Genomic DNA, 57,671 nt, shown 5'->3' on the forward strand with positions numbered 1-57,671 from the left:
CCAGCGATTCCCCTGTGGAAGTAATCGTCTGGACAATATTATTTTCCAAGATGGACGTCCGCTTCATAATGATACGAAGAACGGCCATCGAAATAACCGCAGCCGGAATCGATGCAGACACTGTCATCCCTACAATCAGACCTAAATAAGCGTTCGCTGCACCAAACACGATGGCAAGCAACGCACCAATAAGCATCGCAACCCATGTAAATTCAGGCGGATTCTTTGATGCAGCACCAATTACCTTCTAAAGGTTACGAGAATTGATAATAAACTGTAAAATTCCACAAAATATAAATTCCCTACTATTCTAACAATAGTAAGGAATTGGCGCTTCAATTTAATCATACTTGTCACAGGAGATCCAAGTATTTTTTTAAATTTTAACATGAAACATTTATTTACGAAAGATAGAATTTCACTTTCTTTCCGAAAATACTAAGCAATTTTAGTTTGTTCACTTTTAACCGCATTATACAATCAGCTTGCTATAATAAAAGAGCACCCCTATTTGTTAAAGGATGCTTCGTTGACTAATTTTCTTCATAGGGATTGAACCAGCTTGGTAATGGCATCATTCGTAATATTTTTCATGTAGTCATCTTCCCATCTATTCTGGTAACTGCCGGCCTCTTTCAAGTATTGAATCCCTTTCTTCATGCAAGCTTTATAACGCTTATTTAAATCATTAATTTGTGTCGCGTAAGCTTCGTCGGTTCCGGGTGCAACGAATTTTTCATACATGTCAATGATCTCTTCCCCATCACGTTTCGGGAAAAATTCATGTGGATCCGTGCTGTCAAAAATGCAAAAATCCAAGTCACGGACAAGTACCATATCAACACTATTTGGGTCAAAACTGCAATAGTACAACTCAATATCGAAGCCATAGTCCAGGCAAGCATTAGCAATCTTCTTCATCAAAACAGACTTACCCGTTCCTGCCCGACCTTTAATGTAGTAGACATGTTTTATGTTTTCAATCAAGTGTGGAACAACATTGACAACTCCATCTGCTGTGTTTGTACCGAAAAGCCGATGGTATCTCCGCGGCTCCCGCTGTTTTTTCGGTACATTCTTTAATAAATCGGCGATAAAATCATCCGCAAACGAATTCGCACGGTTGAAATCCATCTGATTGATGAATACTTCCTCCAGTCCGTCATGAATCCGCAAACCTTCTGCAAAAGAGTCATACGCTTGTTGCATGAGATCATCTACATTCGGTCGGGCTGTTGCAGATGCAGGGAATGTGTCGCTGAGATCAATTGTAGTTGAATTGGCTTCAGCGATGGATTCGTCGATAAAAGCTAAGGATTGATTACGTATAATAATTCCGTCAAGATAGTCATTGCCAAATGAGCTTTGCAGTACTTCCAAATTATAGTTAGCGTATCGATCCATAATCCCCCGGAATACTGCAGTTTTTAGCTTTGCTGATGGATGCCGCAACACAATAACTTTATCTATACCGGTCAGGTTAGTGTCCAAATGGTTGACAAGGCCTTCTGCTGTATTGCCGGTAACGTAATAATGCAAGTGAGACAAACGGAACACTTCCTTTAACAATGATGATGACGCCTAGATATTATATGCAGGTGAGGGGTGGTTGGTGAATAATATATAATATAATCTAAATACTTACTTGTGTTAATTTGATCCCACAGTTCAGATAAAACGCAAGCAATATGAAGAGTTGCTTGTCACGATTCATCTTTATATCCCTCTATGTTCAGATAAAACCTTGATAAACTCACCTGTCGTGTTATTCCGTATGACCTTTATATCCCACTATGTTCAGATAAAACGCAGTCTACCCGCCAAACCATAAATGGTGTCCGATGTGCTTTATATCCCACTATGTTCAGATAAAACACTGAATTCCTGCACGGTATATTCAGTTTCTAGCTCCCTTTATATCCCACTATGTTCAGATAAAACATTTAACGCCAGAGTATCTAGTCAGGTTTAGTTACGATCTTTATATCCCACTATGTTCAGATAAAACGGATGTATAGCTAGTTTTGTGTCACAAATGATAGTTAACTTTATATCCCACTATGTTCAGATAAAACATTCCTCGTGGTCCGGTTCCATTGCAGCGTCCTCTCCCTTTATATCCCACTATGTTCAGATAAAACGGTGGAACATATGTGATGGATTTGGGTGAGTTTTTACTTTATATCCCACTATGTTCAGATAAAACCCCGCTCCCTTCGTCCAGGACAGGTTTGTATGTTTCCTTTATATCCCACTATGTTCAGATAAAACAGGTTCCCCAAACGGCGTGGCTAGTCTTGATTCGACCTTTATATCCCACTATGTTCAGATAAAACCACCGTGCCATTTGCGGGTGACTTGCAGGGATGTGTATCTTTATATCCCACTATGTTCAGATAAAACAGAGATAAATGCATTAATTACCATATTTAATGAAAACTTTATATCCCACTATGTTCAGATAAAACGTTTGACCTTACGATGTCCGACACAACCAACACGCTCGCTTTATATCCCACTATGTTCAGATAAAACTAGAAATTATCTGCGTTGTCTGTCGGCATATAAATCTTTATATCCCACTATGTTCAGATAAAACGAAATATCAATCGGTTCGATCGGCTTCCCGTTGTACTTTATATCCCACTATGTTCAGATAAAACTAAAGGGGTGAAGTCATGAGCAAGTGCATTGAATGCTTTATATCCCACTATGTTCAGATAAAACTTAATCTATCCTTATCAAATTTTTTAAGTCTATATAGTCTTTATATCCCACTATGTTCAGATAAAACTCACTCATATGCTCGATATAGGACTGCACGGATGCCTTTATATCCCACTATGTTCAGATAAAACGATGGCAAGGTGTTCACTTGGGAAGATGGAGCAGACTTTATATCCCACTATGTTCAGATAAAACCCACCAGATAGATCAGCAGAACCGCCGCCATCTTTTCTTTATATCCCACTATGTTCAGATAAAACATTCATTGATAAAGAACAGGACAATGTGATTCTTCCTTTATATCCCACTATGTTCAGATAAAACCACGGGCAAGAAATTTACCTGTGAGCGTTTGATTTCTTTATATCCCACTATGTTCAGATAAAACGATTCCATACTCTCATTTTCAACATCCTTTCTAGCGCCTTTATATCCCACTATGTTCAGATAAAACTATGAATCTGATGGGATGCAGATTGAAGCGACTTTCTTTATATCCCACTATGTTCAGATAAAACAAGCCGAGCAAGCAGACACACTGCAAAGCCAAATCGCTTTATATCCCACTATGTTCAGATAAAACCTGAATGGTGTGTTTGCTGACAACAAAGCAAATGACGACTTTATATCCCACTATGTTCAGATAAAACGCGCAGAATCCGCGGCCGCAGAAGGTAGCAGTGCTCTTTATATCCCACTATGTTCAGATAAAACACAGATTTTCGACATGATTGGCAACCTTGATTTATCTTTATATCCCACTATGTTCAGATAAAACGCAAGAGGCAGATGGATATTTGCAAACGTTGAAAGTTTCTTTATATCCCACTATGTTCAGATAAAACCCATTTGCCTTATCTTCAATGAGTTTAGCTCTTGCTTTCTTTATATCCCACTATGTTCAGATAAAACCCCGTTTCAAAACATTAGGGGCAAAACGTTATTTGGCTTTATATCCCACTATGTTCAGATAAAACGTTGCTTCCCACTCTCCCCAGACTTTTTCGCGAATAGTCTTTATATCCCACTATGTTCAGATAAAACAGTTATTGACCCAGGTATTCGCGAAATCCTCAGATGTCTTTATATCCCACTATGTTCAGATAAAACTAAAATTCAAAAACAGAAAAAGGAGAGATGACTAAGCTTTATATCCCACTATGTTCAGATAAAACTTTCGTATATGTTGCCAACCACTTCACAGTTTTCGTGCTTTATATCCCACTATGTTCAGATAAAACTGCAGTCCGGTGAATTGCATAAGATTTATCGCTCCGGGCTTTATATCCCACTATGTTCAGATAAAACAAAAAATAAATGCTATGTATTCATTAAATGGGGCAGCTTTATATCCCACTATGTTCAGATAAAACAAAATTCAAAAACAGAAAAAGGAGAGATGACTAAGCTTTATATCCCACTATGTTCAGATAAAACTTGCGATGCCGTCGTTCTTTGTGCGCTTTTCGTGCGTCTTTATATCCCACTATGTTCAGATAAAACAAACATTCTGTTATGTGTTGGCATAGTGGCGATGGTGACTTTATATCCCACTATGTTCAGATAAAACTCGTTTGTATGCAGGGGGCGCACCATCCGTTTTAACTTTATATCCCACTATGTTCAGATAAAACGAAAGTCTTTAAACGTTGATTCTTCCGAAATATCCGGCTTTATATCCCACTATGTTCAGATAAAACAAAAAATAAATGCTATGTATTCATTAAATGGGGCAGCTTTATATCCCACTATGTTCAGATAAAACAAAATTCAAAAACAGAAAAAGGAGAGATGACTAAGCTTTATATCCCACTATGTTCAGATAAAACTCGTTTGTATGCAGGGGGCGCACCATCCGTTTTAACTTTATATCCCACTATGTTCAGATAAAACAAAATTCAAAAACAGAAAAAGGAGAGATGACTAAGCTTTATATCCCACTATGTTCAGATAAAACCGATTCTCCTGTATCAGGATCCGTTACTTCTTCACCCTTTATATCCCACTATGTTCAGATAAAACTGAATTGTACTATATCGAAACGAAAAACGCATAATCCGCTTTATATCCCACTATGTTCAGATAAAACCGTCAACTCGACCTCTGCCTAATGCAGTTTGAGAATCTTTATATCCCACTATGTTCAGATAAAACATTACTGCCAACACGATGTCCCCCTTCTCATAGTGCTTTATATCCCACTATGTTCAGATAAAACAAGCCAATGGAATTTAATTCTTGAATGTGATGTATCTTTATATCCCACTATGTTCAGATAAAACCTTTGTAATTGACTGGCTCCTTCGATGATTGCAATCTTTATATCCCACTATGTTCAGATAAAACTCTGAATATGGTCAGCGATATCCGCGCCATCCTCTACCTTTATATCCCACTATGTTCAGATAAAACTCCTTGACCTGGTCTTGCTTACCCTTCGCCTGCCCTCTTTATATCCCACTATGTTCAGATAAAACGATTTGAGTTGTTTGATTTCGTCGTCTGCTTTTCTGACTTTATATCCCACTATGTTCAGATAAAACCCCTTAAAAAGACGCTAGCTAAGCCCCATGAAATCAACATTTATGAAGTGTGGACAAGACTGATTTTGCAGTAAACCAGTAGTCTTCATACAACTTATTTCAAATATACCCCATCAAAATTATTATATCAATGTATATGCCGATATTCCACAGTTGTTAGGTTTACTGCAAATTTGTTTAAAGAAAGATATCATCAAACGATTTTTCTACACCATAGGCTGTCTTTTTCATATGGTTAGGATTTCTCACTTCATATACATAGATTGAATCGACATCGGGATTAATAATTGATTCTATTTCATTTAAACATTGTAGCAATAATGTTTTCGTAATTTCCCCCTCGAACACGGAATTTTGGGACCAGGTTAGATACTCCTTTAGTTTCTTGCATATTTTACCTACTCTTTTCTCTCCAACATCATATGTAATGATAACAAACATCCTACCACCAAGCCTTCAATGGTTTATACTGCTGATCACCAATAAAATGCTTTATCAACTTGTAGCATTCCAGCCTAATAAAATATTTGTAAGAGACATTTCGCTTCAATCTACGGTGTTTAATTGTCGTTTCTAACTTCCCATTCCACTCTTTAATAAATTTCTTTTTTCCTGAATCATTCAGTATGACCATATCCTCTAAATATTCAAAGTCTGATGTTTTTATTTGCTTTCGATTTAAGAGTGCAAATATGACCGCATCAACCAGGAGAGGCTTGAAGATCTCCGCTATATCCAAACTCAATGAAAATCTTTTAGTAGAAGGTTCGTGTAAAAAACTCACCGTTGGATCTAAATGCGTTTTATAAATTTCGGTTAATACCGTTGTATAACAAATGCTATTTCCAAATGATATTATTGCATTTAAAGGGTCCTTTGGAGGCCTCTTTGTACGCTCGTCAAATGCAAATTCAGCTGGCAAAATATAATTAAAAGAAGCATAATATAGTTGTCGGATTGTTCCTTCCACACCCATTATTTCTGGTATACGCTGAACATTGTCCAATAAATCCAAATGGGACTGCATACTTTCCATTATAGAAGCTACTTCATCATAATTTTTATGGTTCCTCAGATTACGAAGCATGTGAAAAGCACTGCTGGAAACAAATTGTTTTGCTAAATACTGCCTTTTCACTTCATTCAAATAATGGTTGCTCTGGTTCACGACCGTGAATCCGGACACCTGCCTCGACCGAGGATAATACGTACCATTGTAAAATCCGTAGTAATTATAGAAGTGAATTCTCACATTATGCTGTGTTAACATATTCAGAAAGTCCGTATTAAAGTCTACCTTGCCAAATACATAGATATTTTCCATTTGATGAACCGGTAACGATTTTTTATTTTCCTCTTTATCAATAAAATAAAATGTATTGTTTTTCCTCCGCATTCGGCCACTCTTAAAAATATAATAATCTTTATTCATTACTCCTCACCTTCTTCCGCATAGCAAAAGTCGTAATAAGCGCATTTCGTACAGATTGGTGAATGAATAACTCCTGGCGGGTAAGATTGTTCCATAATTTCTTGGATAGATTCTTTAATTTTATCCAATTCTTCTTCATCTTTCTCTGTCAGCACTACTTCCTCCGTTCGTTTTTCTTTGGTATAACTAATCAGTCCTTTTTTGTTAAGCCCGCGTTTTTTAAGTTCATACAAGTAAAACAATAATTGCCACTTATCAGCCTTTGTCATTTTACTTGTAACTTTAACTTCTCTGACATATTCACCATCAATAGCATCAATTTTTATATTATCGACTGCTAATTCTTTCTCCTCTGAATTTTTATAAGCACGTTCATGTAGTATCTTGCCGGTCTGTACACGTTCATGTCCTTCTTCCAGTTGAATATTTTTAGCGTATAACCATAGCTTTCGATGGCACACAAAATAATACTGTATATGCAGACCACTGACCATTTCATCAACTCCTTATTAATCGAGCATAATTCCCATTTCTGTTTTTTCGCCCAAACCAATCCCGGCCAATGTATCCGGTTCGAAGTCATAATCAACATCCAGAACCTCGACATCTGGCAATATGTTATACTTTTGTCCATCCTTTCCCGTCTGATAAAAGTCAATTGGTGTGCGTTCCTGTTTGTGTTTATAGGCAGGAATAGAAACAGTGAACTTATCTATTTCACGACGTAGTTTTGTACGTTCACTTGAATCTTTTTCTGTTTCCAATGCTTCAAATAAATCTAGTATGTTATCGTATATAGTTCTGGGAATAACAGTAACCGACTGAATATCACGAAGAATTTCCTGTGCCTCATCATTCGTGTATTGATAATCTTCCAAGTAGTTCAATTTATGCACGGCACGTTGAAATTCCGCGTAAAATGCTGATCTTTGCAATTCTTCTTTGGAATATATCTTTCTGACCAGTTCAACCTTCTCTTTTTCACTAATTGCTTTATAATTAAAAGATTGTAAATATTTTTCTGTTATATTAACAATATCCTTATCGTATATTTTTGTGCCTGATACATCTTCAGTATAAATGTAAACATTCGGGTTATCATGATCCAATTCTCTCTTTCGATAACAACGACCGAATCGCTGCAGCAAACTATCAATTGTCGAAAGTTCTGTAAACAGTACATCGAAGTCAATATCTATAGATGCTTCCACCAATTGTGTTGTAATCCAAATTCCGTTTTCTTCCTCTTCGGCAAACCTTTTTATCTCGTCCTCCAACAAAGCACGGTCACGTTGAATAAACCGGGAATGCAATAGATGTACATTCTCACCCTTTAGTTGCTCGTAAAGTTCGATGGCCCGATCAACCGTATTAACAATTACGAGCACCTTTTGTTCAGTGGCCATTTCTGTTATCCGTCCAGTGTCATCTTTTATTGCAGTTTGCTGCAAACTGATTTTATGTCTGATAAAGGATTCGTCTACAAACTCCTCTGTTATTGCATTGTTATCTAGAATTCCTCTATCGGCTAGCTCGTCCAAATATATCTGCGGCATGGTTGCCGTCATAATCATGAATTTCCCGCCGATTTCATGAATCATTTCAATCGCCTTAAGAAGCACTGCTACAATCCATGGGTTATAGGCCTGAATTTCATCAATAATCACTTTAGAAAAAGCCATTGTTGCGAAATACTTCTCGTAACCCTTAAATTTAAAAGGAAACTTCAAAATTTGATCAATCGTTGTGAACAACAATTTATTCGCGAAGTTTCTAGACTGATCATAAATGATTTCCCAATCTTCATCGCCATTTTCATCCAAATGGGATGCACTTGTCCCGTGCAGTAAGCCAACATTTTTATAATTCATATTATTACGGACACGATCATAAAGTGCATTTAATGAAACGCGAATGGGAAGTGTGAAGAATGTTTTGTCTTCTCCTGCCCACAACAACGCAGCCTCTGTTTTCCCCATTCCGGTCTGTGCAACAACGATAAGATTCTTATTCTGATTTTTATAAGTGAATTCCTGGAGTGGGCGTAAGGCGTTTGATCCGAAGTTCTCCTGCATATAGTTGTGTGTCAGTTCGGCAATATTGACATCCGTATCAACCTCTATGGGGACATGGGCAGATGCTGCGTGGTCTAAACGGTGGAGCAATCCTTTAATCAGGATATACAGGTTATATGTTTCTTTATTATCTTTTACTTCTGTGATTCGATCTTTTGGTTTTAGCGGATTCGTAATTTTAAATTTCTTCTGATTTTTATCCGGGACCTTTATATTCATTTCACTCACAATTTTTGGGAAATGATAGATTATTTCGTTCTCATACACTTCAGTTAGAAACGAAACATTAGGCTGGGTATTCCGTTCATGATGAAAGGCTATCGCTTGAATAAGAATTCGTCTTTCTTCTTTGCTTAGATCCCAATCACTAACCGGTAAAAAGAATGGTGATAAATAATTATGGGGCACATGTCCGAATTCAGATACGGATACTGCCTCATCGGTTTTCAATGCCTTATGCATCTTTGTCTGAAAATCATTATTCACTTTGCCCAGATCATGATATTGGGCAGCCTTATACAATAAATCCCATACTTTTTCATAAGGTATTTTTTCGTAATAAGCATTTTTCAACACAGTAAATCTAGATAACAACTCGTCAGTATGTTCTTTTAATGTCTCCATCTCAGGTCTTGTTTTAGCAATCAACAATCTTATCACCTCTATTTTAATGGGCCAACGGGATATACCCGTTGGCAACAAGTTATTGGTTCCAGAAAACTGGGTAACCTTCATGATCTATTAATATTTGGCTATTAAAATAGTCTTCATTAATTTGCTCATTTCGTGGAATATAAATGGATGGTATTTTATTCCACTCTCTTATTCCTTTTTTAATGGTGTATGTCCAGTTTAATAAATAGGGAACTCCCAACCCTTCTTCCGTTACTTGCGCTTTAGGTACGTAAACGGCATGTTTTGTGAAGCAATCGTCTGTCTCGGTCAATGATACAAAGTCAAGTTCATCAATTCGGAGCAGATCTTCATGCCGACCTAAGGAAACAAATGAAGTTAATTCCTGAAAACCATGATAGATGTCATGTAACACCTCTTCTTCCGCTTTTATATGAAAAACAAGCTGAACATTATATAGCATATGGGTGTACAAGGGCATAGACGTCATAACATTAGTTGAATACTCAGGAGTTTCCTCAGAAATACCTTCCAGTACGATTGGCATAGCAAACTCATGCTTTTTTACTAAATACGTTTTCCGGTAATCCACCATCTGTGTTTCATAATCACCTTGAATGGAAAGTGAAAACGGAATAAGTCTGTCCGCATTCAAAACAGCATGAATCATCCCTTTCACTGTTGAATAAGGTGGTAGGGGATAAGTTTCTGTTACCTTATTGGCAAACGGCTTTTTATAGCATACTGTTTCCTGAAACGCCTTGATTCTTAGCACTTTCATACAGAAACACCGAAATAAGCGTCGACTTTTTTATTCAAATTTTCATAGAATTCATCAACAGTACCTGTCTTGGCAATACGATTAAATTCATCTTCATTATCAAACACTCCGCGAACATACCCGATATTCGTACTATCTTCAATCGATGAACCAAATACATTTGTTTTAATCGTATCTTCCAGTGACGGTGTATTTAATTGATCTTTACCTCCAAGGGACACACGGCCCTGGAAAAATGGATTCGGAATTGGATAAGCACCTCCAATGACGAACAACGGTGAAAGGTTCTCCTGCCTGCCACGAATTTCCCGATTTAAAAATTTAGTAACTTCTAAGAATTGCTTTACACGATTCGCTTTCTCTTCGTCATTTAATTCCACATCTGCATCTTTTCCTACTCGTGACAAATCAATGGTAACTGTGTACGTATAGTAACTGATATGCTGCTCAATCGTCGCTAAATTAGCGTCTTGGTTAATTCTTGAAGCAAGTCCCATATTGTTCAAGAATTCAAGGTCGCTCTTATACGGCTCTAACGATATTGCATGGCTCAACCTAGCAACTGCAGAACGTTTAGCTGCACCTGTTTTAGCTTTCGTTTTCATATAGCCAAACAGATCCATTTCTACCGAATCTTTAATGGTGCATTTTTCTTTAAACTGAATGACGCGCTGCTCTTTATCTACAACATCCAGGTTCCAATCAAAGAATTGGTTCCCGAGGCGCACCATATCGTAACGCAAACTTTGCCTGGAAGCGAACGTGTATACACCACCATCACCCCGGTGGAATTTTTTCAATTCGGAAATATTCGCGGTTCCCTCCCCATAATTTAATGAATTGGCACGGAAAACAACGGTAAATGTAATCGCCTTATTAGACATTGTTAAACTCCCCTTCCTCATTTGGTTTGGAAATTAATCCGGATACCCATGCATTAGCTACTGTTTCAAAGTCCATGCTTTTTTCGTGTAATGCTTCAAGCAGGATTGATGGCATTTCAAGTTCACTTGAGATATAAACTCTCATGACCGTATCCATGAATGTATTTCTATTCCCAGCCTGAACAGAATTTAATAAACGATAAGCCATACCCTGTGCCTTTTTAAGTCCAATCTTATTCCGCACTTGTTCAGCACTCTTGTACAATACCCAAATATACTTTTGTTGCTTTTCTGAATCCATATGGTTTACACCCTCCTTCGAGTAAAATTGATTAAAATGCCTCAAGATAGTCATGAACATAACTTCCAAAGGAGAATAATTATTTTTAACCTTGTCCCGGAGTGTTTCAAAAATAAAGATTCTCGTGTCCACGCCTTTAAGCAAATATTTAATAAACGCGGTTCGATTCTTATAAAAGATATATCCAAAAAGCTTGCTGTGTTTTCAAAAAGATGAATTAAATTGGGTGTCAAAATCATGTAATCTAGCATCGTCTTTTTAGCTTTGTAGTCCGATTCATACTCCAGTATAAGATAATTTTTCTTCAACATATCAGCCTTTAAACGCTGCTCACTAACTAAATCAAAAACCACTTCATCAAATGACATTTCCTCATCAGCTTCTGTATTATAATGTTCATTAGTATGGTATATTTGTTCAAAGGAACCATCAAACTGTATAAATACCGATTTCCCATTCGATATCGTTGCACCTGCAGGGGCGCAAAACAGCAGCAATTTAGCAAGTGCACTTATAGGAAAATAGTTTTTCCCATCACTGTTCCAGGTACTGTTCAAGGCGTTTTTAAGACTAAGTGCCAGTGGTGAAAATACACTTTCTTCAAACGAGAAAAATCCTAATCGAAAATCAGTCAAACTGCACTTAAGTACTTCTTCTTGTATGTATTCATTCATTTCTTCGCTGTTCTTGTTCTTAAGTGGACGTTTCAAAGATCCTAGAGATTTGTGTTCAGTATGTTGCAGTACATTGTGAGCACTTTCTGTACTACCTTGATCAATTGCTTGGATGAAATCCCATTCGTCAAGAACTGGTTGAATAAAGTCTTTCATTAGTAATTGTTTTTGTCCCTCGATATTTTTGGTATTATGAATCACGTTTAAAAAAGATACTTGACCGAAATACGGCTGAAAATAGATAGTTTTAAATGTATTGCAGGTCAGCTTTTCATCTATTTCCCGTGTATATAGGTTTTCTATGATCCTATTAAGCCAGTCATCCATTACTTCATGATATGTTTTTTCATTTCTGTAGCTTTTGACATGTTCAAGAATTATGTGACCGGCATCGGTGTCTTTAAAATATTTGCTAATTTTGGTTTCAATTTCTTTCAATCGAGAGTTCAACAATGATTTAACATTCTTGTTTCCTTTTTTCCATTTACTATGCCAGCTGTTAAGAATCTTTTCATGTCTCTTGGCAACACTATATTTGTTTAGAAAATAATAGAAAAACGCGTCAGGCAATACCTTCAGTTGTTCCTTTGTAACAACAAAACCGTCATTGGTTGTTGGAACATATACGCCATACGATTCTAGTATTCTTTTATAACCAACCATCCCCTGAGTGAAAGCCCATTCGTTCATAGAGACTTCAACTTGTTCCAATCAATTCACCTCCTTCTCCATTTCTAAAAGTCCTAGACCTAATGACCTCCGCATACTGATCCCGTTATCATAGAGACCCTGCAAGTCTTCAGGATCACCTTGAAGTTGTATAAGTCCTTTATTTGTTGTTAAATAAAGTGGTTTGTCCTGTTCCTGATGAAGGTTTTCTTTGAGAACTTGCTTGGTCATCATCGTTTGCACTACCTTGATTGGCTGTTTCATTTCTTTGCCGGAAGCTTCGCGAAGTACTAATTCCGCAACATAGGCTAATTCATTGGCAAAGTTACTGTCCGTTGCCAGCAGCGGTTTATTATCTTTTGATTCAATAAGTATAGGCGATAATGTCCTAAATACAACATTTTCTTCGGTAATAGTTTTCTTGGGAAGTAAGCTTTTTCGTTTCAGGGTCACACGAGAACCTTTAATAAGGTATGCTTGTCCTTTTTGCGAGCCATTCATAAGATGCATAATAAATTCATAACTGGAGCTTGATACATTCAAATGTAATTCATTACCGTAAATCATATTCTGTCTAATATCCAGATTATTTATATATGTTGAGTAGGCAAACGGTTTCATTTGGCGCCTGTTCTGAACAAACAGGTAGTCATAGTATGTCTCGGATCCGTTTTTAATCATTTCCTTAAGGATGGATAACGTCCCCAGTCTGTATGCCACAGGAATCGACTGCATATCAAAGACTAATTTCACTCTCACTTAATCACCCCCTTTCAAGTAATATGATGTATTTATCCCCACTCTACCACATAGCCCATACAAAAACATGCACACCCCAAAAAATTTAATACCATTCCGCTTTCCGGTCCTGGAAAATCGAGATTTGGCTCCGGATGTCATCTACCTTATCCAATTCAATATCAGCTAAAACGATTTTTTCATCATCGCCGCCTTCTGTAACTATATTCCCCCACGGATCGACCACCATGGACATGCCACCGAATTCGTTGTCCGGATCGGCGCCGACGCGGTTACAGGCGACAATGTAGCATTGGTTTTCTATTGCACGGGCCTGCAGTAATGTACACCAGTGATCAATGCGCTGTTTCGGCCATTGGGCGACGACATACATGACTTTTGCCCCATTCACCGCTGACTTGCGCATCCATTCCGGGAAGCGGATGTCATAACAAATAAAACCTGCCGAATCGATGCCCGCTAGCTTAAAGTCTGGATAATCTTCCCCACTGGTCAGATGCAAATGCTCATCCATCAGCTGGAATAGATGTAGCTTACTGTACTTATGGACAAGGTTTCCTTCTTCATCCACCACCAGCATCGTATTTTTCATATCTTCCCCGTCCTGTTCAGCTGCCGATCCGCCAACGATAGCGACATTCAATTCCCTGGCTAAGTCGCCTAAAAATTCAATCGTCGCTTTCGCATCTTTGTCAGCCAGCACGTCAAAGCGATCCAAATCATAGCCTGTGTCCCATAACTCGGGCAGAACAATAATTTCCGCTCCCACCTGCACGGCATCCATCACCCACTTGCCGACACGGTTGAAATTAACTTTTGGATCACCATACGTTACATCCATTTGAATCATTGCCACTTTTTTCTTCACAACGAACACCTCCTGCCTTCAGCTTATCATGAAACTAATTCACACCCTACCGATTGGGATGATGACCTTCCGAATTGACCTTTTTAGCGACGCAAGACCGAGACAGTGAACGCTTCCTTCGCATAAAAAATCCATGCGACCAGTTATTGCCGCATGGATTTTTCCTATGGTAATTCAGCCTGTTTTCAAAACTTAAAAAAGCACTGGAAGTCCAGTGCCTTTTACATTAGAAAAGATGTCTGTTATCGACACCTTAGCTACAACCTATTCTATTTTCGTTTGCTTTAACTAATTAATCCTCAAGCTCTGGAAGCACACGAACCTCTTTATTCATTGGAGATTGGCATAGCGGGCATTGTGGCGTTTCTTCAAAACTGTATGATTCTCTCATCCAGCCGGCGCAATCCTCGTTCGTGCAAGCCCAAACATTGGTGTCCACTTCTTGAACCGGCTTTTTTGGTCCCCGAGAAAACGACATAACAGCATCCCCCTTCATGGTATTACTACCATTATACGCCTTTATCAAAAAATAGTAAAATTTTCATCAAACCATGTTGGGGTGCTGCAGAGAGTTATAAAATAAATTTTTCAATCGCTTTACCGACACCGTGCTGTTCATTTGTATCGGTTACGTAATCAGCTGCATTTTTGATGGCTTCCTGTGCATTTCCCATTGCGACGCCAATACCGGCCGATTGAATCATTTTCATATCATTAAGACTGTCGCCTACTGCCAAGACGTTATCCATGGTAATACCCAATTCTTCACAAACACGTTGTAGTGCGCTTGCTTTGTTTACACCTTTAGGATTGACTTCCACGTTTGTTGGGAGGGAATTGGTCAGCTCCAAGTCATCATAATAGGACAACTCTTTCACAATCATATCTAATTTATCCGTATCTTGTGAATCACAGCCGAATTTAAGCCACTCATGCGCGGAGAAGTCATCAGGCCTATTTCCATACCATACATCTCCAGTGGACATCATCCACGTATTAACCCCCACCCCTTTACACAATTGCCACATCATTTTCACCCGGTCCGGAACGAGTAAATGCCGTTCAAGCAATTCTTTTTCCATCGTCCATAGCTCGCCGCCATTGCAGGTTACCAGGTACGATTGCAAGTTAAGAGATTCAGCATACGGATAGCACGAGCCGATCCATCTCCCTGTACTAAGCACGACTCGCACCCCTTTATCAAGTGCCTGTGTTATTCTTTCCTTATTATATGCAGCAATCGTTTCCTCGCCTGTCAGCAATGTCCCATCCATATCCAACGCTACCAATTTAATATCCATTACTCTGACGCCTCTCTTTCCAATGTTCCTTTGTCATAAATTCGTGTTGTCACATACGGAACTAATAATAACAATAGTAAAACAAAGAATAATGCTTCTATATTATACAAATCAACAATTAAACCACCAAGGAACGGTCCAATCATTCGCCCGGCCGAACCGACGCTGTTGACGAACCCTTGATAAAATCCTTCCCGGCCTGGTGGTGCTAAGTCATTCGCCAGTGTAGGGACTGCAGGCCACACAAGCATTTCACCGATTGTCAGAATAACCATCGCTACCGCAAAAAACGCGAACACATCAGCAAACATAGCAACGACGTAGGACACAAGAAAAATCGTCGTCCCTACATAAATTTGCACCTTTTCCGATGTAATGACCTTGGTTATCCATGCGATCAATGGCTGGCCGACAACGATGAGAAATCCATTTAGTGCCCAAAGCAAACTATATTTATCAAGCGAAATCCCAATATCCTGTGTGTAGGACGCGATGGTCGATTGCCACTGACTATAGGCAATCCAAGAAACCAGCAATCCGCTACACAGAATAAGCAAGGCAATAAATGCCGACTTATCTTTTATTTTCTCACTCTGTTCAAAAACCGATGTGTGGACACGGTTATTTCTTACAATATCCATATTTCTGAACGTAATCAACGTAAACAGAAAAAACATGCCAAACAATGTAGCGTTGGAAATAAACACATAATTAAACGAAAGACTTGCTACATAGCCAGCAATAGACGCACCAAGAGCAACGCCTAGATTTCGGGCTACATAGATGGCATTAAAGGAACGTCGTCCACCATCAGGCCAAACTGACCCGGCCATAGCAAACATAACCGGCCATGTCATACCAGCACTGAAGCCGATTATGACAAGCAAGATAGAGTATGGCACAATGCTATGGTAAAAGGATAACGTAACTGCTGAAACAAATGCAGTCCCCGTACCGATCAAAACGGTTTTGTACGCACTAAATTTATCGAATAGCACACCACCAACGAGATTGCCGATAATGGCCGCTCCCTGGTTCAGCGCCAAAATGAACCCGGCAAACGCAAGCGTCTTGCCGAGTTCATTGTGCATATATATCGTATTTAACGGCCACAGAAAGGAAGCACCTGTTACATTGATTGTCGTTCCTATTACCAACAACCAGATATATCTCGGCAATCCAATCAACCCACTTCTTATCGAATATCATCATTTAATTTTAATATATTTCGATGGTCTAAGCAATTATTAGTTTTTGGTATGTAATAAAATGGTGGATTAAATGGAATCACTTAATGAAGATGCTGAAGCGCACCCCCGTGACTGAGTTCGGCCTCGGAGCCGCGCGACTTTCCTGTTTTTCGCGCGAGTTTCTGCCTGGGCCGCGCATGTTTCTCGTTTTTCGCGCGAGTTTCTGCCTGGGTCGCGCGAAAAGGACAATTGCTATTTTCAACATTTTTCATTATAATGTAACAAAGAATGACAACGTTTGCATTCTTATAATTCTATCATTTGGGGGCAACAAAGGGGGAAACATACGTGATAACCGCTACATGGGACTGGTTATGGGACAAACATAATCAGGCAAAGAAACTGCTGCAATTTTTTGCACGGCCGAATGAATCCAAGTTAGGATCTGAAAGCACACATCCGGATTCGGCAACTGGTAATGGCGGGGATGGTGGCAACCGATCCTATAGACCTGCGCAATTAATTGGCTTATTTTTAGGTCCGATTCTTTTTCTACTATCCTTTCTATTTTTCCACCCGGAAGGACTGGGTAGCGAGGCCCAGGCGATTCTGTCCAGCACACTTTGGATCGCTGTCTGGTGGATGACGGAAGCTGTTCCAATTCCGGTAACATCCCTGCTTCCGATTGTTCTTTTTCCGCTAACCGGCGGACTGGACGTAGATGCAACGACATCTTCGTATGGAGATGACACTATCTTCCTGTTTATGGGAGGATTTATGATTGCGCTTGCCATGGAAAAATGGAATCTCCATCGACGAATTGCATTGAACATTATCACGATGATCGGCACTAACACCGAACGAATCATCCTTGGATTTATGGTAGCAACCGGATTTTTGTCAATGTGGATTTCTAACACGGCCACCGCCATGATGATGGTGCCGATCGGACTTGCTATCATTTATCAAGTGTCCGACCAACTCAAAGACGATGACTCCATCGATACGTCTCCGGAAAACTTTGGATTCGGAAAAGCACTCATGCTGGCTATCGCCTATTCCGCATCGGTCGGTGGCATTGCAACATTGATTGGAACGCCTCCTAATACGGCGCTTGCCGGGTCCATAGATAAGTTGTATGGCATAGAGTTGTCTTTCGCTAAATGGATGCTGTTTGGCGTGCCAATCGCTTGGATTTTTATTTTTATCATATGGTTTTATTTGGTCAAAGTTGCTTATCCTTTGAAATTCAGTCAGCTGCCTGGCGGGAAAGAAGTCATTCAGAGCGAAAAAGATAAACTTGGTCGGGCTTCATACGAGGAAAAAATCGTCCTGACCGTGTTTACACTTGCCGCTCTGGCCTGGATTAGCCGTTCATTCGTTCTAGCGGAAATCAATGAAAATATTAATGATGCGATTATTGCGATGACGGCATCAATCGTATTGTTTATCATTCCGTCTAAAAACAATAAAGGTGACCATTTGCTTGACTGGAATACTGCCGTCAAACTCCCATGGGGAATACTCCTCCTGTTCGGCGGTGGGCTTGCCATTGCCAGCGGATTTAGCCAATCAGGGCTGTCGGAGTGGATTGGCAGTCAACTGAACGTACTAGAAAATATCAATCTATTTATCGTATTGCTTGTTGTGGCTGGTATGGTTATTTTCCTTACCGAAATCACATCTAATACGGCAACAGCAAACATGATGTACCCGATTATGGCTTCATTAGCGATTGCACTTGGCATCCATCCATTTGCAGCGATGATCGCAGCCGGTGTTGCTGCATCGTGTGCATTCATGCTTCCGGTCGCGACACCACCGAATGCTGTCGTGTTTGGCTCTGGGTATTTACGGATTCCGGACATGGCTAAAGCCGGATTCGCCTTGAATATAATCGGCATTCTGCTTGTCGGCCTTGCCGTTTATTTCTGGCTCCCTGTAGCATGGGGCCTCGACCTGAGTGAAATCCCGGAAATGCTTAAAACCAACTAAAAAAGGAAAGCCTCGACCGATGCGCTCCCCTTAATGGGGATCCACATCACGAGGCTTTCCTTTTATTTTGCCGCATAAAACGAATGAACAAGACGTAAATAACCGGAACACACGCAATCGCTGCAATTAGCCCCGTCCAGCCAATCTGATTCCATAATGGCCCCAGTGCGGAACTGCCAAGCGACACGCCAATATAATAGGAAACAAGATAAAGACTGGAAGCACTGCCTTTATGATGGCTCACTTCCTCTCCGACCGACGAAGCTGTCAGAGAATGCGCTGTAAAAAAGCCAAGACACGTGACACATAGTCCAGTGGCAATCATCCATAGGTCGGGTCCCAGTGTCAGTAGCATGCCGCCCGCCATAACAAACACGCCGGCAATCCGAACCGCTCGCAGACCGAAGTGACCGGCCAACCAGCCTGCAACTGGTGAACCTATCACTCCAAGGCCATAAGCCAGAAACATATAGGAGATCACCTCTAGTGATAGTGAAAACGGCGGCGCCTCCAGATAAAATGGCAAATACGTCCACATACCGGTAAACGACAGCTGCAGCACAATACCTAGACCAAAAATTAACAATAGCGACGGATTTTTCAAATGGTAGGCAAACCACTTCAGATCGTTGGAAAAAGCATCCCGGCTCGGTTCGAAAAAGCGTGACTTCGGCAGCATGAGGATAACCGCTGCCAGAATGATAATACCAAGCCCTGCCAAAACATAAAACGCCATCTGCCATGAAAAATGGTCGGTAATGTAACCCGTCACCACCCGTCCAACCATTCCACCAAGCGCGTTGCTGGATATGTAAAGCGCTGTTGCCACATGTACACGGCGTCGGTCAATTTCCTCACTCAAGTACGCTAAGGCAGCCGCCGGAAGTCCTGCCAGGGCAAATCCTTGCAGAAACCTCAAAGCCAGCAGAACCATAAACGAATCAAACAGTGGCATGACTACAAACGGAATCGCCGAACCAGCTAAGGACAATTTGATAAAAGTCGTCCGCCCATAGCGATCTGATAAAAATCCAAGCACAATCAATCCGATAATCAGACCGGCTACCGTCAGCGATAACGACAGTCCCGAGGCAGATACCGACACGCCAAACGTTTTCACAAAAACCGGAAACAGTGGCTGCACGGCATACATACCGGCGAAAACGAAAAACGATGCCAGTGCCAGACTAATAGTAATTCGCCAAAAGTGAACATTTGTAATCGCTTGTTCCCGCTGTCGCATCTATTTCACATCCAATGACAATCAATCTTGTAAATGCCGGCTTAAACCGGCTTTTGTTTATTTATTCACCGTGAAATATTATTTCTGCTGAAAATGATAGATTTGCACCATGTTAATTTTCCCCAGTTTGAATCGTTTCCGTTTCCAATACGTAACGATCACGACCGGCACCTATTCCGAAAATCATAACCATCAGTATGACACTTATCAGCGTAATGAGCGGAACAGTCCACGCGTGTGTCACATCATATAAAAATCCAATAAACATGGGACCAACCGCAGCCAGTGTATACCCAATCGACTGCGCCATTCCGGATAGTTCCGCTGCATGCTTCGCGTTGTTAGCACGCATTCCTAAAAAGGCAAGTGCCAAAGCAAACGTTCCACTAAGCGTAATCCCCACCAAAATAGTGCTGATGACCATTGCTACAAATGAGTCACCAATCAATAAACCACTATAACCGCCAAGCGCAATCAACCCCATGACAAACACAATACTGCGCTGCGACTTCATTTTTCCGGCAGCAACCGGGACGATAAAACTAGCAGGCAATCCGACAAATTGAGCAATTGAAAGCATCCAGCCAGCAGTCCCCATCGCCATACCGTTATCATGTAAAATTTCCGGTAGCCATGAAATCGTGACATAAAACATGAACGACTGCAGTCCCATAAAGCAGGCAACCTGCCAGGCAAGTGGTGACTTCCACATCCGATTGTCATGTACACCTACATATTTTATGTTGGCATCCTCATCGTCTTTGTTTTTTTTCGATAAGTATAACCAAATAATTATCCCCAGAACGGATGGTATTGCCCATACAAGGAGCGCTGGCTGCCAGCCCATTCCAAGCCCCTCCGCAAACGGTATGCTCAAACCGGAAGCGGCAGCAGCCAATGTACCCATCGCCGTTGAATACACACTTGTCATTAACCCAACTTTTTGCGGGAATTTCTCCTTTATGACCCCTGGTAGGAGAACGTTCAGCATGGCAATCCCCATGCCGATGAACAATGTTCCAGCGAAAAGAAGCGTCATCACTGAAATCAATCGTATGCTAATTCCAAACAATAGCAGTACAAGCCCTACTAAAAGCATTCGTTCATTGGAAAAACGATTGCCAAGCCTTGGAGCAATCGGCGACATAAGTGCAAAGGCTACTAGCGGCAGACTTGTTAGCATCCCCGCGCTCCAATTGGACAGACCGACATCATCACGGATCATACCAATCACCGGGCCGACTGATGTGATTGCCGGACGCAAATTGAATGCGACAAGTACAATCCCTGCCACAAGTAAAAAACGGTATAACTGTCTTGTCGAATAATCCTTTGTCATGTCTGAAATTCCTTTCTGTAAAGCTCTGCGGACGAACAGCAAGCAAACCACTTTAGAAACCATGCACCACGCATTTCCAAATAAGAAACCTCACTGATATCCAATACAATTCCTTAACCTACTATAGCATAACGACCATGATTCAAAAAGAATAAGTGATTTTTGCATTGAGTAACGATTCTCATTGAAAAAATACATACGAAATAATTCACGAAAGACGAGTAGAATTACATAAAAAATTCCTTGCCGGAGCAAAGAATATCTGGACCACACTCTATTTCTCTGATGTTTCTGCTTATTTAGCGATGTTCAAGGCTATCTTTACTTTCATCCTTTTAAGCTGCTATACCACAAACCATTTATTCCTAATAGCCACTAGAGCTGCATTCGTTCTATTTGTTACATGAAGCTTTTTTAAAATTGATATCACATGGTTTTTCACTGTTTTGGACGATATAAATAAGTTTTCAGCTATCTTTTCGTTTTGATTGCCCCTAACAATTTGCTCAAGTATTTCCCACTCTCTTTCAGTTAAAATTCCATTAGGACGCTTCACTTCCTTATAGGTTATCCTTAAATAGTCATCTAGAAGTATAGGGGACAGATGAGGATGAATATATCGTCGATTTTCCAGCATGTTATTTATAGCATAAATTAACTCGGTCGATTCCATTCCATTAAAGAAATAACCTAAGAGCCCTAATTGAAATAACTGTGTCATCGTTTCATTTTCAACCTCAGAGACCCATACAGCTACTCTTTTCTCCAGTTTCAAACAATGTTTAATCAGTTCAAAAGCATTTATGTCTGAATCCATATCAATCACAATTAGATCAGCAGACTGCTCTTTTCCATAAAATGAATGAAGTTGTCTCGATCCATAAGTCGTCAATTTATGCCGTGGTAATTCTTGCTGCAAAACCTTTTGTATTCCATCCCGTAATATCCCTGGTTCTTTAATTAAAACAATGTTGCTCATGTTATTTTTCTCCTCGTTTTATAAGATTCTATAGGTGAATGAAAATGGTATGGAAACCGGGCTTTCATTCACCTTTACATTTCTTCCTATTCACTAAAGCCGGAATTGCCGTACCAGTCCATTCAGCTCCTGAGCAAGTTTAGCCAAATCGGTCGCGCTTGAAGCAACTTCTTCCATGGAACTGCTTGTCTGTTGGGAGGATGCTGATGTCTGCTCAACCCCAGCGGCTGACTCTTCAGATACTGCTGCGATTTCCTGGATGGAACTGTTCATTTGCTGACTGTTCACAGCGATTTCCGACAGGTTTTCTGACACTGATTGAATGCTATTTACAACATTTGTAACCGCTTCTCGAATGTTTTCAAATTTTTTACCGGTTGTTTGAACTTGTTCGGTACCTTTTTCAACCTCGGTGTAACCTACCTGGAGCGAATCGGTTACAGCAGTAGATTCACTTTGGATATTCGACACGATAGTAGTAATATCCGTAACCGATTCAGCTACTTGCTCTGCCAGCTTTCGGACCTCATCGGCCACTACAGCAAATCCTTGACCATGTTCACCCGCCCGTGCTGCTTCAATAGCGGCATTCAGCGCCAACAAATTCGTCTGATCGGCTATATCCTTTATAACAGAAACCAGTTTGGAAATCTCTTGTGATTGAGTATCAAGTCCCTGCACCTTTTGTACAGCATCACTTACAATTCGATCAATTCTTTCCATCTGAATACTGGAATTTTCCATTAACTGACTACCTTCCTCCGTCATACTTAACACATCATTTGACGACTGTTTTATCTGTTCGCCGTTTTCATTTGCTTCTTGGACCTTCGTCGTAAATGACGTCATCACAGAGGAAAGGTCACTGGAATTGTTTGCCTGCGTTTCGGACCCACTTGCCAATTCTTGCATGGTGGAAGCGATCTGTTCCGCACCAGACTTCACTTCACTAGCCGATTGCGTCAACTCCTCGCTTTGACTGCTGACTGTTTCTGATACCCGCCCAATCTGCTGAAGTAAGTCCCTCATTTGTTCGTTCATGTCATTTGATGCTGTTATCAATTGTCCAATTTCGTCATCCGTTTTCCTTTCAATTGGTTCCTGTGTCAGGTCACCACTGGCTATTGCTTTCATTCGTTCCACTACGGTTTGAATCGGATTCGATATTCGACGTGTTATCACAAGCGAAACAGCAATCGCCACTGCAAAGACGATGGCAAGAGTGATACCAATAGGCAAGAGAATAGCTTGTGCTTTATTCTCAAATTCGTTTTTGTTAATGATTCCACCAATAGTCCAACCAGTCGTCGGATTCTTGAAATATCCAATTAATTTATCTGTTCCATTAGATTGAAAATCGACTGTACCACGTTTTCCCGAATCGGAAATCGTCTGATAGTAAGACGTGTTTGATATGTCTTCACCAATCCGCTCTTTATCCGGGTGAGCCAAAAGACTTCCTGAATTATCAATTAGTACAGCATTACCTGTATCACCAACTTCAACCTTATCAATCATACTAAACAGAAAGTCAACGGACACATCAGCACTTATAGCCCCCTTTAACTCGCCATCGTTATAGTAAGCTTGAGCCGCGCTGACGACTGTTTCACCTGAAGCTTTATCAATATATGGTTCCGTCCAAATAGTGTTCCCTTCAGCTTCCACAGCCTGCTTATACCATGGCCGTTCCCTTGGGTCGTAATCCTCTCCTAGGTCAGAATTTGGATAAATAATTGTTTCACCTGATTTCTCCATTCCGGTCAGAACATTTTTAATAGACTCATTTGCATCACCGGTGTCCTTAAAATAGTCAAATAACACTTGCCTCTCTTCTGACTGATAATCCGTAAGTATTTCTTTGGAGGTAAGTCTACTAAGTGTGTTGTCTATATTACTAAAAAATAGTTCAAACGTATCATTCATGCCTGTCATCTGACTCTCAACGTTTCCGGACAGTTCCTCGGTAGTTAAGTTAACACTTGAATTATAGCTTATAAGTCCAACGACACCACCAGTTATTAAGATTAAAATTAAAAACGGCACTAGAATCCTTAACTGAATGCTTCGGTTGAAAAAACGTCCTTTTTTCACTTTTTTTTCACTTGTCATTTTTCTCCTCCTCCGAATATGAATTTTGTCTTTTTCTTAAGTGCTACAAGACTTTTTCCAAGGCTTCTTTAATCCGGTCTGCACTAAATGGCTTGACAATAAAATCGTTGGCTCCTGCACGGATGGCTTCTAAAACCATTTCCTGCTGTCCCATAGCAGAGCACATAATGATTTTGACGTCTGAGTTCAGTTTTTTGATTTCTTTCACCGCTTCTACACCATTCATCTCTGGCATCGTTATATCCATTGTTATTAGTTCAGGCTCTAATTCCTTATATTTTTCAACAGCATCCTGTCCATTCTCAGCTTCCCCGATAACCTCATGCCCAAGTTGAGTCAAATTGTTTTTTAGCTGCATGCGCATAAATGCCGCATCATCTGTCACAAGTATTTTCGTCATAGTACAATTCCTCCTATTCCACTTCTTCTTCAGCTGCTTCTTTCAATTCATTGACTTCTTCCAAATTTAAAATCTGATCCATTTCCAGTAAGATTAATAGACTATCATCGAATTTGGCGACGCCTTTTATAAACGATTCATTGATTCCATTAATCACTTCCGGTGCCGGTTCAATCGTACTTGTATCAATATCCACGACATCGGAAGCTTCATCGACGAGTAATCCAGCCTGTACATCTCCCATTTGCACAATTAGCATCCGCGTTCCCTTTTCACGTGATGTTTCACCAAGTCGCAGTCGCTGCTTTAAGTCAATAACGGGGGTAATTTCCCCACGCAAATTGACAACTCCTTTTATGAACTCTGATGTCCGCGGAATACTAGTTATGTTTTCCAATTCCTCAATAGATAGCACTTCCATCACGTTAGCTCCATATTTTTGTTGATCCATCTGGAAAACAATTACTTTCATGGAATCTTCCATACAAATCCTCCTCATTTAATCAGTTCATTTGGGTCAATAATGAGCGACACTTGTCCATTACCTAATATCGTTGCACCTGAAATCGCGTACACATTTTTTAAATAGTTACCCAATGACTTAAGAACAACTTCCTTTTTGCCAATAAACGAATCGACCATTAAACCGGTCATTTTATCGGCTTTTTTTATAATAACAACAGGTTGATAATTATTTTTATTCTCCACATCACTTTCTTGAACGTTGAATACATCCTGGAGTGAAACTAACGGAACAACTTTGCCGCGGAAATCCATTACCTTTTGCCGTTGGACGTGCATTATTTCTTTTTCTTCCAATAAAACCGTCTCAATAACGGAGGAAAGTGGAATGCCGTAGATTTCGTCCTGCACATGAACCAGCAACGTATTTAAAATGGACAAGGTCAACGGCAACTGGATTGAAAATTTACTTCCTTTACCTGGTTCGGATTCCACATTAATATCCCCACCAAGCGCTTCGATTTTCATACGTACGGCGTCTAAACCAACACCGCGCCCCGAAATATCCGATACACTCTTCGCAGTACTAAACCCGGAAGCAAAGATGAATTGATAAACGTCTTCGTCCTTTAAACTTTGGGAATGATCAGCGGACAATAATCCATTTTCAATTGCTTTATTAGCAACTTTTTCACGATTTATGCCTTCCCCGTCATCTTCTATTTCAATGAACACATGATTACCGCTATGATAAGACCTGAGCGTTAGGTTGCCTACTTCCGGCTTGCCATTTGCTAAGCGCTCTTCCGGTGACTCAATCCCATGATCAACAGAATTTCGGATTAAATGAACAAGCGGATCACCAATTTCATCAATTACCGTTCTGTCAAGCTCCGTTTCTGCACCGACAATATTAAGATCAATTTTTTTATGTAAGTCCTTTGCTAGCCCTCGCACCATTCGTGGGAACCGATTAAAGACTTGTTCCACAGGCACCATACGCATCGTTAAAATAACACGCTGCATATCCTGCGACACTCTAGCAATATGTTCGATGGTATCGGTTAGTTCCTGGTTTTTCAGCTGACTTGAGATATCCTCCAGTCGACCGCGATCAAGCACCAATTCCTCAAACAAGTTCATCAAATGATCGATTCGGTCACTGCTGACTCGGATTGTCTTGGATGAAGCATGCTTGGATTTCTTTCCGGAAGCTTTTTCTTGTTCAGAGACACTCTTATCAGATTCGGGCTGCGGACTTTTATGTTGCGATTTTTCTTCAGCTTGTTCCTCTTCAGGCGCTTCATTCCCGGCGTCAAACGCTACAATCGTCACATCATCAATCTCTGAAACAGTATGAATACGACTCTTGATTGATTCTGCTGATTCATTTGATAATAGAACAATTGAAAAGGACTGTTCAAAGGCTTCTGCTTCTAGTTCCTCAACCGTTGGAACCGATTTAATTACTTCGCCGAGCTTTTCCAACACTTCGAATACCATATAAACGCGTGCAGCCTTCAACATACAACCATCCACAAGCTTCACGGTTATCTGAAAGGTACTATATCCCTGTTCCGCAGCTTGGTGAGCAACCGTCAACTGGTAGTCATCCAGTGCTAACTCGTTCATAATCGTTGTTTCCTGTTTATTTCGTCCCCCTGATGATGTACCTGTCCCATTCTCAATCTGTTCAAGCTGTTGAACAAGACCACTGACATCTTTGCTTCCATCCTCCCCACTATTGATGGCACTGACCATTTCTTCTAAGTCTTCCAGCGCTTCCACTAATATATCAATGACTTGTTCCGAGACTGCCAGCTCGCTTTTCCGGATTTTATCAAGCACATTTTCCATTTTATGTGTCAGGGACGCAATGTCATCGAATTCCATCGTCGCTGCCATCCCCTTCAATGTATGAGCCGAGCGAAAGATCTCATCAACCAGGTCAAGATTGTCTGGCTGCTTTTCTAATTCAAGCAGATTATCGTTAATCGACTGGAGATGTTCATTACTTTCATCAAGAAAAATCTCCATGTATTCATTTGTCTCCATGTAAGGATTCCTCCCTCCTGCTAATTAATCAAGTAATAAATAGACTGTCATATCACCTATATCGGTGAATGTGACCGTAACATCAATCCCTTGCTTAAAACCCAAAATTTTCGTATTCCCTTGCATCATGGTAGGGGATGTGATGTTTAGCGAAATCCCTTCTGTAATGATATTAGTTGAAAGGCCGCCTGCGATCATATTTCCAAGTTCACCGCTAAAGGATATAAGCATTTCTCCTTCAAGTGACATGCCGTACATGGTTTCTCCAATCGCGCTAAACACCTCCGGATCGCCCGAAAGGACAAGTTTCCCCTGTATATCTCCGGTGATGCCAATCAATACCCCGTACTCAAGATGGAACTCTTTTGCCAATAATGTGGGTTTCTGTCGTGAATATTGCACAGGAACTACTGTATCAAGAGAAGTAAACGTGGCATTAAGTAGGTCAGTCACAGCTTTATTACGTTCGTTTGTTGTCAATTGCATTATCTTTATCCCCTCTCATTCTTAGTTGAATCGCCTTCTTCTAAGTCAATGTCATAGTTTGGTAGTATGAGCAATTCCACCCGTCTGTTTTTGGCCATATTTTTTCCATTAGTATTGGGTGCAATTGGATGATGCTCACCATATCCTTTCGAGCTGAACCGTTCAGGATCCAATTGTTCATTTTTTAATAATAACCGCATGAAGTTAATGGCTCGCATTGCGCTCAGCTCCCAATTCGATGAAAATTCACTGGTATGGATAGGACGGTTATCCGTATGTCCACTGACAATAATCTCGTGTGGCGGGTCGGTATATAAAAAATTAGACACTTCTCTAGCAACAGCTTTTCCTTTCGCTTTCACTTTCGCACTACCGGTATCAAATGATACATCATTAAGGATCGTTATTAGCAGTCCTTCACCGGATAGAGTCGTTCCTATTACATCTGTTAACCCATTTTTACTAATGTAATCATTAATTTGCTTCTGCAAGTTCTGTAATTGTGTTAGCTCTGCCGCTCCTTTGTCTTTCTCGTTATCTTTCCTATTACTATCTCCCGTTTCCGCGGCCGGTCCCGTTGGTTCTTTGTCAATGGTACTGCTGTTGTTCTCCAACACCCCATTTCCTCCGCTAAGTTCACTATTAAATACTTGAACAAGCCTTTCGTATTTCTGGGCGTCGATTTCACTCATAGCAAACAACACAATAAATAACGCAACTAAAAGGGTCAACAAGTCAGAATATGGGAGCAGCCATGACTCACTCACATGTGGCCGATTACGCTGTTTCTTGTTCTTCATCGTCTCCCTCCTGCATAATATCTGTCATTTCTTTTGACGATAGATATGAACTCAGCTTATCTTTAATCATGCGCGGCGAGTCCCCATTTGTGATGGATAGTAATCCCTCAATCATAATCTGTTTAATTCGAACTTCATTCTCCGATTTCTCTTTCAACTTATTGGCAAACGGATGCCATAAGACATAACCTGAAAAGATCCCTAATAATGTGGCAATGAATGCTGCTGAAATTGCTTTCCCAAGTGCCTCGATATCGTTTAAGTCACTCAAAGCAGCAATGAGTCCGATTACAGCACCAAGTACTCCTAATGTGGGGGCATAGGTGCCTGCCTGCGTAAAAATAGCAATCCCTTTTTGGTGTCTTTCTTCCATAGCATCGATTTTTTCGATTAATACTTCTCGAATGAAGTCAGGTGACTGACCGTCAACAGCCAATTGCAGACCGGAAGAAAGAAAAGTATCATTCACGTTGTCAATCTCTTTTTCCAGCCATAGAAGTCCCTCGTTCCTTGTTATTTTCGCCCAGTGTTCAAATTGCTTAATAATCTCCTGCACATTATTTGTTTTTTCTTCAGTGAAAATGATTTTCAACAGGGTAGGAACTTTTGTTAATGTGTTCATTGGAAAAGCTATAAAAACAGAAGCTGCAGTACCTAGGAAAATAATCAACAGTGCTGCTGGATTTATTACAGCAGCAGGATTGACTCCTTTCAAAAACATTCCCACGCCAATTGCAATAAGTCCAAATACGATTCCAGTGATTGATGCTTTATCTACTTTCAAAACGTAATTACACCTGTCCTAACTTCCATAACTTTGGAATATAATAGTTTATTGGTTTAGGCCTGCCAAAGAAATATCCCTGCCCAAAAGAAACACCCAGCTCCTTCGCTTTCTGTAAATCCCCTTCGTTTTCAAAACCCTCTAAAATAACCTTTGTATCTCCGCCAAAAAGGTGAAGCATCAACCTAATTACTTGCTGTTTTTTAGGTGAATTTGCTAATCCATTTGTGAAATAACGACCAATCTTTGCAATATCCGGATTGATTTCCAAAATCGCCTTTAGCGTTGATTCGCCTTTACCTACATCATCCATTGCTATTAAAAAGCCTTCTTTTTTAATTTCTTTTATTACCTGGCCAAAAAGAGACAAATCAATATCCGAATGGGCTTCGTTTATTTCGAAAACAATATTGTGAGCCTTTGTATCAATAATTGATTTCACTTTTTCCAGGAAGCTATAAAATGATGAATCCATTACTGTTATAGGAAAAACGTTAACACATATGTATAAATCACTTAATCCTTCCATTTCATTCTTTAAGCTGCTAATAGCTTTCATAATTGATTCCATGTCTGTAGCAACTAACTGGTTTTGTTCTTTCGCATATTCAAACAATAATTGTGGATCGTCGAACTCATCCGAACGAAGAAGCATTTCGAAACCGCAAATATCATTCGAAAATAAATTGATTATCGGTTGAACAACGTGATAGTAATCCAATTCAGTTACTGTCCTCATCTTTCATACCTCTTTTAATCTGTTTCTATAATATCTATCTGAATCTTTCCTTCTAAGGACCACCCCATACCATTCATTTATACCCAGGACATAGCACCTATTTCCCAAAAAACTTCATACCATTAAACACAAAAATTGGCTATTCTATAGTAGTTGAATAGCCAATTAGTTTAAATAAAACTATCTAATTAAAAAATTGGTAGCCAGGCGATCATGATGTATACTATTACATTTTAGACTCTTAGCTTTGCGTCCTACTCTTTCGATGTAGTTTGCCTTTTTCAATTGATTAAATTGTAATGGTATAAAGTTCCTATGGGCATATTATAAACGCTCTTGTCGACAAAAAGCAACATGATTTTACAAAAGTTTACATTTCATCCCGCAAATGCTTCATTTATATTGTCTGCTTTTGGTATGGGAATTCCAAAGTTCTCAATAATCTACCTTTACAAACTATCCATGAATAAAAACGAAAGCGACTCTCAGTACTTATCCGGTTGCCCGCCGACAAATCACTCAATAAGCTATTTGATTTTGAATTGATTTGGCGGCGGAGCCTTTAGCCTTCATTTATCCTGCATCAACTACAACCGATTGAAGTTTTACTTTATAAGCGGAATTGCCGTACTAGTCCATTCAATTCTTCTGCGAGTTTGGCCAAATCGTCCGCACTGGATGCCACTTCTTCCATGGAACTGCTTGTCTGCTGAGAGGAAGCAGAAGTCTGTTCGACTCCAGCGGCAGACTCTTCAGAGACGGCAGCAATCTCCTGGACAGAACTATTCATTTGTTGACTGTTGGCAGCAATTTCCGATAGGTTGTCCGATACCGTCTGAATGCTATTGACGACATCTGTAACCGCTCTTCGTATGTTTTCAAATTTTTCACCGGTTGTGCGAATTTGCTCGGTTCCTTTTTCAACTTCTTTATAGCCTTCCTGTAGCGAATCGGTCACAGTGCTGGACTCCCCTTGGATGTTTGTAACAATCGTAGTAATATCTTTAACTGATTCTGCGACTTGTTCTGCCAATTTACGAACCTCATCGGCCACCACAGCAAATCCTTGACCATGCTCACCTGCCCGTGCAGCTTCAATAGCGGCATTCAATGCCAGTAAATTCGTCTGGTCAGCTATGTCTTTTATAACGGACACAAGTTTGGAAATCTCTTGTGATTGAGCGTCTAGCCCCTCTACCTTCTGTACGGCATCCTGTACAATTTGATCAATTTTCTCCATCTGGCTGCTGGAACTTTCCATCAACTGACTGCCTTCCTCTGTCATACGGAAGACTTCATTTGATGATTGATGTATCTGTTCCCCGCTTTCATTTGCTTCCTGTACCTTGACCGTGAATGTCGACATAAAGGATGACAGTTCACTCGCACTGTTTGCTTGTGTCTCTGACCCTGATGCCAGTTCCTGCATGGTAGAAGCAACTTGTTCGGCACCTGATTTCACTTCATTAGCCGACTGTGTCAGCTCCTCGCTCTGACTGCTAACTGTGTCGGATACTTCACCTATTTGGTTAAGTAAATCACGCATATGTTGATTCATCTCGTTAGTCGTGATTACCAATTGCCCAATTTCGTCATTTGTCTTCACTTCAAGCGGTTCTTGTGTTAAGTCACCGCTGGCTATTGCTTTCATCCGTTCCACCACGGTGTTGATTGGCTTAGATATACGACGAGTTATCATAATCGACACCACAATTGTTAGTATAAATACTACCACAATCGTAATACCAATCGTTAAGAGGACAATCTGTGCCTTTTTTGCAAATTCAGATTTATCAATAATACCACCGATTGTCCATCCAGTCGTTTCATTTTTGGCAAATCCCATCAATTTATCTTCTCCACCAGACTGAAAATCAACAGTACCACGTTTATCAGCGTCTACTATGGTCTGATAGAAAGATGCATCAGATATATCCTCACCAATCTGCTTTTTATCTGGATGGGCAAGGTAGCTCCCTGATTGATCAATCAGTACTGCATGACCAGTGTCACCTATTTCTGCCTTGTTAATGATGCCTAGCAACGAATTTACGGATATGTCTGAACTGACGACACCTAGTAGCTCGTCATCGTTATAGTAAGCCTGAGCAGCACTTATGACTGTTTCACCTGAAGCCTTGTCTATGTATGGTTCTGTCCAGACGGTGGTTCCTTCAGCCTCTACAGCCTGTTTGTACCATGATCGTTCCCTTGGGTCGAAATCCTCACCAAGATCAGCATCCGGATAAATGATTGTTTCTCCTGTTTCTTTTATTCCTGCATATACATTTTTCACCGATTCATTTGCCTCACCGGTTTCTTTAAAATAGTCAAACAGCGCTTCTTTCTCGTTTGGTTGATATTCCGATAGTAACTCATTTGAGGCAAAACGGGTCAGCATATAATCAATATTGTTAAAGAATAATTCAAATGTATCATCCATGCCTGCCATCTGACTTTTTATATTCTCTGTCATCTCACCTTTTGTTACTTCAACATTTGTTTTGTAGCTTACTAAAGCAACAACCCCGCCTGCACATGCCATTAAGATTAAAAACGGTATAAGGATCCTATACTGCACACGCCGGTTGAAAATCCACCCTTTTTTTTCCTTATTTCCTTTGCCCATTCTTATCCTCTCCTATGTATAAGCTTCAAAGCATATTGCATCTGTAACCCATTTCTGGTCTTGATTCATCACCTATTCTTCAGCTGCCTGTTTCAACTCATTGACTTCTTCTAAATTTAAAATTTGATCCATTTTCAATAAGATTAATAGACTGTTTTCCAGTTTGGCGACGCCTTGTATAAATGACTCGTTAACACCATTAATTACTTCCGGTGCCGGCTCAATCGTACTTGCATCAATATCCATAACATCAGAAACATCGTCAACAAGTAACCCAGCCTTCACATCTCCCATTTCCACAATTAACATCCGTGTTCCCTTTTTGCGCTCCGTTTCTCCAAGCCGCAGCCGCTGCTTCAAATCAATAACAGGGGTGATCTCCCCACGTAAATTGACAACCCCTTTTATAAAGTCCGATGTCCGGGGTACGCTTGTGATACTTTCTAACTCTTCAATAGAGAGAACTTCCATAACACTAGCACCATATTTTTGCCCATTCATATGAAAGACAATCACTTTAATCGAATCACGCATTTATATCCTCCTTTTCACTTAATTCGTGCATTTGGCTCGCTCTGTTAGTGATGACAACCGATTAGCACGGTTTATCACTTTTCTCATGAATTTCCTAGATGTTGAATAGATCTTTTAAGCACCAAATAATCCTTGAACAAGTTCATCAAATTCCACTAGTCATCTCGGCCTATATTTTATATCGGCTAATATAACCATTTCATAAACCTTCATAGTAATATTAAAACAATTAATTCACACGCTTATTTAGCCTTACAAAGTAAAAAAGCTATTCAAGAAAACAAGAATAGCTTAAAAATTAGCATACACGGGTAAATAACTTTTGATAAACCTCGCATGATACCCGGTGTTTGTCAGATTCGATTCATCCAGCACCCCGATGATAATTATTTAGCAACCAATCATTCAGCAAAATATGGCCATACAGCCATTTCCATTGGTTGACCAAGAATCTCCTTTGAATGGCATGCCTGATAAACATGTTTTGTTGAGATTCGTTGTTAGTTTCAAGCATTGGAACAAGTTGCTGGCTAATGAAGTGTGGTGGCGATTGTTGCCTATGTAAATTAATTCCTATCCAGCGTTTCATGTTCGCTTCAGCAAATAAAGAAAATTCTCCTTCCCCTGCATCAAACGTCCTACATGCCTCCCATAGCCCAAAAATCGATTCCTGGATAACGTCCTCCTTCCAGTCATATAGTCCCATTTCCTGTGTAAAAAAATTTACCTTTTCCATGAACTGATCCGCAACAACGAAAGATGATTGCTCCAATTCCTTGCTCATCATAGCTACACACCCTTATAACAGAATTTAATTTATATTCAAACTCTACTATCCATTATACACATTGGTCAATTCGCGTAACTATATGACTTATTTTGTCGAATGCGTCATTCTCATTTACTTTCCATAAAGATTTGTGTCGAATAATGGGTTTTCGCGTCGTATTTAGGTAAAAAAAGGAAGTAATTGTTACGGTTGATATAAGTATGAATTTTTTGTGAAAATTTCCAAAAAATTTAATTATATATTTAAACAAAGTATTGCTTTTTATGTAGTGATATGATAATAATCCTTTTCATCCAGTATGTTTCTAGGTACGTTTGATGAACTCGCACGCTTGTTTTGTTTGAATGCTTGTCATTCATACAAAAAGCAGACATCCTTAAACAGATGCCTGCTTATAAATTAATATGGACATTTAAAGTTCTCAGGTAGACAGTCTTTACGAGCCAGCCATGATGTGAAACCCGGAATCAACGTGCAGCACTTCACCGGTTACCCCGCGTGCCAAATCACTCAGTAAGAAAAGTGTCGCATCCCCTACCTGATCGTGATCGACTTGGCGGCGAAGTGGTGCTTTTTCCTCGATAACCGACATTTTTTCATTAAAGCCGGAAACACCTTTTGCTGATAGGGTGCGAATGGGGCCTGCTGATACGGCGTTAACACGGACGCCATCTTTGCCGACGTCTTCAGCCAGATAGCGCACACTGGCTTCCAATGCGGCTTTAGCAACGCCCATCACGTTATAATTAGGAACAACCCGTTCCGAACCGAGGTACGTCTGCGTAACAATGCCTCCGCCCTCAGTCATCAGTTTCCTTGCTTCATGTGTCACGGCAACGAGCGAGTACGCACTAATATTCTGCGCCGTCAAGTACCCATCACGGGACGTAGCGGCATATTCGCCCTGCAGCTCGTCCGTATTGGCAAATGCGACAGAATGGACGAGCCCATGAATCGTACCCACTTGTTCGCCAATTTCCTGGAATGCCTGTTTGATACTGTCATCATCCTCTACATCACAGGCAACCACCATTTTCGGCTTGATCTCATTTTTAGCGAGTAGTTTTTCCAGCTTTTGTTTGGACCGTTCCTGCCGATACGTTAAAATCAAATTTGCTCCGGCATTATGGAGTGATTTAGCAATCCCCCACGCGATGCTGCGATTGTTCGCAACCCCCATCACAACTATTGTTTTATCCTGCAATATTGTATTCATATATGTACCTCCGATTTAAGGATTATATATATAATGTAGCACAATGAAGACCAGGTGTTAAATGGAGAAAGGTAAATAGGCTGGGAAAAATAGTCGTGAAACGCGCCGTTCACCGTTCACCGATTTGTTCTAATAGATTCTTTTTTTCTTTCGGAAGTGACTCGGTGAGACGATTAAATTGTGTTTGATAATCCTATTCCTAGCGCTTAAGGGGGATTAAATCCGGAGAGCCGACAGCCTTTTTATCCAGTTTCCGTTTGTCACACACAACGGATATATCGACTGCACAATACTTTCCATTCTTTATTCATTTTTTGGCGTCCTACACATTGGGCAATTCTGGTATGTCGGAAAAGATATCATTCATTGAAAACGACACACATTTGATATAGTTGGACTCGATGGGATGATCCATTTTATCTTTGCGATCGCGTTTGATGGACGTTGGGGACAAAATTTCAATAACAAGATCCGGACTTCCTTCGACACCTTTGTTTGTAATTAGATGAAGCTTGTCCTTATGGATCATGATTAGGTCAGGTTGACGGACCTCTTTATCAGATAATATGACATCGATAGGTGCGGGTATCGTAACAAATTCATTTTTACAACTTCGAACTAATAATGAGATGGAACGCAAAAATGGACTGGTTAAGCATTAAGCAGCTTCGAGAGGAAAAGAGATTAAATGCTCCTGATGAATAGCTGCTTAATAACCAATCTAAAAGGAAAAATCACGAAATAACATATGGCCTGAAATACTTTTCCAATACCTCGCTCCATTTGTTAAAGGCTGGCAACAACGCGGACTGCAGCACTTCCTGAACGTGAGTGTATGCTTTTGCCTCGTAGGATTCCACAGCTTTGTTCAGCGCATTTCTAACATCCTCTGTTAATGACGCTACATCATCATTAACGAATATTTCCGGTAATTGGAGGACCGACTGTTCCATTGACGAAAAAGCCTGTACAATATCGCTAAACAACGTAATCGATGCTTCTCCTTTTCCCTGCTTCAGCAATGTTTGTGTATGTGCTAACGCTTCCTGGACCGTTTCCATTAGTCCGGAAGTTTCTCTCATAACAACGATATACTTTTCCATAAATCACCCTCACTTTTGATGCATGAATAGAATTAGGTTCTTTCATCATACTGCTATGTCGCTTAGAATAGCTTAGCCGCCAAATTGCTGCATTAAATAATTGGACTGTGAATTCATACGCTGGATCGCCTTTTCCATTTGGGTGAATTGACGCCAGTATCTATCCTCTACACGAACCAGACGGTCTTCGAATGAAGTGATGCGTTCGTTCATATCATCCAGTCGCTCACCCATGGTGTACTGTTTTTTCGTGGTAAACGAGTTACCGGCTTTTTCCGTAATCTGGTCCATCACCTGATTAACGGAATCCGTCATCCGCTGCAGAATTCCCTTCTCATTATAGGAAGCCCCTTCACTCGTGAACAATTCTTCAACCGCTTCAGGATTATCCTGTATAGCCGATTTCAATTTTGCTTCGTCAATTTTCAGCTTGCCGCCTTCACGATAATTGGATGTTGTCGTGATGCCGATACTGGACAGCTGGTTATAGGCTGACGGTATGCCACTGTTCTCCACCTGTGTGTAAAAATCAAGCCGCATGTCATTCAGGGCACCAGATAGCATAGGATCTCGTCGCAGCATTCCACTTTTGGATTTTTCTTCCCATAATTCCTGCTCTCGTTCGCTCATGGATTCCCGCTGCTTATCGGTTAAAGGCTTGTAGTCACGGTACCGCTCTTCCTGAAGCCTATCTTGGACATTGCCAATCAGCTCATTATACTTTTCGACAAACCCTTTGATATTTTCAAAGACCGCTTCCGTGTCATTGGAGATATTCACCTTGACATTTCCATTGGAAAATTCTTGTTTGAGATTAAACGTCACCCCGGAAACTTCAAATGAATTGGACGTTCTTTCTGTCTTCAGTCCGTTCAACGTGAATTTTGCATTTTGACCACCAGTTTCTTGTACGGCGTCATTAAAAAACAGTTGATTTACCGCAAAATCACCCTTAGCTTCAATTTCGTCTCCATTTGAATCATTAAAACTCCCTGTTTCCGTTCTTGTAAGCGACATCTTACCGGACATCTCATCGTAGAACATATTAACACCATTGTCTGCTCTGTTGACTTCACTGACCATGGAATCAAAGGATTGACTCGCTTTGATATTGAAAGTCTCGTCTTTGAATCCTTCTTCGGTATGGGCACCTATGTTGAAGTTTGCATAATCATATTGATACTCGACTTTAACTTTTGATCCGGCTTCAATAGAATCATCCATGGTAATGGTTCCTTCGTCAAAATTGATGGTTCCAGCTACCTCATCATTACTTTTTTTAATTATTTCTGTAGGCTCACCTGTATCAGATACTTCTTTTGCCCCTGATAATTTATACGTATCCCCGTCTATTTTTAGAGTGAATTTATTTGAATCATTTTTCGCAATCTGCTGGTTCGAGAGCTTAATCGTTGTCCCTTTTTCAGATGTCGTCATTGTATCTATCTGTCGATCCGTAACATACTTAACATCAACTTGTGTTCCCTTATCAAGGCTTTTATTAAATGTTAAAACACCTGTATCAGTGTCCACTAAAACCTGATTATTAGCCAAATCATAATCATCTACCGTTTTACTCGGATCCTTGTAAATCGCCGTATAATAGTCATTGCCTACCCGAATCGACATATCCTCTACTATGTCTGTTTCATCGTTTGCGTTTTTTGTATTTTTTATAGAAACACTTTCCTCGGAAATACCTTCTTGAAGGTTAAGATAAATCTGATTATTATTATCTGATTCCATGGAAATAGACTCAGATTTGATACTCCCCTGGTTCCAAATGCTAGAGTCACTAGGATCATCAAATAATTCCTTAAGACTTTTACTCGTATCGACAGAAGACGGATCACTGAAAATCTTACTACCATTTACCTTCGTTGCGGCACTTGCCAGCTGCTCTACCTCTGAAATATTATAGGATGACTGACTAGCAGCACTAGAAGCACTTGCTGTAACAAAGTCTTCATTGGTAGATGATGATGTCCTGGCCCGAAACGTTGTCGACATCTTCATATCGGTCAGCTGGGACCGGAACTCCATAAACTGCTTATTCACATCGCGGTACGCATCCCGCTGCCACGTCATCCACGTCTTGTCCTGCTCCATTTTTTGTAGCGGCATTCGCTCTGCCTTCATCAGGTCCGAAACCATCTTATCAATATCCATACCTGAAGCCAGTCCGCCAATTCGCATATCATTCACCCCTGAGGTTTTGGTTCTCTATGAAAATAGTGTTTATTAAACCTTCTTTTCTATTATATCGGTAGGGTAAAGGAAAATGTTTAGATAGGAACTAATTACATTTTATTAATCCGAAATAACTAGAAATATCTATTACTTACCTCTTTCCTCAAATTAGGAAGGAATGGATGAAATTAAATAGACAATATAAAGTGAATCCAGTTGCTGGACTCATATACTGATATGGGAAGTCCATAATTTAATGAACTCCCCCTAATTAAATTTAAAGCTTAAAACTTCGAACTAATCCTTTAAGACCCTCCGCTAATTTAGCAAGGTCATCTGCGCTGGAAGCAACCCCCTCCATCGAGCTAGTTGTTTGTTGAGAAGATGCGGATGTTTGTTCAACTCCTGCAGCGGACTCCTGGGAAACGGATGCAATCTCCTGAATGGAACTATTCATTTGTTGACTGGTCGCGGAGATTTCAGATAAATTTTCGGATACCGTTTCAATACTATTGACGACATCCGTTATAGCTTCACTAATGCCATCAAACTTCTCACCAGTCGAGTTAATTTGTTTTGTTCCTTTATCTGCTTCCTTATAGCCTTCTTGTAAAGAATTGGCTACTGAGCCTGTTTCAATTTGGATATTACTTACAATACCAGTAATATCCGTCACGGACTCAGAAACTTGTTCTGCCAGTTTTCTTACCTCATCAGCAACTACAGCAAATCCTTTGCCATGTTCACCGGCTCTAGCAGCTTCGATTGCTGCATTTAAAGCTAATAGGTTGGTCTGGTCAGCAATGTCTTTAATAACAGAAACGAGCTTGGAAATGTCTTGTGAATGTGCATCCAATCCTTGAACCTTTTGAAAAGCATCTTGTACGATACTATCTATTTTTTCCATCTGGTTCTTAGAATCGTTCATCAATTGGCTACCTTCATCTGTCATACGAAGTACAGTAGTAGAAGCTTGGTGTATCTGTTCACCATTTTCGTTGGCTTCTTGCACTCGTGTCGTGAACGTTGACATGGCTGAAGATAATTCACTTGAGCTATTCGCTTGTGTTTCTGAACCGGATGCTAGTTCCTGCATCGTAGTCGCAATTTGTTCAGACCCTAATTTCACTTCATTGGCAGATTGCGTTAACTCTTCACTTTGGCTGCTTACCATTTCAGAAACTTGATTGATTTGATTTAAAAGATCACGCATATTTGTATTCATTTCGTTTGTCGCTGTGACTAATTGTCCCACCTCATCCTCTGATTTGGTTTCAAGTAAATCGTGTGTTAAATCGCCATTCGAAATAAGCTTCATTCGATTCATAACAGCTTTTATTGGATTGGAGATAATTCGGGCGGTAATAATAGCCGTGATAATACCTAGAACAACTATTAAAGCGGATGTAATCACCACAGTAAGTACAGTAGTTTTCGCATTGGCCGTCATTTCTTCCCCTATCTTTTTTATCTCGGCTTCCCTTTGATTAGCAAGGGATTTAAATTCATCTATTAATTCATTTCCCATTGGTTGTACATCGTTTTGCATCACTTCCATTGCACTTTCAATATTCCCATTTTCATACTTTGCAATCACCTTATCAGTTAGCTTACCCCACTCGGTTTTCTTATCTATCAACTTTTGCAACTGATTAGAATTACTAATTTCAAGCGCTTTATTCTCTAATTTTATATTTTCGTCTATACCAGCATTAAATTCTTTTTTATAGGCATTATCTTTATACAATAATAACCCACGCAACAGACTTGTTCTTTTCGTCATGTTATTGGCAAGGTTCTCATCAGTAATTAATAAGCTAATTTCTTTGTTTATCATATTTTGCATACTACTGTTTGTTTTTTGTAAAGCGTATATGTTATATACACTTAATAAAACAACCAATACAAGGATAATACTAAACCCGAATAGTACCTTAGTTGTAATCCGTTTAAATTTTAGTAACCCTTTCATTTCGCATCCCCTTCTTTTCTAATAATTTGATATTTCATTGTCCATAAGTAAAGTTAATGTCACATTTATTTGTTTTCTCTAAAGACCCTCCAATCCAGTTGCTCGCTCATACGAAAAACAGCCTCTTTCAAAAGTTTTTTCATGTCATGACCCTCTTAAAACCGCTGCATAAACAGGAAAGAAAATCAAAAATAGTTTTATTCAATTAAAAAGGCTATTCAATAGTTATTGAATAGCCAAAATCAAAATAATATGCATCATATTAAAAATAGTGGCAGCCTGGCGATCATTATACACGGCGCATGTGTATAGTAGACCCATTAGCTTTGCGTCCTATCCTTTCAGATAGTTTGCCTTTTTCTTTATTATTTTTGTAGGAAAAAAACACCATTACCCATGGACTATTATAGTGTAATAAACTTCTTCTTCTTAAATCAACAAGATTTCTAAAGTCTATATTTTTCGATATTTTATACGATAACATTCAACTACATAAATATTGGGGAACAGCTCATTGGTATAGTAAAACTAATTAACAGCAGCAAATAAAAAAACAGGAGACCGAAACAGTTATCAGCCTCCTGCGATTCAATCTATTAACCTCGAAATCATCCCAATATCGCACGGTCATTCTCAAATTGCTCGCCGCGGATGCGTTGAAATTCTTCCAGCAATTGTTCAATGGTCAGTTTTTCTTTTTCCTTTTCAGGTAAATCTAAAATAATTTGCCCTTTATCCATCATGATCAGCCGATTCCCCAAATCGAGCGCCTGCTGCATATTGTGGGTAACCATTAAAGTCGTTAATTGAAACTTTTCAACAATATCTTCCGTGATGTCTGTAATTAACTGTGCGCGGGAAGGATCCAACGCTGCTGTATGCTCATCCAACATTAAAATATCCGGTTCGGTAAATGTCGCCATCAGCAGGGACAATGCCTGACGCTCCCCACCGGAAAGCAATCCCACTTTGGCATTAAGTCGATCTTCCAGTCCAAGGTGTAGCGTTTGTAAATAATCCCGGAACATGGTCCTCCGTTTTTTTGTAACACCGGGTTTAAGTTTGCGCGTTTTATTGCGCGCATAAGCCATGGCCAGATTTTCCTCAATTGTCATGGATGGTGCAGTCCCGGCCATCGGATCCTGGAAAACGCGTCCAATCAATTTTGACCGCTTGTATTCTGGTAAATGAGCCACCTGCCGATGATTAATCAAAACATCGCCGACATCGGGGATGATATGACCGGCAACAGTGTTCATTAGCGTCGATTTACCCGCACCGTTACTGCCAATAACGGTGACAAAATCGCCTTTTTCTAGTACTAGATTAATTTGCTGCAAAGCCTCTTTTTCATCCGGGGTACCTTCATTAAATGTAACGGAAATATCATTTAGTTGAAGCATTTACACAACTCCTTTTGCCTTTGTTCCGCTAAGCTCTGCGCGTTTTCGTTTACGCCGTAGTTTTTCCTTCCGTGCTCGCATTACTTTTGGTGCAACTAAGGCGGCGATAACGAGCAGTGCTGTAATCAGCTTCATATCTCCGGTTTCCAAAAACTCCACTCGTAAGGCCATGGTGACAACCATTCGGTAAATAACAGCACCGCCAATAACTGCAAGTGTTGTCCATACAATCGTTTTTGTACCAAATAATGCTTCACCAATGATGACAGAGGCTAACCCAATAATAATCATTCCAATCCCCATACCAACATCAGCGAACCCACCATGCTGAGCAATGAGCGCTCCTGACAAAGCAACCAGAGCATTGGATATGCCAACCCCCGTAATAATCAATAAATCCGTATTGGCTGACAAACTGCGGATCATCCGCTGATTATCCCCAGTTGCGCGTAACGCCAGCCCTATCTCTGTTTTTAAATAATAATCGGTTAACAACTTAATCAACATCGTGGCAACAATCATAACAAACAAAATACCCCACGTTGACGGTAATTGTTCCATGCCAAAAGATGCTAGCATCCCATTCAGCAGTCCATCAATCCCGGTTGCACTCCAAATGCTCTCCAATTGTTTAAAAACCGTTGATTCCTGCAGTAATGATAGGGTCGGCTGCCCCATGATTCGTAAATTGATCGAATATAGTGCAATCATCATCAAAATGCCGGATAACAATGCATTAATATTCCCTTTCGCATGAAGGGATCCGGTAATACATCCGGCTAAAAATCCGGCAATTGCTGCGAACAGTGTCGCTAAAATGGGTGGCACCCCATTCATAATAGAGATAGAAGCAACAGCCGCACCTGTCACAAAACTTCCATCAACGGTCAAATCCGGAAAATCCAACACACGGAAGGTTAAATATACTCCTAAGGCCATAATGGCATAAATAATTCCTGATTCCACTGCTCCAAATAATGCGATAAACATGATGTCCACCCCCGTGCCTATTTTGTAACGTCAGAAAGTATAAAATATGAATGACCTTATCATAAAAACTTCGGCTCGCTCAGAGACCTGGCGAATACCAAGTTTTTTAACAGGATATGTCTATTTAAATGACGTGTTCGTTCAAGTTGATAAGTACAATGCAGCAGGGAGGGGCAATCCTGCCTGCTGCGATTGTAAAAAATGATATGAACTATTCATCTTTTAAGATTTTTGCATTTTCGTCCCATTCATCGTTCCATTCCACACCTTGTTCCTCTGCCGCTTGTTTGTTAATGAATAACTGCATTTCCTGTGGATATTCAACAGCTATATCATTTGGCTTTTTATTCCCCTTCAGAATTTCTACCGCCATTTCTCCTGTTCGGTAACCAATTTTTTCATAATCAATTCCGTAAGTGGCAAATCCACCTTTCTTCAGTGAATCCGGTTCACCTACGATCATTGGAATGTCTTGCTCATTGGCAACACCCACCACACTATCCAAAGCGGAAACAACCGTATTATCAGTAATGATATAAAAGACGTCCACTTTGCTGACAAGTGTTTGCGTTGCCTGCTGTACTTCAGCAGAATTGGCAACGGTCCGCTCAGCAAACGACAAATTGGTGCCATCAGCCGCCTTTTTCACAGCTTCAATTTGTGTGACAGAATTTTGCTCCCCTGCATTGTAGATTAAGCCAACTTGCGCATCGTCAAAATTATCCGCAATAAATTGTACCGTATTTTTAACCGCATCCGGGTGAAGATCGACAACACCAGTCGCGTTTCCTCCCGGCTGTTCCATGGATTCAACCAGGCCAGCTTCCACTGCGTCTGTTACCGAGGTGAATAGAATAGGAATATCTTCTGTCGCCTGTACCGCGCCAAGTGCACTAGGCGTCGAATTGGCAAAAATCAAATCCACTTGATCAGCCACAAAATTTTCCGCAATGGGGGTAACATTGTTCTGATCCCCCTGCGCACTTTGTAAATCATATTCCACACTCAAGTCCGCGTCCGCAAGCGCATTCTGAAAACCTTCATAAGCTGCATCAAGAGACGGATGTTCAACAATTTGCGTCGCTCCAACGGCATACGTCTTTTCTTCATCGGAAGCCTCCGCATCGCCCGAATCATCAGTACCACTACTTTCATTACCGTCACCACATGCGGTAATGACCATGAAACTAATGAGTGCAATAATGAATAATAAGCCTTTTTTCATCTTTTTCTTCCCCCTGTTCATGTTTTTCTGACTCTTTATACTGTTAAAAATTATGGTAATTATATCATAGGGTGTAGAAGAGTCAAGGTGTTTGCGCAATTTCGTGGAACTAGAACTAAAAAAGGTAGAAGCAACATGAAGTCATACGTCTCTATGGGGCTACTATTTAGGCCAAGCTATATAAGTCTACTTTATTCAAAGCAGTCACATGTATTGTTGGAAGTTCGAGGATGCTCTGACATTTGACAGTCGGATGTATTTATGCGATGATTATCTATTGTGAGTGAAGTAATGATAAGAACTAAATTCTGGCATTCTACTCGATTGTTTTTGAAGATGCTTAATCACACTGGCGCGACTTCGGGGTCGCAAGGACGTCAGAGCAGGTAGGGCTGACGTTGCTTAAGTTAGAAAAATCCAGTGGAACACAAACCGCGGCAAAGTTGGAATCTTAATTAATCGGATTCCCGCCTGATAAGGCTAATTAATAAAAATGAAAGCTTATGTGTTACTTTATTGACCAAAGGGGTACTCTTATAACAAGGGTACCCCTTTTTCAATGGGTGAACGTTAGGACTCGACCTCGATCATTCTGGGCCGCACAACGTATTCGTCTTTAGCTATATCAATTCCTACAATTAATGTAGAAATGTAAGTTGCCATATTTTCTGATTTTTATTAAGTTCACTTTGGGCCCTTCTTCGTATATTTAGAGTTATGATCATGACACCCTATATCAAGGGGCCCTCTTTGTTTCAAACCTGAAATAATACCTTTCCCCAAGATTACTCTGCCGATCCAAGCAAAAGCCCATTATACGATAAATGGAAAAAACCGAACTGACTCGAAATCTGGCGGAAACTTTGAATCTTCGTTTGTCTCTACCTCACATCAGGAGAATTCCATGGCGACAAGCATCAAGCCCCATTTAACCTTTCATGTCAATGTTTCCTCCTAAATGTGGTTGAGCTGCATGCTCAATGGCAGCTACATTATTTGTACTCAATAACTTTTGAACAGCTTCCCCCTGTCGCTCGGCATTCCCCATTGCCATCTTCATAACTGAAATAGAAGCTTGTTGTTGAACTTGGCTTTGATTCAACACCATTGACATTAATGCAATATCCATCAGAACACCATCTTTCTCTATTTAATGATCATCCAGGTATAATCATCTTACGTCTAGTCTTAGTGTCTTTCGAGTCATCGAATAGTTCATGCCGATTTTCCCTTCAACAAAATTTGTGAATTTCGGGAGTGACAGTCACAACGCGAGCCAAATCTCACTTCTAATCTTAGCATTTCTTATCTTCTTTATCTATGACTGTCTTTGACAGCTATTATTTCGGGAAGGACTGACATCCCCCTCATAAATAGATAACGCATTCCGGGTATATTCTTCATTAAAAATTCACATCCACTACTAGATTATAGGTAGATGTATCCTTTATAATTGGCTGGGTTTAAATGATTATTAGTACATAAGGAGCATTTATGATACAAATAAAATACAAGGACTTAGAACAATTAATGGAAATGATTAATCATCAGTAAGCGTAAAATAATCCCCACCTATAAAAAGATGGGGATTTCATGTATGCTTTATTTAGATTTATTTGGAACATGACATTCCTGAGGGAGTGTTGCTGACCATGGCAGGTATTGAGCCAATTGCTCCTTATCCGTCGTATCCATATTGGGAAGTTCCTCAAACAGATAGCTCAGGTAGTTGAATGGATTCAATCCATTCTCTTTGGCTGTCTCTACTACACTATAAATAATTGCGCTAGACTTCGCACCTTTTGTGGTATTGCTGAAAAGCCAATTTTTTCTATTATGTGTTTAAGAACATAAGCGCAATTATGTTCTTAACCTAGTTATGTGCTGAAAATAAATATAAACCTTTTGGATAAATCCATTTTATCTAATTTCAGTACATAACGTTATAAGCATTGTCCTTTTGCTAAGATAAGAGTAAAAGAAAAGGAGCCAATGCTTATGTACAACGAAACACAAATTACTAACTTTGAAAAACATCTTGGTGAGAAGGGTTATTCCGACCTTGTTATTGGACAGTATCTTCGGAAAGTTAAAGATTTTTTAAAGTGCGATGAAGTACATTTTGTCCGAAGGACAGATCATGAGGAATTAAAGAAAGCTATAGAGAAGTATTTAGTAAAAATTCCATTGTCATCACAAAAAGGCACTATTCAAGCCGCTCTTCATGCTTATTATTACTTTCTTAGTGGTTACCAAATCTTCAGACGGCTAAATCTTTCAGATTTTGAAATAAATCCGTCTATTGAGGTTGAAATAGATAGGTTTCGAACATATTTAACTGAAGTGGCCAAACTAAGTGATAATACAATCTTTTCTCAATGTAATACCGTAAAATTATTTTTATATTCTAGTTTTCCAGAAAAAGACTTTTCGCCAGAAAAACTGACTGCCGATCATGTTCGAAGATACCTAACTGACACACTGCGTCATATTTCAAATGCATCAAAGAAAACTATGATAGTCAGAATTAGAAGTTACGCAAAGTTTCTTGAATTCAGAGATGGCTTCAACTTAGAGGAAATTTTGAATTTACCAATGACACCGCCTGTTTGGAAACAGGCAAGAATCTCCAAACATCTAACTGATTCAGAAATAGATACCCTTTTTTCATCATATGATCAATCAAATCCAACCGGAATCCGGAACTACGCAATTGCACGATGTTTAAAAGATTTAGGTCTTCGCTGTTCGGAAGCAGCTAAACTTTCATTGGATGACTTTGATTGGTTAAATGGAATTGTAACTATTAGACAAACAAAGTCACATTCCGAAAGAAGTCTTCCACTTCATGCTGTTACAGGCAAAGCTATTGAAAAATATTTATTACATTCCCGTCCAGCTACCCAAGAAAGAATTTTATTTGTGAGATTTAAAAAAGAACCGGGACAGCCGATGGGAACTTCCCAAGTTCGAAATACGGTAAGAGGTGCTGCTATTAGAGCCGGATTGGAGAATTTCACTGGCACACATATGTTAAGACATACGGCAGCTAAAGAAATGATCAATAATGGTGTTGAATTAAAGATGATCGCAGATATTCTGGGACATGAATCTATTGAAACAACCAGTATTTATACGAAGATAAACTTCACACAGTTACAGGAAGTTGCTGGAACTTGGCCAGAGGTGAGATCATGAATAGTAATCTCATCTCAAGGCAGGTAGAAGAATATATTTCTTATAAAAGGGGTCTTGGATTTCAGATTAAAATAGAATCTCAGGAATTAAGACGTTTTGCGGCATATACTGTCTCGATAGGGTATGAAGGTTCATTGGCCAAGGATGTTGCATTCCAATGGGCTACCCTTAAACCAGAATATTCACGGTGGTATATGGCAAGAAGGATGGAGACAATTCGAACATTCGCAAAGTATATTTGTGTATTGGATCCCATGGCACAGATGCCTCCAAAGGGTATGTTTGGGAAATGTCATGGGAGAACGACCCCATACATCTTTACTGAAGAAGAAATATGCATATTAATGAAAGCTTCAATGGAATTATATGCACCTGACGGTCTTAGATGTAGGACCATCTCTGCTGCAATTGGTCTCTTGTGGTCTACAGGGATGCGTCCAAATGAAGTATGTCAATTAATGGACGACGATGTCGATTTAAAAAACGGGCGGATTACTATTAGGGAGACCAAGTTTTCAAAAACTAGGATTATTCCTATTCATGAAACCACTAATTCGAAACTAAGTTCATATATAAATGCTAGGGATAAACTAAGGGAGGACTTTTCAGACCGACATTTCCTAATTACTTCAGGAAGTCGTAAACTGGCATTACGTAATTTTGAGTATGCATTGCAAGTAATCAGAAAGCAGCTCCTGGCAGATAATAAGGAATGGAATAGACGGCCTCCCAGATTATATGATATACGCCATACATTCGCATGTAACACTCTGCTAGGCTGGCTTAAAAACGGTATAAATATAGATAGGAAAATACTATACCTTTCCACTTATCTTGGCCACGTTAAAGTAGAAGATACCTATTGGTATCTTACAGGGACACCTGAGTTATTACAGATCGTTTCTGGAAATTTTGAAAAATACTTTTATGAGGGCGGTGTCAGCCATGGAGAGTAGTGATTTCCAAAGCCTCCTTCAAAACTTTTTCCTGAAATGGATGATGAGTCAAAAGAAAGTGTCCCCTTCTACTGTTCAAACGTATAAGGATACGTTCCGTATCCTATTAAAATATATGTATGATGAACATGGCGTGAAACCAGGTTCCATAAACATGGAAATAATAAATGCGGATATTATTATAGGATTCATGCATTACTTGGAAAATAATCGAAAAAACAAGTATAAGACAGTAAACAATAGGCTTGCGGCAATAAAATCGTTTATGGAATACGTATCCTACGAATGCCCAGAATATTCAGGAACTGCACAAAAGATAAAGGCCATACCCTTTCGAAAAATAGAAAAGAAGGAAATCTGCTATCTCACCAAGGAGGAAATGGATTCATTACTTAATTCCTGTGAAACCGAAAATTCCGAAGGAAGGCGTGATTATCTTATGTTGCTTCTCCTTTATAATTCAGGGATGCGGGTTTCGGAAATGATTTCGATACAAGGGAAAGATGCTCTTTTTTCCGATAATGGAAAATGTCATTTGAGAATTATAGGAAAAGGGAGAAAGGAACGGACTGTTCCTTTATGGCGAACGACATCGGAGTATCTTGCTGATTTTATGTATGAGTGTGGAATTCAAGAGGATGATTACTTGTTATCTGGCAGGAATGTAAAACATTTAACCCGTTCTGGGGTGCGTTATAGAATAGATCGCATCGTTAAGAAAGCAACTGCCATTTGTCCATCTTTAAATGATAAAACAGTAACGCCCCATGTGTTTCGGCATTCAACTGCAATGAGCCTGCTCCAATCAGGAATTGATATTTCAACAATAGCTATGTGGCTAGGGCACGAAAGTATTGAGACTACACATAAATATATGGTGGCTGATATAAAATTAAAGGAACGTGCGTTAAACAAACTACATGAACCTGAATCGAATGAAACGGACTATAGATATCAAGTAACTGATGAAATCCTTCAATTCTTAAATTCATTATAATAAGTATGTTATGTGCTGAGTCCTATAGTAAGTCGTTAATTTTAAAGTGCTTTTAAAAGCGGTTGGTAAACTCAGCACATAACTAGGTTAAGTACATAATTTCGGCCGATAATAAAAGGTTTAATTGAACGTTCTGCGCGATTGTTATCGATCTCCAAACGCCCATCCTTTAAAAAGGCCTCTAAGCGCTCCCACTGGTTACGACAATATTTAATGGCTTTGCCAAGAGCACTTTTTGGTAGTACGCGCGGCGTTTGTTCTTTAAGCCATGCCAAAAAAGCCTCCAGTACGGGCTGGCTGCGCTCCAAGCGCTTTTCATAGCGCTCTTGTGGACTTGCGTCTTTTAATTCACGTTCCATATCAAAAAGCTTATTACAGAAGGCCAAGCCTTCTTTCGCTTTCACGGCAGTGGTAGATGCAGATTCAGGCAGTGCCCGCAATGCTTCCGTGAAATTACGGCGTGCATGCGCCCAACATCCAACGGGCACAACATTAGAAATACTGTTGTAACCTGCGTACCCATCGACATGCAAATAACCTTGAAAGTCAGCCAGAAACCGCTGTGGATGCTTGCTTGCACGTGTTTGTTGGTAGTCATAAAGCACGATTGGGAAACTTTCCCGTCCGGTGCGGTACAGCCATATATAAGACGTAGATTTAGCAGGCCGGTCCGGTTCTGAAAGAACCTGCAGTGTTGTTTCATCTGCATGCAAAATATCGTGTTTTATTAAATGAGCATACATCTCATCGTATATATGCTTAAGCCAAGTATTGGCACCATATAAAACCCAATTTGCCAGCGTTTGGCGTGGAATGGATACACCAAAGCGTTCTAAGTGCTTCTCTTGCCGATATAGTGGCATGCCTTCTACATACTTCTGTGTCATGGTGTAAGCCATCGCAGATGGAGATGCCAAGCTGCCTGGAAATACAGGTTCTGGCATCTTCGCTGTCATGATAGGCGTTTCGATTCCATGGCGTTCACAGTGGCGGCAGCTATAAACGTGGCGTACGTGCTCTACGACTTTCACTTGCGCAGGAATGACCTTTAGTTCTTTACGCACTTCCGTGCTCATATCGTGTAACGCTCCTCCGCAGCACGAACAGACCTGTTCCTCATCGGATAGACGATATTCAATCGTTTCCGCAGGCAGGTTTTCAAGCTTTTGATCACGCTCGCCACGCTGTTTCTTGCGTGTATATGTAATCGTTTCGACAGTCGGTTCTTCAACAGTCGAATCAGCTGTTTCTTCGGCTTCATTAAAAAGCGAGAGCTGGTCTGGGTTGGACTTCTCACTGGAGGATCCAAATTGACGTTGTTGGCTAAGGCGAAACTGTTCCTCATACCATTTCAGCTTAGCCTCTAACGCCTCGTTTTCCATCTCAAGCTTTTCGTTTTGCGCTTTATAATATTCAATTGATTCTTTGGATGGTTGCGTTGTATTTTCCATAAGATAAGTATACGAAAAAGAACCCGACTTGCCTAGTCGAATTCCCATATTTTTATATTTCAATTTCTTAAAGAATAGTACGTGCTTTTACTTCCCGGTGTGCCTGCTTCTGTTCAATTGACAAGCCATCCAGGAGCCAACGAAGTTGGCGTGGACTAATATCCATTGGCTCCGTTTCTTTGTCTGATGGCCAATGGAATGTTCCTCTTTCCAGCCTCCGGTAATGCAACCAAAAGCCGTTGTTATCCCACTGAAGGATTTTTAACTTGTCACGTTTCCGATTACAGAACACGAACAAACAAGGGGAAAAGGGATCGAGGTCGAAGCATTCTTTTACAATGACCGCCAGACCATCGATAGATTTGCGCAAATCCGTGCTACCGCGGGCAAGGTACACACGGTCGAATGGCACATTCGTCAACATTGGTTGTGCAGGACATGAATGATATCGGACAGTAAGCTGACGTTGGCTCCCGGACGTACTTCAACGGATATGACACCATAGTGAATAAAGATAGATTCCTGTCCTTCAGAAGATGTGATTTCATCGTCCACCTGGACGGTGAGCCATTGTGTTGGTTCCGGTTCGGCAGAAATCCTATCGTTATCAAATCGCCTTACCCAATAATACATTTGGTGGACTTTAATTTCTTGATCCCGGCACCATTCAGCAATCGTTTGCCCGCTTTCTTTCCAAGCGTCATATCGCGATTTCCATTCTATTCTTTTGTCTTTTAGGGTCATCGCTTAACCTCCCTGAATTAATTTTCTAAGAAGATTATCGCATGGATGACCATTGGCTACTATGTGTATTTTATTTGACGCTTACAATCATCATAGAAAATTGATGCTTGAAACTGCGTTGGAGTTAATTAAATAAAAACCCCACTCTTCTAAAGAGTAGGGCTTTACTATTATATCTGTTTAAAATTTATTCTCTTCCAAATGCTCCCAAGCCTTCCCAATATGCTTCTCTTTAAATATTTTCTTCTTCCGCTCATTCCAACTATGAACTTCCCCTATAATTTTTTGTATATCGTCTTGTATTTCTGGTTTGTTCGCTGCAACCCAATGAACAGTTGCCAGTAATTCCAAACCGTATGGAGTTTCAAATCCATGAATTATTTTCCGTACTGCTTCAAGATGCTTGGATGCTGATTCATCATCTTTTAGAAATGTTTCTGCCTTTTCTGCTGCATTCCTCATTAAATAAATTTCGGCGTCTCTACTTCTATCTCCAAACCCTCGAATAAAGTGACCATCTATACGTTGTAATACATGATTAAGATTATCAGCATAGGGACCGAATTTTCCTTTTTCAAATCTTAATCGAAGAGGTTCACCAACATTCTGAAGGAAATAAGCCAATTTTTGAATCTCTAGTAGTGATAACTTATATCCCGGAATCGAGTAATCATTCATTAGCATTAAAAATAATGCTCTTGCCCTAGTCATTTTCGGAGGATTAGTTTTAATTTTTATTTGATCAGGTTTAGGACTCCCCGCGGGTTCATAGAGATGAACTTCAACATCAGGTATTTGCTCAAATGCTTTTTCAATTTTCGGACGTATCTCAGACCATTTGAGTCCTCCATTACCACAACCAAGAGGTGGTAGCGCAATAGATTTTAACCCCAAATCCTTTACGACTTTTACTAAATCAACTAAACCAGATTCAATATCTTCTTTTCGGGATCTGCTTTTCCAGTGACGTTTTGTTGGGAAATTAATAATGAATTTAGGATTAAATAGTGATTTAGTATCAACAACATGCATTTTACCGGGCTGCATTTCTTCCTGCCTACATGCTTTTTGGTATTCAGTAAACATTTTGGGGTAAGCCTGTTTAAATTGAAGGGCAATTCCTTTACCCATAACCCCAACACAGTTTACTGTATTAACCAATGCTTCCGCTTCATCATTAAGAAGATTGCCTTGTTTTAAAATAATCATTTTAATCACCTCCCATTTAGTTAGTAATACCAATCTCTAACTGCTATTGGTTTATTATAATTCATTAGTGTTGCATAAAATTTTTTGGTTTTGTCAAACACCCTATAAGTTCCAGTAAATGTCTTTTCTAAATATTCAGTACAATTATCTTGTTTTTTATGAAAAAAAGTCAAAGGGGATATGACCGGTAGTTCTTATCCACAATTTACATTTATTTCCGTCATATACTGTTAAAAAAATAACGGATCATACGTTAAGTCGTTAAGATGAGCCACCTCGCCTTCTTCAAATTGGCTTACAATATGTTGAAATTCTTTCTCCCAGTTATACTTTTTACGACCTTTTGACGTTCTTGTTGGTTTACGGAACAGAGACCGCAAAAATTCTTCCAATGGGCTGAATAAAAGGTTTTTGAGCGTTCGTTTTAATTCTAATAGCGATCCTTCATGATGAAATTTCAACTGTAATAACACTTGTAAGCAGTACGTGATTAAAGCGATCCAAATTTGTGTGTAAACGGCATTTTCGCTTTTGCCATAAAATGATTTTATTTTTAAATGCTGCTTCATCCACTTGAAAAATGTTTCGATTTTCCAGCGATAGCGGTATAAATCACCAATCTCTTTGGCAGATAGTTCGAAACAGTTAGTAACAATGACAACCACATTGCCTTCGCTATCTTTTGTTTTAATAAGGCGCAAGGGTTGCGTCATTTTGGTTCCATTTTGCACACTGCCCAGGTACACTTCCTAATCAAGAAAAATGTTGTTTTCCGTGTCCGGAACTTGTTCCGAGATAACCTCTATTTCTGCATTTTTCTTTGTTCTTGTGACAAACCGAACATCATCAAAGCAAAGTTTATCAAATTGCTTATAGTCATTGTAGCCCCGGTCAAACAAATGAATGGCGTTTGAATCAATATCGATTAATTCATCCATCTGGGATCTATCCGCATGCTTGGCTGGCAGCATAACAGCTTTGTCAGGCATGGTTATATCCTTTGTCACGACTACTCGCAAGTGGAGTCGAACACCTGACTTCGTTTTGCGAAACGTTGCCCAGGGATACTGGCTCAAACTCATCGACATAGTGGATGAATCAATAACCAGTAGTTTTCCAATATCACGTATCATCGATGGATGTTTCATTTGCGCTTGTGTCTCGAACACCAGATGTCTAAATACCTTTTCAAACATTCGAGGAGTGAGATTACACTGTTTCCGGGATAGTTGTGACGTACTAATGGTGTCCACTTCAATCTTCTGTTGGATGTCCTGATTATCCTTGAGTTGTTTCGATAGCTCTCTTAAACTTTCGGTCTCATTCAGTTGCGCAATAATCAACAGTTCCAGGAATTTGTAGGCCGTCAGTTTTTTTATGTACTGATCAATATCCGTAACGTTGATCACGTTTAAAAATTTTTGTTCATCAAGTACCTTGAACAGTTCATTTATTGTGGATTTTGTGGTATTCTTGTCCATACGGTGTCTCCTTGTAATGGGATTTGGACAGAGCTACCTAATCCCTATTATAAGGGGATTTTTTATTTATTTAAAGACTTTATCACCATAATTCCCAATATTCCGTAATTATTTTTAGAAGGAGTATTGATTGACAAAATAGTTTTTTATTTATGCAATACTAATGATTTTGCACTAAACAATATTCATATTATTCTTCCTGTATTTAATATTAAGAGTGTATCTGGCATGTTTCGGACTCGCATCTTCATTATGGATATATTTTAATTTCAATGAGCTTTTATTGAAATCTAACAAGAGTAATGGAATACTAATAGGGAATTTTTGTTCCTTAAATATATACTCTAAAGAATTATTATTCTACTAGGTAAAAATAAGAATTATGTTAAAACCTTCTTAAGATCACGTTTGATTTTTTTAGTTGATACTGTTGGTGTTCTACTAAGATATTTCACTTTACAATAACTGCTTAAATAATCGAAACGCCCTTCCCAATCATCACCCATAACCAATGTATCAACCATAAAGTTCTCTATATCCCAGATTTTTTGTTCCCAATTACTTTCAGGTATAACAGAATCCACGTATCGTATTGACTCTAGTAATATCTTTCTTTCATCATATCTAAAGTAACTTTTCTTTCCTTTTTGATGATTAAAAGTATCTGTTGATAGTCCAACAATCAAATAATCCCCCAGATTTTTAGCACGTCTTAATAAATTAATATGTCCATAATGAAGTAAGTCAAAGGTTCCATAAGTTAATATTGTTTTCATTCTAAATTTAACCTCACAACTATAATTTTTCAGTAAAAAAGCTTCAATCAAAATAATTAAAGATTCTAGTCTAATCTTTTAATATTACACATTATCAGAAGCTTAACGAATGGTATTTAATCTCGTCATTATTTATATAAGTAATGACGAGATAAATTTCCATAACCTTTCAGATGATTTCCCATCAGTGTGTTGATGTACACTGTTCATTATTACCTTTCTTGACAAACAATAATAGTTATCTTCTTCCTCATAATTTATTATTTCATTTTGAAGTTGTTTTTGACTAACAACCTTGGGACCAGGTGTCCAATCTTCAAATGGTTCTAGACAAAATCCTCTTTCTTTTTGATACTCTCTTAAATCTGGTGTAGTAAAAATAATAGGTTTATTTAATAATAAATAATCAAAATAAACTGAACTGTAATCTGTAATTAGGATATCTGTTGCACTTAAAACTTCATAAAGATCAACAAATGCTTTATTCGCTTCATATTCAGGGTAAGCATTAATTCTAGAACTATTGAATATATGTTCACTAAATTTCTTTTTATGAATTGGATGAAGTTTAACTATTAATTCATAATTATTTTTTTTTAAAAAGTTTTCTAGGGAACTTAAGCTGAAATCATTAAATCCAAATAGGTTAGAAAAATTATATGCGTTTCTTACATCTGTACTGCGGAAAGTGGGCATAAAGAATATAAACTTTTGTCCCTTGTCCTCTTCACCTAACAACTTTAATAATAACTTTCTACTATTATTTTCGTTAAAAAGTAAGTCATTTCGTGGAGAACCAGTAATCACAAAATTATCCGGATCCACTTTAATTGATTTGTTGATTGTTTTACTATAAAAATCTGAATATGAAGTTAAGTAATTTATTTGGCTCCAGAAAGGTTCAATAGAATTTTTATCAAAATAACTAGGATCCATATAGAACATATTTTTTATCGGAAATCCGTGCCATGTATCTATGACAATCTTCTTATCGGTTTTTGCACTTCTATTTAAATTATATTCCATATTTGTCGTCACAATAATATCACTTTCTATAGACTTTCGAGCAAATTCATTTGTTGCTCCTTTAACAAAATCTATTACAAATTCGTCTGAAATGTATGAAGGAATTGATTTATATAGGGCTAATGTATTGCAACCACTATAATCCCTATATCCCAGTAATATTCTTGGTTTTCTGTTAATAAAATTACTTTTCAGAGTATGTTTCTTTTGTGTTAAACTATAATTATTGGTTTTTAAATTTTGTAAAACCCATTGTTCTCCTGTCTTTACACCTTCTATCGATGCACTTATTTTACTATCACTAATTAAAAGAAACTCTATTTTAGAATAATTATATTCTTTATTCAAACAAGTAATATATGGGTAGCATACACTAAATTCATCCTCTTTAAGTGAATGATTAGTTAAAAGATATTTATCTATAGAATTCAAAAATATATCTAGTATTGTATTTTGCTCTTTAAGTACTAAATTTAATTTAGCATTAACCTCATCTTTTAAATTTTGCTCATTTGTAAGCATTATAATCTTTCTATACAATTCAACGGTTAAATTCATTTGTTCAAATTGCTCATGACAATAAGCGAGATTATAAAGACAATCAACATGGTTAGGATTAATTTCTAATCCTTTATTTAAAATGCCTTTTGCCTCTTCATACATACCTTGCTGCATCAATATCACAGCCTTTATTGAATATAAATCAGCATCATTAGTAACCACTTGCAAGGATTCATTTACAAAATCTAAAGCTTCATTATAAAGATTTTGTGATATTAAATGAACGAGTTGTTCCTTCATTTTGTCTGTTTCATACGGCAGCATTATTCGCTCACTAGCTTGGACATAATCATTAAGCAATTTTTCTAATCCTTGCTTCATTTGCGGGTATACCCCTAAAGCCTTCCGTAAATATCTAATATAAAAAACATCATCTTCTCCTTTTTGTAATTCAGCTTTTAACATATAAATAAAAAAAGCATCCTCTTCACTTTTCACATCATGTATTCTTTCTGATTCTATAATGTTGGTATGATAATAGTTCCTTATAAAAGATATGCCCTCCTGAACGAAACGACTAAATAAAGATTGATTGAATTCATCATCTTTTTCATTATTGAGAACTAAAGCATAGCGTAGTAACGGTTTATTTATTCGGATCTTATCTAAATCATCTTCAAATGGGAAGGTTTGAAGATACTCATAAATAACCTTATTCAAACCATCATATTGCTTACACAAATATTTAAAATAATTATTTAAATTCGATTCCTTTGCATCTGATAACAATTCATAAAGCGGATACTTATAGTACATTAAATAATATAATATGTCGCCATAATAATTGGGTGAATCCGAAAAGTCTATATCCTTTATATTGCTAAGCCATTTAAGATTATTTTCTTTATTTATTTCCAGACGGATTTTATTTAGCAAATTATAGTTTGAGTTCCCATCCGCAAAAAATTCGAGAAACTCTCTTTTCTTTTCCATGTCTTCCATGTTAAATAGTAAGCTTTCAAGTTGTTTATAAAATATACCGGAAACCT

47 protein-coding genes, 3 pseudogenes, 1 CRISPR repeat array and 2 riboswitches (2 of these 53 cut by a window edge) are annotated in these 57,671 nt (G+C 39.2%); of the genes and pseudogenes, 4 read left to right on the forward strand and 46 right to left on the reverse strand.

Annotated elements, in window-relative coordinates:
• From FFL34_RS04065 to FFL34_RS04130, 15 genes are all read right to left on the reverse strand, one after another.
• On the reverse strand, window positions 1–241 hold the beginning of the coding sequence (locus tag FFL34_RS04065; protein WP_138601712.1) for an OPT family oligopeptide transporter. 1,595 nt of this gene lie to the left of the window's left edge; the window shows 241 of its 1,836 coding nt (coding positions 1–241); it begins with the start codon at window positions 239–241; its stop codon lies off the left edge, out of view.
• 302 nt (window positions 242–543) lie between these two features.
• On the reverse strand, window positions 544–1,557 hold the full coding sequence (locus FFL34_RS04070; protein ID WP_407656612.1) for a hypothetical protein: 1,014 nt from the start codon (window positions 1,555–1,557) through the stop codon (window positions 544–546).
• A gap of 157 nt (window positions 1,558–1,714) precedes the next feature.
• Window positions 1,715–5,270: a CRISPR direct-repeat array (repeat unit 29 nt; unit sequence CTTTATATCCCACTATGTTCAGATAAAAC).
• 177 nt (window positions 5,271–5,447) lie between these two features.
• Entirely contained in the window at window positions 5,448–5,711 is a 264-nt protein-coding gene (gene cas2, locus FFL34_RS04075) for a CRISPR-associated endonuclease Cas2 (RefSeq protein ID WP_138601716.1), read from the reverse strand.
• A gap of 1 nt (window position 5,712) precedes the next feature.
• Window positions 5,713–6,702, reverse strand: a complete 990-nt coding sequence (gene cas1b, locus FFL34_RS04080) for a type I-B CRISPR-associated endonuclease Cas1b (protein WP_138601718.1) — start codon at window positions 6,700–6,702, stop codon at window positions 5,713–5,715.
• Window positions 6,702–7,196: a CRISPR-associated protein Cas4 gene (gene cas4, locus FFL34_RS04085; RefSeq protein ID WP_138601720.1), complete on the reverse strand. Its 495-nt coding sequence runs from the start codon at window positions 7,194–7,196 to the stop codon at window positions 6,702–6,704. Before cas4 ends, cas1b begins: the two co-directional genes overlap by 1 nt.
• A gap of 15 nt (window positions 7,197–7,211) precedes the next feature.
• Window positions 7,212–9,425, reverse strand: a complete 2,214-nt coding sequence (gene cas3, locus FFL34_RS04090) for a CRISPR-associated helicase Cas3' (protein WP_171046259.1) — start codon at window positions 9,423–9,425, stop codon at window positions 7,212–7,214.
• Between the two features lie 55 nt (window positions 9,426–9,480).
• Window positions 9,481–10,191 carry a type I-B CRISPR-associated protein Cas5b gene (gene cas5b / locus FFL34_RS04095; protein ID WP_138601724.1) on the reverse strand — a complete coding sequence of 237 codons (711 nt, stop codon included), beginning with the start codon at window positions 10,189–10,191 and terminating at the stop codon, window positions 9,481–9,483.
• Window positions 10,188–11,075 (reverse strand): type I-B CRISPR-associated protein Cas7/Cst2/DevR, encoded by an 888-nt coding sequence (cas7i, locus tag FFL34_RS04100; protein WP_138601726.1) that lies wholly within the window; start codon window positions 11,073–11,075, stop codon window positions 10,188–10,190. The genes cas5b and cas7i overlap by 4 nt, the downstream gene beginning before the upstream one ends.
• Complete coding sequence (gene cas8a1, locus FFL34_RS04105) at window positions 11,068–11,508, reverse strand: type I-B CRISPR-associated protein Cas8b1/Cst1 (protein WP_171046260.1); 441 nt, start codon at window positions 11,506–11,508, stop codon at window positions 11,068–11,070. Before cas8a1 ends, cas7i begins: the two co-directional genes overlap by 8 nt.
• Entirely contained in the window at window positions 11,427–12,761 is a 1,335-nt protein-coding gene (locus tag FFL34_RS18150; RefSeq protein WP_171046261.1) for a Cas8a1 family CRISPR/Cas system-associated protein, read from the reverse strand. The genes cas8a1 and FFL34_RS18150 overlap by 82 nt, the downstream gene beginning before the upstream one ends.
• Window positions 12,762–13,478 (reverse strand): CRISPR-associated endoribonuclease Cas6, encoded by a 717-nt coding sequence (gene cas6, locus FFL34_RS04110; RefSeq protein ID WP_138601730.1) that lies wholly within the window; start codon window positions 13,476–13,478, stop codon window positions 12,762–12,764.
• A gap of 85 nt (window positions 13,479–13,563) precedes the next feature.
• Complete coding sequence (locus tag FFL34_RS04115; RefSeq protein ID WP_138601731.1) at window positions 13,564–14,346, reverse strand: carbon-nitrogen family hydrolase; 783 nt, start codon at window positions 14,344–14,346, stop codon at window positions 13,564–13,566.
• Window positions 14,347–14,638: 292 nt separating this feature from the next.
• Window positions 14,639–14,824, reverse strand: coding sequence for a cold-shock protein (locus FFL34_RS04120; RefSeq protein WP_138601733.1), 186 nt, complete (start codon window positions 14,822–14,824; stop codon window positions 14,639–14,641).
• Window positions 14,825–14,918: 94 nt separating this feature from the next.
• Window positions 14,919–15,647 (reverse strand): Cof-type HAD-IIB family hydrolase, encoded by a 729-nt coding sequence (locus tag FFL34_RS04125; RefSeq protein WP_138601735.1) that lies wholly within the window; start codon window positions 15,645–15,647, stop codon window positions 14,919–14,921.
• Window positions 15,647–16,825: an MDR family MFS transporter gene (locus FFL34_RS04130; RefSeq protein ID WP_138601737.1), complete on the reverse strand. Its 1,179-nt coding sequence runs from the start codon at window positions 16,823–16,825 to the stop codon at window positions 15,647–15,649. Before FFL34_RS04130 ends, FFL34_RS04125 begins: the two co-directional genes overlap by 1 nt.
• A 360-nt stretch (window positions 16,826–17,185) precedes the next feature.
• Here FFL34_RS04130 and FFL34_RS04135 point away from each other — a divergent pair, with 360 nt between their 5' ends.
• Window positions 17,186–18,832 carry an SLC13 family permease gene (locus FFL34_RS04135; protein ID WP_138601739.1) on the forward strand — a complete coding sequence of 549 codons (1,647 nt, stop codon included), beginning with the start codon at window positions 17,186–17,188 and terminating at the stop codon, window positions 18,830–18,832.
• A 46-nt stretch (window positions 18,833–18,878) separates the two neighbouring features.
• On the opposite strand, the gene FFL34_RS04140 is transcribed toward FFL34_RS04135, so the two are convergent.
• From FFL34_RS04140 to FFL34_RS04255, 24 genes and pseudogenes are all read right to left on the reverse strand, one after another.
• The gene (locus FFL34_RS04140; protein ID WP_138601741.1) at window positions 18,879–20,075 is read right to left on the reverse strand and encodes an MFS transporter; all 1,197 of its coding nucleotides are present in this window, start codon (window positions 20,073–20,075) and stop codon (window positions 18,879–18,881) included.
• Between the two features lie 112 nt (window positions 20,076–20,187).
• Window positions 20,188–21,414 carry a CynX/NimT family MFS transporter gene (locus tag FFL34_RS04145; RefSeq protein ID WP_138601743.1) on the reverse strand — a complete coding sequence of 409 codons (1,227 nt, stop codon included), beginning with the start codon at window positions 21,412–21,414 and terminating at the stop codon, window positions 20,188–20,190.
• A 343-nt stretch (window positions 21,415–21,757) separates the two neighbouring features.
• Entirely contained in the window at window positions 21,758–22,393 is a 636-nt protein-coding gene (locus FFL34_RS04150) for a response regulator transcription factor (RefSeq protein WP_138601745.1), read from the reverse strand.
• 93 nt (window positions 22,394–22,486) lie between these two features.
• The gene (locus FFL34_RS04155; RefSeq protein ID WP_138601747.1) at window positions 22,487–24,505 is read right to left on the reverse strand and encodes a methyl-accepting chemotaxis protein; all 2,019 of its coding nucleotides are present in this window, start codon (window positions 24,503–24,505) and stop codon (window positions 22,487–22,489) included.
• A 43-nt stretch (window positions 24,506–24,548) separates the two neighbouring features.
• Window positions 24,549–24,905 carry a response regulator gene (locus FFL34_RS04160; RefSeq protein ID WP_138601749.1) on the reverse strand — a complete coding sequence of 119 codons (357 nt, stop codon included), beginning with the start codon at window positions 24,903–24,905 and terminating at the stop codon, window positions 24,549–24,551.
• A gap of 13 nt (window positions 24,906–24,918) precedes the next feature.
• On the reverse strand, window positions 24,919–25,389 hold the full coding sequence (locus FFL34_RS04165) for a chemotaxis protein CheW (RefSeq protein ID WP_138601751.1): 471 nt from the start codon (window positions 25,387–25,389) through the stop codon (window positions 24,919–24,921).
• 11 nt (window positions 25,390–25,400) lie between these two features.
• Window positions 25,401–27,422 (reverse strand): chemotaxis protein CheA, encoded by a 2,022-nt coding sequence (locus FFL34_RS04170; protein WP_138601752.1) that lies wholly within the window; start codon window positions 27,420–27,422, stop codon window positions 25,401–25,403.
• A gap of 24 nt (window positions 27,423–27,446) precedes the next feature.
• Window positions 27,447–27,908 carry a chemotaxis protein CheX gene (locus FFL34_RS04175; protein WP_138601754.1) on the reverse strand — a complete coding sequence of 154 codons (462 nt, stop codon included), beginning with the start codon at window positions 27,906–27,908 and terminating at the stop codon, window positions 27,447–27,449.
• Between the two features lie 5 nt (window positions 27,909–27,913).
• A complete protein-coding gene (gene motB, locus FFL34_RS04180; RefSeq protein ID WP_138601756.1) occupies window positions 27,914–28,708 on the reverse strand; it encodes a flagellar motor protein MotB in 795 nt (264 codons plus the stop codon).
• Window positions 28,686–29,429: a flagellar motor stator protein MotA gene (gene motA / locus FFL34_RS04185; RefSeq protein ID WP_234031545.1), complete on the reverse strand. Its 744-nt coding sequence runs from the start codon at window positions 29,427–29,429 to the stop codon at window positions 28,686–28,688. The genes motB and motA overlap by 23 nt, the downstream gene beginning before the upstream one ends.
• Before the next feature lie 70 nt (window positions 29,430–29,499).
• A complete protein-coding gene (locus FFL34_RS04190; protein WP_171046262.1) occupies window positions 29,500–30,213 on the reverse strand; it encodes an EAL domain-containing protein in 714 nt (237 codons plus the stop codon).
• Between the two features lie 213 nt (window positions 30,214–30,426).
• A riboswitch (cyclic di-GMP riboswitch) is annotated at window positions 30,427–30,518 on the reverse strand.
• Between the two features lie 323 nt (window positions 30,519–30,841).
• Window positions 30,842–32,860: a methyl-accepting chemotaxis protein gene (locus FFL34_RS18535; RefSeq protein WP_138601762.1), complete on the reverse strand. Its 2,019-nt coding sequence runs from the start codon at window positions 32,858–32,860 to the stop codon at window positions 30,842–30,844.
• Between the two features lie 72 nt (window positions 32,861–32,932).
• Window positions 32,933–33,394: a chemotaxis protein CheW gene (locus FFL34_RS04200; RefSeq protein WP_138601764.1), complete on the reverse strand. Its 462-nt coding sequence runs from the start codon at window positions 33,392–33,394 to the stop codon at window positions 32,933–32,935.
• 364 nt (window positions 33,395–33,758) lie between these two features.
• On the reverse strand, window positions 33,759–34,181 hold the full coding sequence (locus tag FFL34_RS04205; RefSeq protein ID WP_138601766.1) for a sigma factor: 423 nt from the start codon (window positions 34,179–34,181) through the stop codon (window positions 33,759–33,761).
• 439 nt (window positions 34,182–34,620) lie between these two features.
• Window positions 34,621–35,400 carry an enoyl-ACP reductase FabI gene (gene fabI, locus FFL34_RS04210; protein WP_138601768.1) on the reverse strand — a complete coding sequence of 260 codons (780 nt, stop codon included), beginning with the start codon at window positions 35,398–35,400 and terminating at the stop codon, window positions 34,621–34,623.
• A 322-nt stretch (window positions 35,401–35,722) separates the two neighbouring features.
• Window positions 35,723–36,040, reverse strand: coding sequence for a Uma2 family endonuclease (locus FFL34_RS04215; protein ID WP_138601770.1), 318 nt, complete (start codon window positions 36,038–36,040; stop codon window positions 35,723–35,725).
• 94 nt (window positions 36,041–36,134) lie between these two features.
• On the reverse strand, window positions 36,135–36,503 hold the full coding sequence (locus FFL34_RS04220; protein WP_138601772.1) for a hypothetical protein: 369 nt from the start codon (window positions 36,501–36,503) through the stop codon (window positions 36,135–36,137).
• Between the two features lie 72 nt (window positions 36,504–36,575).
• Complete coding sequence (gene fliD / locus FFL34_RS04225; RefSeq protein ID WP_138601774.1) at window positions 36,576–38,699, reverse strand: flagellar filament capping protein FliD; 2,124 nt, start codon at window positions 38,697–38,699, stop codon at window positions 36,576–36,578.
• 271 nt (window positions 38,700–38,970) lie between these two features.
• Entirely contained in the window at window positions 38,971–40,665 is a 1,695-nt protein-coding gene (locus FFL34_RS04230; protein ID WP_138601776.1) for a methyl-accepting chemotaxis protein, read from the reverse strand.
• A 270-nt stretch (window positions 40,666–40,935) separates the two neighbouring features.
• Window positions 40,936–41,030, reverse strand: a riboswitch (cyclic di-GMP riboswitch).
• Between the two features lie 243 nt (window positions 41,031–41,273).
• Window positions 41,274–42,068 (reverse strand): ABC transporter ATP-binding protein, encoded by a 795-nt coding sequence (locus tag FFL34_RS04235; RefSeq protein ID WP_138601778.1) that lies wholly within the window; start codon window positions 42,066–42,068, stop codon window positions 41,274–41,276.
• Window positions 42,069–43,058 carry an ABC transporter permease gene (locus FFL34_RS04240; protein WP_138601780.1) on the reverse strand — a complete coding sequence of 330 codons (990 nt, stop codon included), beginning with the start codon at window positions 43,056–43,058 and terminating at the stop codon, window positions 42,069–42,071. It lies immediately after the preceding gene.
• 211 nt (window positions 43,059–43,269) lie between these two features.
• A complete protein-coding gene (locus tag FFL34_RS04245; RefSeq protein WP_138601782.1) occupies window positions 43,270–44,283 on the reverse strand; it encodes an ABC transporter substrate-binding protein in 1,014 nt (337 codons plus the stop codon).
• A 928-nt stretch (window positions 44,284–45,211) separates the two neighbouring features.
• Window positions 45,212–45,412, reverse strand: coding sequence for a YjfB family protein (locus FFL34_RS04250; protein ID WP_138601784.1), 201 nt, complete (start codon window positions 45,410–45,412; stop codon window positions 45,212–45,214).
• A 473-nt stretch (window positions 45,413–45,885) separates the two neighbouring features.
• Window positions 45,886–46,116, reverse strand: a pseudogene (locus FFL34_RS04255) (transposase domain-containing protein); the annotation flags it as partial.
• Between the two features lie 165 nt (window positions 46,117–46,281).
• On the opposite strand from FFL34_RS04255, the gene FFL34_RS04260 reads away from it, so the two are divergent.
• The 3 genes from FFL34_RS04260 to FFL34_RS04270 are packed head-to-tail and all read left to right on the forward strand — an operon-like array spanning window position 46,282 to window position 49,434.
• On the forward strand, window positions 46,282–47,481 hold the full coding sequence (locus FFL34_RS04260; protein WP_171046263.1) for a tyrosine-type recombinase/integrase: 1,200 nt from the start codon (window positions 46,282–46,284) through the stop codon (window positions 47,479–47,481).
• A complete protein-coding gene (locus FFL34_RS04265; RefSeq protein WP_138601788.1) occupies window positions 47,478–48,437 on the forward strand; it encodes a tyrosine-type recombinase/integrase in 960 nt (319 codons plus the stop codon). Before FFL34_RS04260 ends, FFL34_RS04265 begins: the two co-directional genes overlap by 4 nt.
• Entirely contained in the window at window positions 48,427–49,434 is a 1,008-nt protein-coding gene (locus FFL34_RS04270; RefSeq protein ID WP_267900374.1) for a tyrosine-type recombinase/integrase, read from the forward strand. Before FFL34_RS04265 ends, FFL34_RS04270 begins: the two co-directional genes overlap by 11 nt.
• Window positions 49,435–49,535: 101 nt before the next feature.
• Here FFL34_RS04270 and tnpC read toward each other — a convergent pair.
• The 7 genes and pseudogenes from tnpC to FFL34_RS04305 all read right to left on the reverse strand — a co-directional run.
• Window positions 49,536–50,816 (reverse strand): annotated as a pseudogene (gene tnpC, locus FFL34_RS04275) (IS66 family transposase); the annotation flags it as partial.
• 136 nt (window positions 50,817–50,952) lie between these two features.
• Window positions 50,953–51,297: an IS66 family insertion sequence element accessory protein TnpB gene (gene tnpB / locus FFL34_RS04280; protein WP_171046265.1), complete on the reverse strand. Its 345-nt coding sequence runs from the start codon at window positions 51,295–51,297 to the stop codon at window positions 50,953–50,955.
• A gap of 5 nt (window positions 51,298–51,302) precedes the next feature.
• The gene (tnpA, locus tag FFL34_RS04285) at window positions 51,303–51,629 is read right to left on the reverse strand and encodes an IS66 family insertion sequence element accessory protein TnpA (protein WP_138601794.1); all 327 of its coding nucleotides are present in this window, start codon (window positions 51,627–51,629) and stop codon (window positions 51,303–51,305) included.
• 180 nt (window positions 51,630–51,809) lie between these two features.
• A complete protein-coding gene (gene darG / locus FFL34_RS04290; protein WP_138601796.1) occupies window positions 51,810–52,838 on the reverse strand; it encodes a type II toxin-antitoxin system antitoxin DNA ADP-ribosyl glycohydrolase DarG in 1,029 nt (342 codons plus the stop codon).
• Window positions 52,839–53,068: 230 nt separating this feature from the next.
• Window positions 53,069–54,319, reverse strand: a pseudogene (locus FFL34_RS04295) (IS4 family transposase).
• Between the two features lie 380 nt (window positions 54,320–54,699).
• Window positions 54,700–55,095: a glycerol-3-phosphate cytidylyltransferase gene (gene tagD / locus FFL34_RS04300; protein WP_138601798.1), complete on the reverse strand. Its 396-nt coding sequence runs from the start codon at window positions 55,093–55,095 to the stop codon at window positions 54,700–54,702.
• Between the two features lie 132 nt (window positions 55,096–55,227).
• Window positions 55,228–57,671 carry the 3' portion of a CDP-glycerol glycerophosphotransferase family protein gene (locus FFL34_RS04305; RefSeq protein ID WP_138601800.1) on the reverse strand. The gene runs 1,174 nt beyond the window's last position, so only the last 2,444 of its 3,618 coding nucleotides appear in the window; its start codon lies beyond the right edge, outside the window; it ends in the stop codon at window positions 55,228–55,230.

Source organism: Lentibacillus cibarius, from assembly GCF_005887555.1.
Taxonomy (GTDB): Bacteria; Bacillota; Bacilli; order Bacillales; family Amphibacillaceae; genus Lentibacillus; species Lentibacillus cibarius.

Bases quoted from the DNA above. Each gene is read 5' to 3' on its own strand.
- cas2 (WP_138601716.1), bottom strand. From the start codon at position 5,711: ATGTTTGTTATCATTACATATGATGTTGGAGAGAAAAGAGTAGGTAAA.
- cas1b (WP_138601718.1), bottom strand. From the start codon at position 6,702: ATGAATAAAGATTATTATATTTTTAAGAGTGGCCGAATGCGGAGGAAA.
- cas4 (WP_138601720.1), bottom strand. From the start codon at position 7,196: ATGGTCAGTGGTCTGCATATACAGTATTATTTTGTGTGCCATCGAAAG.
- cas5b (WP_138601724.1), bottom strand. From the start codon at position 10,191: ATGAAAGTGCTAAGAATCAAGGCGTTTCAGGAAACAGTATGCTATAAA.
- cas7i (WP_138601726.1), bottom strand. From the start codon at position 11,075: ATGTCTAATAAGGCGATTACATTTACCGTTGTTTTCCGTGCCAATTCA.
- FFL34_RS04120 (WP_138601733.1), bottom strand. From the start codon at position 14,824: ATGTCGTTTTCTCGGGGACCAAAAAAGCCGGTTCAAGAAGTGGACACC.
- FFL34_RS04125 (WP_138601735.1), bottom strand. From the start codon at position 15,647: ATGGATATTAAATTGGTAGCGTTGGATATGGATGGGACATTGCTGACA.
- FFL34_RS04140 (WP_138601741.1), bottom strand. From the start codon at position 20,075: ATGCGACAGCGGGAACAAGCGATTACAAATGTTCACTTTTGGCGAATT.
- FFL34_RS04145 (WP_138601743.1), bottom strand. From the start codon at position 21,414: ATGACAAAGGATTATTCGACAAGACAGTTATACCGTTTTTTACTTGTG.
- FFL34_RS04150 (WP_138601745.1), bottom strand. From the start codon at position 22,393: ATGAGCAACATTGTTTTAATTAAAGAACCAGGGATATTACGGGATGGA.
- FFL34_RS04155 (WP_138601747.1), bottom strand. From the start codon at position 24,505: ATGACAAGTGAAAAAAAAGTGAAAAAAGGACGTTTTTTCAACCGAAGC.
- FFL34_RS04160 (WP_138601749.1), bottom strand. From the start codon at position 24,905: ATGACGAAAATACTTGTGACAGATGATGCGGCATTTATGCGCATGCAG.
- FFL34_RS04165 (WP_138601751.1), bottom strand. From the start codon at position 25,389: ATGGAAGATTCCATGAAAGTAATTGTTTTCCAGATGGATCAACAAAAA.
- FFL34_RS04170 (WP_138601752.1), bottom strand. From the start codon at position 27,422: ATGGAGACAAATGAATACATGGAGATTTTTCTTGATGAAAGTAATGAA.
- FFL34_RS04175 (WP_138601754.1), bottom strand. From the start codon at position 27,908: ATGCAATTGACAACAAACGAACGTAATAAAGCTGTGACTGACCTACTT.
- motB (WP_138601756.1), bottom strand. From the start codon at position 28,708: ATGAAGAACAAGAAACAGCGTAATCGGCCACATGTGAGTGAGTCATGG.
- motA (WP_234031545.1), bottom strand. From the start codon at position 29,429: ATGTTTTTGAAAGGAGTCAATCCTGCTGCTGTAATAAATCCAGCAGCA.
- FFL34_RS18535 (WP_138601762.1), bottom strand. From the start codon at position 32,860: ATGGGCAAAGGAAATAAGGAAAAAAAAGGGTGGATTTTCAACCGGCGT.
- FFL34_RS04200 (WP_138601764.1), bottom strand. From the start codon at position 33,394: ATGCGTGATTCGATTAAAGTGATTGTCTTTCATATGAATGGGCAAAAA.
- FFL34_RS04205 (WP_138601766.1), bottom strand. From the start codon at position 34,181: ATGATGAGCAAGGAATTGGAGCAATCATCTTTCGTTGTTGCGGATCAG.
- fabI (WP_138601768.1), bottom strand. From the start codon at position 35,400: ATGAATACAATATTGCAGGATAAAACAATAGTTGTGATGGGGGTTGCG.
- FFL34_RS04220 (WP_138601772.1), bottom strand. From the start codon at position 36,503: ATGGAAAAGTATATCGTTGTTATGAGAGAAACTTCCGGACTAATGGAA.
- fliD (WP_138601774.1), bottom strand. From the start codon at position 38,699: ATGCGAATTGGCGGACTGGCTTCAGGTATGGATATTGATAAGATGGTT.
- FFL34_RS04230 (WP_138601776.1), bottom strand. From the start codon at position 40,665: ATGAAAGGGTTACTAAAATTTAAACGGATTACAACTAAGGTACTATTC.
- FFL34_RS04235 (WP_138601778.1), bottom strand. From the start codon at position 42,068: ATGCTTCAACTAAATGATATTTCCGTTACATTTAATGAAGGTACCCCG.
- FFL34_RS04240 (WP_138601780.1), bottom strand. From the start codon at position 43,058: ATGTTTATCGCATTATTTGGAGCAGTGGAATCAGGAATTATTTATGCC.
- FFL34_RS04245 (WP_138601782.1), bottom strand. From the start codon at position 44,283: ATGAAAAAAGGCTTATTATTCATTATTGCACTCATTAGTTTCATGGTC.
- FFL34_RS04250 (WP_138601784.1), bottom strand. From the start codon at position 45,412: ATGGATATTGCATTAATGTCAATGGTGTTGAATCAAAGCCAAGTTCAA.
- FFL34_RS04260 (WP_171046263.1), top strand. From the start codon at position 46,282: ATGTACAACGAAACACAAATTACTAACTTTGAAAAACATCTTGGTGAG.
- FFL34_RS04265 (WP_138601788.1), top strand. From the start codon at position 47,478: ATGAATAGTAATCTCATCTCAAGGCAGGTAGAAGAATATATTTCTTAT.
- FFL34_RS04270 (WP_267900374.1), top strand. From the start codon at position 48,427: ATGGAGAGTAGTGATTTCCAAAGCCTCCTTCAAAACTTTTTCCTGAAA.
- tnpA (WP_138601794.1), bottom strand. From the start codon at position 51,629: ATGACCCTAAAAGACAAAAGAATAGAATGGAAATCGCGATATGACGCT.
- darG (WP_138601796.1), bottom strand. From the start codon at position 52,838: ATGATTATTTTAAAACAAGGCAATCTTCTTAATGATGAAGCGGAAGCA.
- tagD (WP_138601798.1), bottom strand. From the start codon at position 55,095: ATGAAAACAATATTAACTTATGGAACCTTTGACTTACTTCATTATGGA.